This is a genomic window from Andreprevotia sp. IGB-42 (assembly GCF_009848685.1).
In the GTDB taxonomy this organism is placed as follows: Bacteria; Pseudomonadota; Gammaproteobacteria; order Burkholderiales; family Chitinibacteraceae; genus Andreprevotia.
This window is the reverse complement of record NZ_WXTX01000006.1, coordinates 173015-230685: the sequence shown is the minus strand read 5'-3', so window position 1 is coordinate 230685 and position 57671 is coordinate 173015. Positions and strand designations below refer to the sequence as shown.

40 protein-coding genes (1 of these 40 cut by a window edge) are annotated in these 57671 nt (G+C 62.0%); 12 read left to right on the top strand and 28 right to left on the bottom strand.

What is annotated here, in order from left to right; genetic code table 11:
* The 9 genes from treS to IGB42_RS11325 form a co-directional block, all read right to left on the bottom strand.
* A protein-coding gene (treS, locus tag IGB42_RS11365) for a maltose alpha-D-glucosyltransferase (protein ID WP_159671597.1) crosses the window boundary here: on the bottom strand, window positions 1–1888 show its 5' portion. The gene continues 1493 nt to the left of window position 1, outside the view; the window shows 1888 of its 3381 coding nt (coding positions 1–1888); the start codon lies at window positions 1886–1888; its stop codon lies off the left edge, out of view.
* Between the two features lie 46 nt (window positions 1889–1934).
* Entirely contained in the window at window positions 1935–2366 is a 432-nt protein-coding gene (locus IGB42_RS11360) for a response regulator (protein WP_159671595.1), read from the bottom strand.
* A gap of 94 nt (window positions 2367–2460) precedes the next feature.
* Window positions 2461–3096, bottom strand: a complete 636-nt coding sequence (locus IGB42_RS11355) for a response regulator transcription factor (RefSeq protein ID WP_159671593.1) — start codon at window positions 3094–3096, stop codon at window positions 2461–2463.
* 36 nt (window positions 3097–3132) lie between these two features.
* Window positions 3133–3672, bottom strand: coding sequence for a bacterioferritin (locus IGB42_RS11350; RefSeq protein WP_159671591.1), 540 nt, complete (start codon window positions 3670–3672; stop codon window positions 3133–3135).
* A 354-nt stretch (window positions 3673–4026) separates the two neighbouring features.
* Window positions 4027–6135, bottom strand: a complete 2109-nt coding sequence (locus tag IGB42_RS11345) for an HlyD family efflux transporter periplasmic adaptor subunit (protein ID WP_159671589.1) — start codon at window positions 6133–6135, stop codon at window positions 4027–4029.
* Entirely contained in the window at window positions 6120–7460 is a 1341-nt protein-coding gene (locus IGB42_RS11340) for an efflux RND transporter periplasmic adaptor subunit (RefSeq protein ID WP_159671586.1), read from the bottom strand. Before IGB42_RS11340 ends, IGB42_RS11345 begins: the two co-directional genes overlap by 16 nt.
* Window positions 7457–8221, bottom strand: a complete 765-nt coding sequence (locus tag IGB42_RS11335; RefSeq protein ID WP_159671584.1) for an efflux RND transporter periplasmic adaptor subunit — start codon at window positions 8219–8221, stop codon at window positions 7457–7459. The genes IGB42_RS11340 and IGB42_RS11335 overlap by 4 nt, the downstream gene beginning before the upstream one ends.
* Window positions 8205–9737, bottom strand: coding sequence for a TolC family protein (locus IGB42_RS11330; protein ID WP_159671582.1), 1533 nt, complete (start codon window positions 9735–9737; stop codon window positions 8205–8207). Before IGB42_RS11330 ends, IGB42_RS11335 begins: the two co-directional genes overlap by 17 nt.
* 72 nt (window positions 9738–9809) lie before the next feature.
* Window positions 9810–22019: a VCBS domain-containing protein gene (locus IGB42_RS11325; RefSeq protein WP_159671580.1), complete on the bottom strand. Its 12210-nt coding sequence runs from the start codon at window positions 22017–22019 to the stop codon at window positions 9810–9812.
* A 477-nt stretch (window positions 22020–22496) separates the two neighbouring features.
* Here IGB42_RS11325 and IGB42_RS11320 point away from each other — a divergent pair, with 477 nt between their 5' ends.
* Both IGB42_RS11320 and IGB42_RS11315 read left to right on the top strand, forming a co-directional pair.
* Window positions 22497–23249 (top strand): DUF2092 domain-containing protein, encoded by a 753-nt coding sequence (locus IGB42_RS11320; RefSeq protein ID WP_159671578.1) that lies wholly within the window; start codon window positions 22497–22499, stop codon window positions 23247–23249.
* 11 nt (window positions 23250–23260) lie between these two features.
* Entirely contained in the window at window positions 23261–23782 is a 522-nt protein-coding gene (locus IGB42_RS11315; RefSeq protein WP_201799905.1) for a hypothetical protein, read from the top strand.
* A gap of 204 nt (window positions 23783–23986) precedes the next feature.
* On the opposite strand, the gene IGB42_RS22445 is transcribed toward IGB42_RS11315, so the two are convergent.
* Complete coding sequence (locus tag IGB42_RS22445; protein ID WP_255461464.1) at window positions 23987–24121, bottom strand: hypothetical protein; 135 nt, start codon at window positions 24119–24121, stop codon at window positions 23987–23989.
* Window positions 24115–24510, bottom strand: a complete 396-nt coding sequence (locus tag IGB42_RS11310) for a hypothetical protein (protein WP_159671576.1) — start codon at window positions 24508–24510, stop codon at window positions 24115–24117. The genes IGB42_RS22445 and IGB42_RS11310 overlap by 7 nt, the downstream gene beginning before the upstream one ends.
* 559 nt (window positions 24511–25069) lie before the next feature.
* On the opposite strand from IGB42_RS11310, the gene IGB42_RS11305 reads away from it, so the two are divergent.
* Window positions 25070–27532, top strand: a complete 2463-nt coding sequence (locus IGB42_RS11305; RefSeq protein ID WP_159671574.1) for an arylsulfatase — start codon at window positions 25070–25072, stop codon at window positions 27530–27532.
* A gap of 183 nt (window positions 27533–27715) precedes the next feature.
* On the opposite strand, the gene cobF is transcribed toward IGB42_RS11305, so the two are convergent.
* Genes cobF through cbiB form a run of 4 tightly spaced genes read right to left on the bottom strand, consistent with a single transcriptional unit; the run spans window position 27716 to window position 31258 of the window.
* Complete coding sequence (gene cobF, locus IGB42_RS11300; protein WP_159671572.1) at window positions 27716–28474, bottom strand: precorrin-6A synthase (deacetylating); 759 nt, start codon at window positions 28472–28474, stop codon at window positions 27716–27718.
* Between the two features lie 27 nt (window positions 28475–28501).
* A complete protein-coding gene (gene arsH / locus IGB42_RS11295) occupies window positions 28502–29203 on the bottom strand; it encodes an arsenical resistance protein ArsH (RefSeq protein WP_174764204.1) in 702 nt (233 codons plus the stop codon).
* Window positions 29190–30284: a threonine-phosphate decarboxylase CobD gene (gene cobD, locus IGB42_RS22220; protein ID WP_159671568.1), complete on the bottom strand. Its 1095-nt coding sequence runs from the start codon at window positions 30282–30284 to the stop codon at window positions 29190–29192. The genes arsH and cobD overlap by 14 nt, the downstream gene beginning before the upstream one ends.
* Before the next feature lie 8 nt (window positions 30285–30292).
* On the bottom strand, window positions 30293–31258 hold the full coding sequence (gene cbiB / locus IGB42_RS11285; protein WP_159671566.1) for an adenosylcobinamide-phosphate synthase CbiB: 966 nt from the start codon (window positions 31256–31258) through the stop codon (window positions 30293–30295).
* Between the two features lie 100 nt (window positions 31259–31358).
* On the opposite strand from cbiB, the gene IGB42_RS11280 reads away from it, so the two are divergent.
* Complete coding sequence (locus tag IGB42_RS11280) at window positions 31359–32819, top strand: cobyric acid synthase (RefSeq protein ID WP_159671564.1); 1461 nt, start codon at window positions 31359–31361, stop codon at window positions 32817–32819.
* Between the two features lie 31 nt (window positions 32820–32850).
* On the opposite strand, the gene IGB42_RS11275 is transcribed toward IGB42_RS11280, so the two are convergent.
* The 3 genes from IGB42_RS11275 to IGB42_RS11265 are packed head-to-tail and all read right to left on the bottom strand — an operon-like array spanning window position 32851 to window position 35140.
* Window positions 32851–34152, bottom strand: a complete 1302-nt coding sequence (locus tag IGB42_RS11275) for a cobyrinate a,c-diamide synthase (protein ID WP_159671562.1) — start codon at window positions 34150–34152, stop codon at window positions 32851–32853.
* 3 nt (window positions 34153–34155) lie between these two features.
* Window positions 34156–34758, bottom strand: coding sequence for a cob(I)yrinic acid a,c-diamide adenosyltransferase (gene cobO, locus IGB42_RS11270; protein WP_159671560.1), 603 nt, complete (start codon window positions 34756–34758; stop codon window positions 34156–34158).
* Window positions 34748–35140, bottom strand: a complete 393-nt coding sequence (locus IGB42_RS11265; RefSeq protein ID WP_159671558.1) for a cobalamin biosynthesis protein — start codon at window positions 35138–35140, stop codon at window positions 34748–34750. The genes cobO and IGB42_RS11265 overlap by 11 nt, the downstream gene beginning before the upstream one ends.
* A gap of 311 nt (window positions 35141–35451) precedes the next feature.
* Here IGB42_RS11265 and cobW point away from each other — a divergent pair, with 311 nt between their 5' ends.
* The 4 genes from cobW to IGB42_RS11245 all read left to right on the top strand — a co-directional run bounded on the left by cobW (window position 35452) and on the right by IGB42_RS11245 (window position 42043).
* On the top strand, window positions 35452–36525 hold the full coding sequence (gene cobW, locus IGB42_RS11260; protein ID WP_159671556.1) for a cobalamin biosynthesis protein CobW: 1074 nt from the start codon (window positions 35452–35454) through the stop codon (window positions 36523–36525).
* Window positions 36526–36528: 3 nt separating this feature from the next.
* The gene (gene cobN, locus IGB42_RS11255; RefSeq protein ID WP_159671554.1) at window positions 36529–40311 is read left to right on the top strand and encodes a cobaltochelatase subunit CobN; all 3783 of its coding nucleotides are present in this window, start codon (window positions 36529–36531) and stop codon (window positions 40309–40311) included.
* The gene (locus IGB42_RS11250; protein WP_174764205.1) at window positions 40308–41393 is read left to right on the top strand and encodes an ATP-binding protein; all 1086 of its coding nucleotides are present in this window, start codon (window positions 40308–40310) and stop codon (window positions 41391–41393) included. The genes cobN and IGB42_RS11250 overlap by 4 nt, the downstream gene beginning before the upstream one ends.
* Before the next feature lie 77 nt (window positions 41394–41470).
* Window positions 41471–42043 carry a magnesium chelatase gene (locus IGB42_RS11245; RefSeq protein WP_159671552.1) on the top strand — a complete coding sequence of 191 codons (573 nt, stop codon included), beginning with the start codon at window positions 41471–41473 and terminating at the stop codon, window positions 42041–42043.
* Between the two features lie 56 nt (window positions 42044–42099).
* Here the strand turns inward: IGB42_RS11245 and cobJ are convergent, their stop codons facing one another.
* From cobJ to cobG, 4 genes are read right to left on the bottom strand one after another with little or no spacing between them, the layout of a single operon-like run.
* Window positions 42100–43803 carry a precorrin-3B C(17)-methyltransferase gene (gene cobJ, locus IGB42_RS11240; RefSeq protein ID WP_201799904.1) on the bottom strand — a complete coding sequence of 568 codons (1704 nt, stop codon included), beginning with the start codon at window positions 43801–43803 and terminating at the stop codon, window positions 42100–42102.
* Window positions 43791–44525 (bottom strand): precorrin-2 C(20)-methyltransferase, encoded by a 735-nt coding sequence (locus IGB42_RS11235; protein ID WP_159671550.1) that lies wholly within the window; start codon window positions 44523–44525, stop codon window positions 43791–43793. Before IGB42_RS11235 ends, cobJ begins: the two co-directional genes overlap by 13 nt.
* Entirely contained in the window at window positions 44522–45148 is a 627-nt protein-coding gene (locus IGB42_RS11230; protein WP_159671548.1) for a precorrin-8X methylmutase, read from the bottom strand. Before IGB42_RS11230 ends, IGB42_RS11235 begins: the two co-directional genes overlap by 4 nt.
* The gene (cobG, locus tag IGB42_RS11225) at window positions 45141–46520 is read right to left on the bottom strand and encodes a precorrin-3B synthase (protein WP_159671545.1); all 1380 of its coding nucleotides are present in this window, start codon (window positions 46518–46520) and stop codon (window positions 45141–45143) included. The genes IGB42_RS11230 and cobG overlap by 8 nt, the downstream gene beginning before the upstream one ends.
* 215 nt (window positions 46521–46735) lie before the next feature.
* Here cobG and cbiE point away from each other — a divergent pair, with 215 nt between their 5' ends.
* The 3 genes from cbiE to cobM are packed head-to-tail and all read left to right on the top strand — an operon-like array spanning window position 46736 to window position 49446.
* Window positions 46736–47950 carry a precorrin-6y C5,15-methyltransferase (decarboxylating) subunit CbiE gene (gene cbiE / locus IGB42_RS11220; RefSeq protein ID WP_159671542.1) on the top strand — a complete coding sequence of 405 codons (1215 nt, stop codon included), beginning with the start codon at window positions 46736–46738 and terminating at the stop codon, window positions 47948–47950.
* 39 nt (window positions 47951–47989) lie between these two features.
* Entirely contained in the window at window positions 47990–48727 is a 738-nt protein-coding gene (locus tag IGB42_RS11215; protein WP_159671539.1) for a cobalt-precorrin-6A reductase, read from the top strand.
* Window positions 48724–49446, top strand: coding sequence for a precorrin-4 C(11)-methyltransferase (gene cobM / locus IGB42_RS11210; RefSeq protein ID WP_159671536.1), 723 nt, complete (start codon window positions 48724–48726; stop codon window positions 49444–49446). The genes IGB42_RS11215 and cobM overlap by 4 nt, the downstream gene beginning before the upstream one ends.
* An 87-nt stretch (window positions 49447–49533) precedes the next feature.
* Here the strand turns inward: cobM and IGB42_RS11205 are convergent, their stop codons facing one another.
* Both IGB42_RS11205 and IGB42_RS11200 read right to left on the bottom strand, forming a co-directional pair.
* Window positions 49534–50307: a CbtA family protein gene (locus IGB42_RS11205; RefSeq protein WP_159671533.1), complete on the bottom strand. Its 774-nt coding sequence runs from the start codon at window positions 50305–50307 to the stop codon at window positions 49534–49536.
* 13 nt (window positions 50308–50320) lie between these two features.
* A complete protein-coding gene (locus tag IGB42_RS11200; RefSeq protein WP_159671530.1) occupies window positions 50321–50530 on the bottom strand; it encodes a CbtB-domain containing protein in 210 nt (69 codons plus the stop codon).
* Between the two features lie 167 nt (window positions 50531–50697).
* Here IGB42_RS11200 and IGB42_RS11195 point away from each other — a divergent pair, with 167 nt between their 5' ends.
* Window positions 50698–51258, top strand: coding sequence for a histidine phosphatase family protein (locus IGB42_RS11195; protein WP_159671527.1), 561 nt, complete (start codon window positions 50698–50700; stop codon window positions 51256–51258).
* A gap of 101 nt (window positions 51259–51359) precedes the next feature.
* Here the strand turns inward: IGB42_RS11195 and IGB42_RS11190 are convergent, their stop codons facing one another.
* The 4 genes from IGB42_RS11190 to IGB42_RS11175 all read right to left on the bottom strand — a co-directional run bounded on the left by IGB42_RS11190 (window position 51360) and on the right by IGB42_RS11175 (window position 57531).
* Complete coding sequence (locus tag IGB42_RS11190; protein ID WP_159671525.1) at window positions 51360–52541, bottom strand: phosphatidylserine decarboxylase; 1182 nt, start codon at window positions 52539–52541, stop codon at window positions 51360–51362.
* 215 nt (window positions 52542–52756) lie between these two features.
* Window positions 52757–53251, bottom strand: a complete 495-nt coding sequence (locus IGB42_RS11185) for a TIGR02281 family clan AA aspartic protease (protein WP_159671521.1) — start codon at window positions 53249–53251, stop codon at window positions 52757–52759.
* On the bottom strand, window positions 53248–55143 hold the full coding sequence (locus IGB42_RS11180; RefSeq protein WP_159671519.1) for an ATP-binding cassette domain-containing protein: 1896 nt from the start codon (window positions 55141–55143) through the stop codon (window positions 53248–53250). The genes IGB42_RS11185 and IGB42_RS11180 overlap by 4 nt, the downstream gene beginning before the upstream one ends.
* A gap of 72 nt (window positions 55144–55215) precedes the next feature.
* Window positions 55216–57531, bottom strand: a complete 2316-nt coding sequence (locus IGB42_RS11175; protein ID WP_159671517.1) for a DUF1631 family protein — start codon at window positions 57529–57531, stop codon at window positions 55216–55218.
* Window positions 57532–57671: the final 140 nt, after the last annotated feature.

The window sequence follows — 57671 nt, the reverse complement described above, 5'->3', positions numbered from 1 at the left end:
CCAGTTGCACCTGCGCAGCGCCGTTTTGCAACGATGGCTTGCCCGCGTACCAAGGCCGGGTGCCCAGGTACGCCGGTAGCACTTCGCTATCGAGCACGCGGCGGTTTTCGCTGCCTGGGGCCAGCAATGCCGCCACGCCATCGAACTGGGCGCGCCACACCAGCGTGCGCAGCTCCAGCTGCTGCGGCTCCGGCACGTTGCCCCAGCCCGGTTTGGCGGCGCTGCTCGATAGTTCCAGCCAGAAAAAGCCGTACGGCGGCATGGTCAGCAGGTAGCTGAGCTGGCCAACAGCGGGGAACGCCGCCCCGCCCATCAACTCAACCGGGATACACCCGGCAAACTCGGATAGCTCCAGCTCTGCCGCCTGCGCGTTGCGCGACAGGTTGACCACGCAAAGAATGGGCGTATCGCCATCGCGCTCCCGCAGGTAGGCAAGGATCTTGCGGTTACGCGGGTGCAGAAAGCGGATGGTGCCACGCCCGAACACATGATGCTGGCGCCGCACGGCAATCATGCGGCGCATGGTGCTGAGCAGCGAATGCGCATCGCGGGTTTGTGCTTCCACGTTCACCGATTCGTAGCCATACAGCGTGCCCATGATCGCAGGCAGCACCAGTTGCTCCGGATCGGCCAGCGAAAAGCCACCGTTGCGGTCTGGCGACCATTGCATGGGGGTGCGCACGCCATCGCGGTCACCCAGGTGGAAGTTGTCACCCATGCCGATTTCATCGCCGTAATACATCACCGGCGTGCCGGGCATGGACAGCAACAGGCCATTCATCAATTCGATGCGGCGGCGATCGCGCTCCAGCAATGGCGCCAGCCGGCGGCGTATACCCAGGTTCAGCCGGGCGCGGCGATCGCTGGCATAGGTTTCCCACAGGTAGTCGCGCTCGCTGTCGGTGACCATTTCCAGCGTTAGCTCGTCGTGATTGCGCAGGAAGATTGCCCACTGGCTGTTGGGCGGAATGGCCGGGGTCTGCCGCATGATGTCGGCAATCGGAAAGCGGTCTTCCCGAGCGATGGCCATGTACATGCGCGGCATCAGCGGAAAATGGAATGCCAGCTGGCACTCGTCGTCGTCGCCAAAGTATTGCTGCATGTCTTCCGGCCACGCATTGGCCTCGGCCAGCAGCATGCGGCCAGGGAAATTGGCATCGATATACGCGCGGATTTTTTTCAATACACCATGCGTTTCCGGCAGATGTTCATTCAGCGTGCCTTCGCGCTCTATCAGGTAGCTGACCGCATCGAGGCGGAACCCATCCACACCCATCTTCAGCCAGAAATGGATGACCTTCATTACCGCTTCCAGCACACGCGGATTATCGTAATTGAGGTCTGGCTGATGGAAGAAGAAGCGGTGCCAGTAATACTGGCCGGCTACCGGATCCCAGGTCCAGTTGGATTTTTCGGTATCGGAAAAAATGATGCGGGTACCGGCATATTTCTGGTCATCATCGGACCAGACATAGAAGTTGCGATAATTGGACCCTTTGGGTGAGGTACGCGCGCGCTGGAACCAGCCATGCTGATCAGATGTGTGGTTGAGCACCAGATCGGTAATCACCCGCAGCCCGCGGCGGTGCGCCTCCGCAATGAAATGGCGCACATCGGCCATGGTGCCGTAATCGGGATGCACGCCCTGATATTCGGCGATATCGTAGCCATCGTCGCGCCGCGGGGATGGGTAGAAAGGCAGTAGCCACACCGCATCCACACCGAGCGAGGCAATATAGTCGAGCTTGGCAATCAGCCCGGGGAAGTCACCGATGCCATCGTTATTGCCGTCAAAAAAAGATTTGACGTGCAATTGATAGATGATTGCATCCTTGTACCAGAGCAGATTGTCATCCTGGCTGCTGTTTTGTGGCGCTTGTTCCGACATGTGCATCCTCGCTTGCTGCGAGACGGTGTCGGCAATCGGATCTGGCTCAGGCCGGTGCCGTGCCGAGCAGACGCGCCGCCTCTTTTTCAATGGCTGTCACGGCATCATCGAAATGCATCGATTTATCGAAGAAATGATCGATGCCCAACTGACGAGCACGTTTTTCGTAAAGCGGGAACGCATGGTTGGTGAGCACCACCCGGAATGGCGGGTTGTCTCCCTGCGTTTCCGCAATGTGATTCAGGACATCAAAGCCGGTGCCTTCCTCGAGTTCGAGGTCGATCACCGCCATATCGAAATGCGCCGACTGCAGTGCGTGGATCGCCTGCTTGGCAGTCGCTGCAAAGCCGCGCGTCACGATCAGGCCCGAGCTGTTGAAGGCTTCGACCAGCGTATCGCGTATCAATGGCGAATCTTCCACCAGCAATACATCGATACGGGGCCGCACTGCTGCGGGGGTTGCATTAAATGTATCCACGCTGGCCTTTTGGATTCTTTGTCATGGATAAACCCCCGGATCAATCAAACGCACTACAGGAAAACCGGACCGCTTTGCCCAACTGGTCAATCACTCAGGTGATCAACTCGTTCTTGATCGAGTAATAGGTAAGATCCGCGTTGGTTTTCAGATTCATTTTTTCCAGCACGCGTGCCCGATAGGTGCTGACGGTCTTCACGCTGAGGAACAGTTCGTTGGCAATCTCGGTGGGCGATTTGCCACTGGCCAGCTTGTAGAACACCTGGAATTCGCGCTGCGAGAGCATTTCGTGCAGGCGTTTGTCGCTGGGCTTGGTCAACTCGCGTGCCAGCAAGTCCGCCAGCTCTACCGACAGATAACGGCGACCATTGCAGATGGTGCGGATGGCCTTGATGATTTCTTCCGGGTTGGCATCCTTGGACAGGTAACCACGGCAACCGGAGCGGATCAGGTTGAGTGCGTATTGCTCTTCCGAATAGCCGCTGAGGATCAGCACAGCCAGTTCCGGCTTGATGCGCTGCAGATCGCGCAAGGTATCCACACCGTTCTTGTGCGGCATGGAGATATCCAGGATGGCGATGTCGAAATCCTGCTTGCGCACCAGTTGCAAGGCCTCCATGCCGGAAGCCGCTTCAGCTGTGACGGACAGGTCGTCTTCGAGCTCGATCAGCGAGCGCAGCCCGTTACGGACGATGCTGTGGTCGTCCACCAGCAGTATGCGTTTTTTCATTGCATCATTCCCGATGAGTGAAATCTGGAGTAAGGATCAGTGCGCACGAGTCAGCCAGTCGGCCAGCTCGTCGGCGTGTTTTTCCTCGACCGCAAGAATGTCTTCCAGCAGCCGGCGGGTGGTCGGATCCTTGTCGCCGATGAAGCGGATCAGTTCACGGTAGGTATCGATGGCGATGCGCTCAGCCACCAGATTTTCGCGGATCATTTCGGATAGCTGCGAAACCGCCACGTAATCGGCATGACTGCGTTGCAACAGGCCTTCCGGCGAGAAATTGGGCGTGCCGCCCAGTTGCACGATCCGTTCTGCCAGTTGATCGGCGTGCGACAGCTCTTCAGCTGCGTGCACGGCAAACTCTTCCGCAATGGATTCGGAGTGGATGCCCTTCGCGGAAAAATGGTGCAGCTTGTAGCGCAGCACGCATACCAGCTCTGTAGCCAATGCGCTGTTGAGCTGGCGGATGACCTCTTCCACATCACCTTGATAAGTGAAGGTCTTGGCACCATCCAGAACCTGCTGACGTGCATTGGCACGGATCTGGTCGATATTGATTGCAAATGCTTCGGACACGGACATGGGGTACTCCTTGTTATTTGCACTGGCAGCTTTCCCGATCGGCACCGCTGAACCGGATTACTCCCTTTCTGGTTACTGCGATGCTTGCCCGGCGATTACCTGCTTGAGCAACACCGGTGATTTTCCTGTGATTGCACTGTAACCGCCCGGCGCAACAGCCCGTATCCCGAAGTCACTGAAGGTGTTGTAGGAATGGGCTCACATATCGGGCGCACAGCCCGGTCAGAATCCGTGAAGCGGTATGGAAGCACCGGATGTAGGCAGGCGTCGTGCAGCAGACGGGCAGACGGGGTGATTGCTTGCCATGGTGCGATTGCTGTCCGGCGCGGCTTCCCCGCTGCAGCACCGGTTAAATCAGAAGCCGCTCTCACGCAGCAGTGCGGCCAGCAAATAGGTACCAGCCTCGCCCAACAGACTGCGACGATCACCATCAATCTGCAATTGACCCCGCGTTTCCCTCAGCGCTGGCGGGGCGGTATCAAGCTGTATCAGTACATGAAACACAGCAGGATTGGGAATCAGCACATCGCGTTCTGCGGTAACCACGATGGGGCCATTGAAACGTGAAGCCAGCATCGGGTGGGCAAGCTGCTTGGCACGCGTGCTGGCGATGGCAATCACCCGACCGGATAACGGGTCCGGCTGCCCATTGGGGTAAAAACGTACATGACGCCCCGTTGCCAGCCGTTGTACATCCTCCTGCCTCACATAGGCATCTATCTGCCAATGCGCCGGGTCGATCAGGATGCCGATGGGTTCGCGGGCGTTCAGCCATTGGCCGCTGTGCCATCCCGGGTTGACGTCCTGCCACTGGCCGGCAAACGGCGCCTGCAGCTTCAGGCGGGCGATCTCGGAACGGGCAGCTTGTGCCTCCTCGACCTGCACGCTCAGGCGCTGGCGCGTGACAGCCTGCTGATCCAGCCCGGCGGCATCGGCAATCAGCCCGGCCAGCCTTGCTTGGTAGCCACGCAAACCGGCTTCGCTGCTGCGCATGCGCGATGCAATATCCGGTTCATCCAGCGTGATCAGCGTATCTTTCGCTTGCACCTGCCCGATGGGATGAATGGATTGCAGGCGGGCGGCGAAAGGCGCAAAGACACGCAACTGATTTTCCGAGCGGGCCACACCAAAGCCATGTACTTGCGTGCGCCACGGCAAGGCCAGCAGTAATAGCAAGACACCCAGCAGGCCCCAGAACAGCCAGCGCCGGCCGGTCTGCACGCTGGCGCGATGCGCCCACCAGTATTTCAGTTCGCGCCAGATGGGCATCATGATGAACCAGGTGATTTCCACGCCGAACAGGAAAATGCCCAGCAGTTTGAAGAAGAACAGGTAAACGGTCACCGCGATGCCGAGGAAGAGCGTCAGCCGGTACAGCCAGGTGATCAGCGCAAAAGCCACCAGCAAGCGCCGCTGCTGCGGGGCAAATGGCTCTGGCCATGCCTCGGGCAGGCCCAGCAGCGTACGCCGGATGGCTGCCCGTGCCATGGCCGACGCGCGCTCATGCAGATTGGGAAAATCCAGCAGATCGGACAGGATGAAATAACCATCGAAGCGCATGAACGGGCTGGCATTGAGCGCCAGCGACAATATCCAGCTGGTGGTAGCCAGATACAGCAGCGCATTGCGCAACGCCCCGGGCTCGCACAGTGCCCAGCCCAGCGTGGCGAGGCCCGCCAGCGCCAGCTCGCACAGGATGCCGGCCGAGGCGATGGCCAGCCGCTGGCGCGCGTTGCGCAGTCGCCAGCTCTCGCCAGTATCGGTGTAGAGCATCGGCCACATCACCACGAAAGCTACGCCCATATGGGCAACGCGCAGGCCCAGCCGCGTGGCCACCAGCGCATGCGCCAGCTCGTGCAGCGTCTTGGCCACCAGCAGCGCCAGCGCAAAGCTGAGCAACCCTTCGGTGGAGAACGATTCGACCACCGCGGTGGCAAAGGTATCCCACTGGTGCAGCACCATCACCACGCCCAGCAGGCTGAGCAGGACGACCGTGATGCCGGCCGCCGGGCTGAACAGCCAGCCCAGCCGGGCCGCCAGCCACGCCAATGGCTGTTGCGGGTGCAGCAGCGGAATGCGGAAAAACAGGTAGTGATGCAGCCACCAGCGCCAGGTCAGCCAGCCCTGCCCCGCTTCATCACGCTGCTGCATCCTGGCCAGCGCTTGCGGGCTGGGCCGGAGCAACTGGTGCTGTTCGAGGAAATGACCGAATGTCTCGACCTGATCGGGTTCCGGCCGCAACGCCGTCTGCGCGGCGATCTGCTCGCAAATTTCTGCGGCGGGCGCGCCCCAGCGCACCAGGAATTCGAATTCCAGCCAGCCGATACGGTAAAAGCGGTTCAGCACCGTATCCTGGATCACCCAGGTGGGCTCACCGTCACTGCCGGCACGCGTTTCGCTCAGCCGCAAGTCTTCCCGCAATGCAGGTATGGCCTGTGCCTGTTGCACTACCAGCCCGTCCATGCACGTACCGCCGCCAGCGGCCGGCGCAGCAGGTAATAGCCCAGGCTGACGCGTTGGCCATATAGCTTGGCGGTGCCATGCAGCCCCAGCCGGGCATGTTCGGGCAAGCCATCCACGCTGGCCAGCAGCCGGTAGGCCATCACGCCATCGTCGCTGGGCTTGGCTTGATAGCTGGTTTCCAGCACTTTGCCATTCAGCGGCGACAAGGGGTAGGTTGTGAGGTAGAGCGTGACTTCCGCCCCGGTTTCCAGCGCAATGGCATCCGCTACCGGCAACTGGATCAGCATGGCGGGTTTGGCCGGGTCAGCCAGTTGCAGGATGCGCTCGCCTGTCACTACCGGTTTGCCCTGCCAGTCATTCGGGTCGCTGAAAACAGCCACGCCGGCCTTGGGCGCAACAACCTGGGTCCGTTTCAATTGCGCCATGGTGGCCTCCAGCTCGGCACGCCGTTGTTGCGCCACGCCGCCAAGTACCGCCAGTTCACTCTTGCTTTGTGCGTTGTCGAATGCACGCTGGCTGGCTGCCATGAGCTCCGCATCCGCCACTGCTACCTGCTTGGTCAATACGTCGACACGACTGCGCAAGCTGGTTTCATCCAGAGAAAACAGCAAGGCGCCCTGCGCGACCACCTGGTTAGGCCGCACGGTGATGCGCTCGATCACGCCATCGACTGGCGAACTGATGATCTGCGCCTCACGCGAAACAACCTCTGCCGGGGCCAATACGGTCTGGCGTACCGGGATGAATGCCAGCGCCGCCACCAGCAGGCCGGCCAGCGCCCAATGGCGACGGTTGGGTTGCCAGGGCAAACGACGCTGCCGGCGCAACAAGGCCGCCCAGCAATAAGCCCAGGTTTGCCATAGGCCGCGCAGCAACGGCAGCAGTGGCTCGGCTGGCGGCTCATCCAGCAGCACCAGCAATACGCCCAGGCGTTTGCCATCCTGCTGATGCAAGGGCACCGTCCAGATGCCGGCTGGCCACCACTCTGCCCAGCCTTCTGCCACCTCGGGCGGCACATCCAGCGCATCGCGCGCCAGCCAGTGCGGCTCGGCATCCTGCAACTGCGCGGCCAGCCAGCGTACCGCGCGCGGCAGCCAGATCAGGTAAGGTGAATCTTCCTCGGGCTTCACCAGGCCGGAAATGGCCAGCAGTTCAAATCGCTTGCCATGCTCGGCCAATACCAGCGCCTGCCGGAAATGCAACAACGGATACAGGTCATTGGCCATGGAAAAAGCCAGTGCGTTCAGTGTTTCCGCTGCCAGCGCGCGATCACGCAACTGATCCAGGCTGAGCAGCAACTGCGGGTGCGGCAACCTTTCTGTCATTGCGCAGCCGGAAAACGGGCCACGCCGCTCATGCCTGCGATCAGCTCCGGATTGGCGGCATCGAGCTGCGCTTCCAGCTCGACAGTCTGCGCAACAGCATCGACCCGGGCATTGATGGCGCTGACCCGCGCTGGATAGGTATTGCCGGTTTCATGGATGGAGACATCGAGCCGGGTACCGGGCTTCATTTTCTTCAATAACGTTGATGGCACATTGAGCCTGACCTTGAGCGGGCCATCGCTCACCAGGTCAACCACCGGCGTACCGGCCGCAACGGTCTGGTAGGCCTTTACATAGACCTTGGCCACCCGCCCACTGAACGGCGCCAATACCTTGCAATAACCCTGCTGTGCCTTGTTCAGCGCCAGCGCGCCATTGGCTTTTTCCACTTCCGTGGTGGCCAGCGCCACCTCGATTTCACCGGCGGCATCCAGTTGTTGCAAACCATGCTTGGCGGCCAAATTCTGCTTCGCCATATTCAGTTCGGCCTTGGTCACGTTGCCCCGCGCCAATACTTCGCTGCAATCGAGCTGGGCCAGCACCGCCCCTTTGGCAACCCGTTTGCCGAGCGTAATATTCAGATCGCTGATGGTGCCATTCATCTGGCTGGACAGCGTGGTTTCCATCTTGGGGGCAAGCAGCACGCGCATTGCATTGGGATCGGCTTGTGCATCGTCGCTTGCGGCTTTTGCTGCATGACCAGCGTTGAATCCGGCAGAGAGCAGGACGGCACAAAAAAAAGGGCTACTGAGCCGGCGCATTGGCACTCCCGGTCTGGCTTGCTTGCAAGCGGTATTGTTGCTGTTCGGTGTGGGTTTTCTCGATGGCGAGCGCCAGCGTCTTCACGTCATCCTTGGCGATCGCTTCTGGCAACACGTCGAACCCCACCGAGTTGTACAGTCGGCCCCATGCAGCCTGCGCATTGGAATACGCGGCTTCGCGCTGGTAGCGTGCCAGCAGGTAGCGCCCTTCGGCACGGATCACTTCCAGCTCCGATCCCAGCGTGGTCTTGCGTGCGGCGCGGGCGTAATCGAGCAGGTTGCGATCTACACGCAAGCTCTGGTTGGAGAACTCCACCTCTTGCCTTGCCAGTTGATAGCGCAGCGCGCCAACCCGCGCCTGGGTGAGGATGGCCATCGACAATGCAATGCGGCGCATGTCATCCGTCTTAGCCTGCGATTCGCCCGATGCATTGAGCGATGGATATTGCAGCAGCTTGAGCAGGTTCAGCGAAACCTGCACCCCGACTTGCGACCAGTGATTGTTGTACAGATACTGGTTGGAATCGTATTGCGCGCTCCAGTCCAGACCTACATTCGGCCACAGCTGTGCCTTGGCGATCTTGATATCGTTTTCGTTCACGCGCTTGCGGTACCACTCTTCCATGATTTCCGGGCGCTGTTCCATGGCCAGCTGTTCCAGTACGCCGATATCGGCGCTCAGCGCCGGCAGCGTCTGCTCCGGGCCATCGGCCAGTATCAGCTTCGAGCCCGGCGGCAGCGACATCAGTGCAATCAGTTCGGATTGCGCGAACTCCAGATCCTGGCGGCGCACCGACAACAGCGACATGGAATCGAGCAGTGCGCGCTGGTAGGCCAGCACTTCCTGGCGTGGCAGCAAGCCCTTGGTTTCGGCTTCCTGTGCTGCTTGCAGCGCCTTGCGTGTGCGCGCCAGCAATTGGTCGACCTCTGGCTGCAAGCGTTGCGCGGCCAGCGCACGCCAATAGGCATTGCGCACATCCTGCAATACATTCTGCGCCACGCGCCGGCGGCGCTCTTCGGCCATGAGTATCTGGTTGGATTTCTGCTGGGTGCGATAATAGGCAACGCCGAAGTCGAGCAGGCTCCAGCTCAGACCCAGATCGGCCACCGTGCGGTAGCGCTCTTCGGAAGTCGATGCCCGCAAGCTTTCCTGGCCGTCCTCGATACCGATCGACGTACCGCCAGAATCATTGCTGCGCCCGCGGTACCCGGCAGCGGCCACCACCCTGGGCAGCATCTCGTGGCTGGAAACATCGCGCAGGTCTGCTGCCAGCGCGCTCTCCAGCAGCTTGAGCCGGTAATCCAGATTGTATTTCAGCGCCCGTGCGGCCGCATCGTAGAAGGTGATCGGCGCCGTTACCGGCTCCTGATCCTTGTACATGGCGGTCTGGTCATCCACGACACGTTGCCGGTATTCGTCCTTGGTCATCGGCTTGGGGTCCATCGATGCGCAGGCGCTGAGCATCAACGCGAAACCCGTCAGCACGCTGATGCGGGTTACGGTTTGCTTGGGCATGGGCAGGCTCCTGTGGTCTCTGTTGCCGGTATGGCATGCGGTTTTGCCCGGCAGTGCTGGCGGGCGCGTGGGTCAGGTATTTCCAACAGGGATTGCTCCGTTTTTTTCCTGCGCGGTTGTCGTGTCCGTTACTGCCAGCAGCGGCAGATGCATTTGCCGTGCGGCTACCTGAAGCTGGCTGCGGAAGTTCTGCGCAACCGGTGGCGGTACATCGACACTGCTGGCGCGATTGGGCATCGTGCGGTTCGGGGCCGTACGCTCGGGCGCGGTCCGCTCCGGTGTGGCGTGCTCCGGCGCGGTGGGTATCTGGAACATGTCGTCCGCATCGATGGTGAACAGCGATGGATCCATCAGCAGGCCATCCGCACCCAGGCCCAGCCGTTCGGGACGACCCAGTATCCATGCCAGATCGATGTCGCTGCCCATCTGGCTGATGCTCACGCTGCGAGCAACGAACTGGCCATCGATCTGCCCCAGCCCTGCGCCAAGCGAACTGCTGCGTATGCCGCGGTCCAGCAGCCAGCCGATATCGCTGCCATCGGATTGCCGACCGGAAATCTGCTCCAGCAACGCGTTGCGTTCCACTTCCGGCGAGACGAACACGATCGGATCGACGTCCGGCAATGCCTGCTGACCCGGTGCGTAGTCCAGTCCATGATTCTGATGCCCGCCGCCCTGCTCCGGTGTGACCGGCGGATTGGGCGTGGACGGATCCAGATAGATCACCAGCGTGGCCTGATCAGGCGCGTTGATGCGATCCACCACGGTGTAGGTAAAGCTGTCCTGCAGTATCTGCCCGGTGCGCACCGCGGCTTGCACCGCAGGGTTGCCGGCATCGATCCGGTAGGTGTAACTGCCATCCGCATTCAGGATCAGCGTCCCGTATAGCCCCGCCAGTGGCTGCCCTACCACGCCATCCGTCCCGGAACCCGCTTCCACCCCGGTGCGGATCTTCACTACGGTCTGGCTGTCGTTGGCATCCACCTCACCATCATTGCTCAGCACCTGACCACGCACCTGTGGCACCGAGGCCGCCTCGCTGGCGATTGCGCTGTCATCCTGCGCGCGCGGGTTGTCGTTGGCACCCTGAATCTGGATGGTCAGCCGTGCGGTACTTTCTGCACCCGTCGTATCCCGCACCCGGTAGGTAAATGTGTCACTGACGGTATTTTCGGGTGTACGCAGCGCTTCCACCGTGGGATTGCTGTTGTCCACCTGATAGCGGTAGCTGCCATCGGCACTGATCAGCAGCGTGCCATACTGGCCCTGCAACTGGGTGCCAGCCTGTGCGGTTTGCCCGCTGCCATTGCTGACCGACACCACATTGACGGCTTCGCCCAATGGCGAGATATCGTTGTTCAGCACATTACCCAGCGCGTCCGCCCCTGGCGTGGTATTGAATACCCCGCCGGCCTCGATCGCCCTGCCTGCATCGTCGTTGGCAACCAGCTCGTCACCGGTGCCGCCGCCACCGCGATTACCTGCAATGACTATGCGCAGCGTGGCGGTATCCGTTGCATGCAGGAGATCCTCAACGGTATAGGTAAACGTTTCTACCAGCGTGTTATCAACCGCATTCTGCACGGCAGGATTATTGACATCCACCAGGTAGGTATAACTGCCGTCCGCGTTCAGAACCAGCGTGCCGTATAGCCCAGCCAAGGGCTGGCCCACTGTGCCAGCCACGCCGGAGCCTGCTTCCGCCCCGGTGCGAATCCCCACCACGGCGTTGCGGTCGTTGGCATCGACATCGGCGTCATTCGGCAGTACCTGGCCCTGCACGAGGGGTGCGGCCTCACTGGCAAATGCGCCGTCATCCTGCGCGCGCGGGTTGTCATTGGCGCCCTGTATCCGGATGGTGAGGCGCGCTTCCGTTTCTGCGCCTGCAGCATCGACAAGACGATAGCTGAACGTTTCGCCAAGAGTGTCGTTGGCGGTGCGCAGCGCTTCCACTGTGGGATTGCTGTTATCCACCTGGTAGCGATAGCTGCCGTCCGCATCGATCACCAATGTGCCATACAGACCATCAAGACTGGTGCCAGCTGAAGCAGTTTGCCCCCTGCTGTTGGTAACCGAGGCCACGTCCAGTGTTTCCCCATACAGCGGACTATCGATATCGCTGTCGTTGGCCACCACATTGCCAGTGGCATCGCTGCCGGGGGTACTGTTCCGCACGCCACCCGCTTCGACCGCGACCCCGGAATCGTCAGATGCAAGCGGGTAATCATCGCTGCCCTGGATGGTAATGCGCAGCACGGCCTGGTCTTGCACCTGCCAGATATCCTGGAAGGTATAGGTGAATGTATCGACCAGCGTATTGCCACCGGTACGCAGCGCCTCGACTTCCGGCTGGCTGTTATCCAGTTCGTAATGCCAACTCCCGTCGGCATTGATGGTCAAGGTGCCATATTGGCCGCGCAGCGCAGTGCCCACCGCACTGGTGGCTCCGCTGCCAGACTCATCCCCGGTGCGGATTGCCGTCACGGTCAATGCTTGCGCATCGATATCGCTGTCGTTGCTCAGGACATTGCCGCTCGGGTTGACTCCCGGTGTCGTATTGGCGATGCCGCCAGCTTCGATGGCGGTGGCGCTGTCATCCACCCCCACCGGCGCCTCGTTGCGGCCACGTATCACGATGGTCAGTTGCACCAGCGTGGTCTGGCCCCCCAGATCCTTGACCTCGTAGGTGAAAGGCTCGTTGACGAAGTCCAGCGGCCCCATGTTCTGGATGGCCGGGTTGCTGGAATCTACGTGATAGGTGTACGTGCCATCGGCCCCGATGATCAACTGGCCATAAGTCCCCTGCACCAGCGTGCCATCGGCGTTGCTGGTGCCCGGGTTGACCCCGGTCGGCACAGCCGCATCCGCGGGGTGCCCGGTGCGTATGCCGCTGACCACCAGACTGTCGCCGGTATCCACGTCGCGGTCATTGGTGAGTACGTTGCCGCTGGGGCTGATTTCGCTGGCGGTATCGCTATCGGGCACCGCATAGGCGACATCAAGCTTGCCCACCGGGGCGTCCCATGCCCCGTTGATGATGATGCGCAATTCTGCGGTATCGGTAGCCCCTGCCTTGTCGTGGCCACTGTAGGTGAATACATCGACCAGAAAATCCCCCGGCTTGAGCGCATCGACAGCGGGTTTGCTATCGTCTACGAAGTAGTAGTAGCTGCCGTCCGCAGCGATGGCCAGCGTGCCATAGCGACCATTCAGCGTGACGCCTCCGCCGATAGCGATCAGGGTGCCCGCAGTATTTTCGCCGCCGGTACGTATGCCATCCAACGTACCTTTTTCACCAGTATCGACATCGCTGTCATTGCTCAGCACATTACCGGTGGGGTTGCTGCCAGCAAGGTCGTTATGGTGACCGCCAGCTTCCGTGGCCAGGCCGGTATCGTCACGACCAACCGGCGTATCGTCGCGGCCTTCGATGGTGATGGTCAGCACCGCGGTGCTGCTGGCGCCATTCAAGTCCTTGATGGTGTAGTTGAAAGTCTCGCTCAGTGTCTGACCACTGGTGCGCAAAGCCTCGACCAGCGGATTGCTGTTGTCGACCACATAGGTGTAGCTGCCGTTGGCGTTAAGCGTCAGGCTACCGTAGTCGCCGGCAAACGGGCTGCCCAGCGTGCCATTGCGTATGCCCTTGCCCACCCCGGTTACGTTCAGCGTTTCACCGAAGGCATCTACGTCCTGATCATTGGCCAGCACATTGCCCGTGGCATTGCTGCCGGGCGTGCCGTTGGCAATGCCGCCAGCCTCGATGGCAGTGCCTGCATCATCCTTCGCCACCGGCGTATCGTTGGCGCCCCGGATGGTGACATTGAGCGTGGCGCGATCTGTGGTGCCTGCAGCGTCAATCACCGTATAGCTGAAACTGTCGCTGAGCGTATTGGCGCTACTGCGCAGTGCCTGTACGGCCGTCATGCTGTTATCGACGCGGTAGCTGTAGCTACCGTCCGCATTCAGCGTCAACCAGCCATAGCTGCCGCGCAGCTCGCTACCCACCACCCCGTTGGTGCCTATACCTGCCTCGGTACCGGTGCGCACCGAAGAAACGGCCTGCGTCTCGCCGTAATCAGCTACGTCGCCGGCATGCTCGCCGCCATCGTCGTCGAAATCGTTGGTCAGTACGTTGCCGGTTGGGTCCGTGCCCGACTGGTCATTGTTACGGCCGCCGGCTTCGATCGCGGTGGCGTTGTCGTCCCCGGCCTCCGGGACATCGTTCTGCCCGCTGACCACGACAATCAATTCCGCCTGATCACTGACACTGTTGCTGTCAGTCACCGTGTAGGTAAAGCGTTCCACCAGCAAATCGCCTTGGCGCAGCGCCTGCACTGCAAGATTGCTGTTATCCACCGTGTAGTCGTAGCTGCCGTCGGCACGCAGGGTCAGTGTGCCATACAGACCGATCAGCGGCTGGCCGATGGTGCCGGACGTACCACCGATATCGGTTTCAGCACCGGTGCGGATGGCGGTCACCGTCAACGGGTCGCCGTCCGGGTCATGATCGCGCAGCAACACGGTGCCGTTGGTGATATCCCGGCCCGGCGTGCTGTCGTTGATGCCGCCTTTTTCCATGACCAGTGCGATGGCGTTCTGAGCAACCGGCGGGTCATTGACGCCGAACACGGTCACATTCAACTCACCCAGATCGGTCAGGCTGGCGGTATCGACCAGTTGGTAAGTAAAGCTGTCGATCAAGGGCGGGTCAATCGCCGAGTGGGCAATGACCGCTGCATTGGTGCTGTCCACGTCATAGCTGTACGAGCCATCGGCACCGATGGTCAAAGTGCCATAGGTGCCGACAATCACCGTGGCGTTGGCAGTGGCGGTACTACCGATTGCCACGCTGGTCAGCGCGCCTACGGCAGCCTCGGTGCCGGTGCGCACGCCCCCTACACGCAGTCGTGTATTGGGCCGGTCTGCAGCATCCACATCCGAATCCACGCCGTTGTCCGTATTGCCCGGCCGGCTGGGACTGGTGATCACATTGCCTATCGGGTTGCTTTCCTGCGAGTTGGGCGCGCTGGACTTGGCCTGCGCCTGCGCCACATCGTTGCTGGCCACCGGGTTATCGTTATTGCCGCGCACCTGGATGTTGAGATTGGCAATGCTGTTCAGGCCGGCCAGATCGGTCAGCCGATAGCTGAATACTTCCTGCAGGGTCTGCCCGGTACCCAGCCGTTGCACGGTGATATTGTTGTTGTCGATCACATAGCGGTAGCTGCCGTCCGCACCCAGGTACAGCGTGCCGAACTGGCCGGCAATGCTGGCGCCATTGCTGCTGTCGCTGCCAGGCGGCACCAGCGTGGGCGGGCCATATAGCTGGTCATCGATGCCACGCACCCCGGTCACGGTCAGCGCTTCGCCGTTGGCCGGCAAGGTGCCGAACTCGCCACCATCCACATCACTGTCATTGGTCATGACATTGCCGGTTGCATCGCTACCGCCACTGCCATTGGCAACGCCGCCCGCTTCCACTGCAAAGCCGCTATCGCTGACGGCGGTTGGCGCGTCATTGGCCCCCCGGAGGGTGACAGTAAGCACGGCACTATCGGTCAGTCCGCCCAGATCAGACAATGTGTAGTCGAATTGCTCTGTCAACGTCTGGCCGCTGGTGCGCAATGCCTGCACTGCGGCATTGCTGTTGTCGACCACGTACTGGTAGCCGCCGCCCGACGAAATCACCAGATTGCCGTACTGGCCGGCAATGATGATCTGGGCACCATCGGTAATGGTTTGCTGGGTCCCGCTGTGTACCCCTGCCTTGCTGACGCGCAAGCGGTCGCTATTGGTGGCGACGTCCACATCGCTGTCGTTGCCCAGTACGTTGCCGCGCGGATCGACACCCACCTGGCCATTATTGGTACCACCGGCCTCAACAGCAGTAGCGGTATCGTCATTGGCCACCGGGACATCGTTGACCGCATTGACGGTGATGCTCAGCATATCCAGATCGAACAACGCATCGTCCGCGCTTTCGCCCGGCATGCCATCGCCGTCATGATCACCGAACGCGCCGAAGTCATTGGTGGAGATCGTCAGCGTATCGCTGCCATTGAAGTCGGCATTGCCCAGATAGGTGAGCTTGGCCAGCGCGGCATTGATCGCGGTCACGCTGCCCTGCAAGGTGACTGCCGCGCTGTTTTCACCCAGCACTGTCACACCGGCGGTCGGGCTGGAAAAGTACAGCGTGCCCTGCAGCACGCTCAGGATCACCTGCACCGGGCGGGTGCCCGCATCCACGTCGCTGATCGACAGGCCACTGATCAATTGCGCAGTGTCTTCCTGTGCGCTGGCAGCTGCGGGCAGATGATTCACCGGCGCATCGTTCTGCTGCACATAACCGGCGTTGGCAATGGCGCTGGTGCCCTCACCCAGCGCGATGTCGACGCGCCCCAGCGGGCTGGCGGCATCGCTGTCGATACGCACGCGCAAGTCACCGATGGGTTGCGGGTAGCTGATGGTGCCGGTGGGGGTATCGATACGGAACACGCCGGATGGCAATACGCCGAAGCGGTACTGGCCACCGAGATCAGTGGTGGTGGTGAAAGTCTTGTTGTCTGCGGTTGTAGTCAGGTCACCATCGAGCCCGCCCCAGGTCAGCGTGACAGTCTGGCCCGGCAGGCCCACGCCATCCGGCGTGGTGCTGGCATCCGCGCTGGCAGTATCGTCCCACAGCTTGCCGCTGATCACACCCAAGCCCGCGCCTTCGCTCAGCACATAGGTATTCGGCGCCACACCACTGCCGGTGCGCTCGCCAGCGACAGTACTATCCGCCCCCACGCTGGAGCCGCCCCATGCGGTGAAGGTTTCCGCCAAGCTGGACCAGGTGAGGCTGGCATTGCTGCTGGCAATGATACCGCTATTGGGCACAGTCACCTGGTACACCACGCTGACCTTGGTGCCGACATCGATCTTGGCGAAATCAACCGTCAGGCCGCCACTGGTACTCACGCTCACACCCGCCGGCAAATTACCGGGGGTGTAACTGGTATTGCCAATCTTGATGCTGCCGAGAATGTAGTTGCTGCCACCAGGAAAACTGTCGGTCAGATGAGTATTGAACGCTGCCAGACCACCGTTCTCGGTAAAGCTGACCTCAACCGTTGCCGTGCCGGTAGTACCGGACGGATTCGGGTTGAAGTCGATGATGTGCTTATCCAGCCCGGTAAAAGCGGGTTCGACGATATCCTGGTATACGGTATCCATGATGGATAGCGGATTGCCCGCTGCCAGCGCCTGCGCGGTAACCGCCAGCTGCACGCCGGCAATGTTGGATGCCTGGTTGTTGACGCGGGCATTGAACTCGATCGAGATGCCTTCCAGATCGGCATCGGCATCGTGGTTGATCAGCGTGCCCAGATTGAACAGCACCTCGGTATTGCCACCACCCAGCGGGTTGACCACGATATTGCTGCTGGCCAGCACACCGGTGGGCGACGGCCCGGCCAGCGTGGCGGAAATGGGCAGCGCCTCCGCGTTGTTCTGGTTGCCGACAATCTGCAAGGTACCGCCGGTGATCAGGCCAGTGACGCTGGTTTCGATGCCGGAACTGGAAATGAAGGCAATACGTACCGTACCATCCTGCATGAAGTCCAGGCCATTGGCCAAAGTAACCCGCAGTTGATAGCTGTTTGCCTGCCCCTCTGGTAGCAGGTTGACTACGCGGTAGCGGACGATCTCGCCAATGGTCACCGGTTCATGATCGGTATACGTGGGATTGGCCGCTGCCGTGTCAGGCAGCCCGCCCACGCGTGAGATGCCCGTCGCCTGCGCCACCGGCACCACCAGGTGTGCGGTCGTGCGGTAGTCATTGAGGATGCCGGTAGCCGGCAGGCCATCCAGGCCGGTGCGCTCGCCGGCCGGATCGGCGGTATTGTTCGCCGTGCCGTTCAGGCTGGTCCATTGCACTGTGGCAAGGTTATCGAAGGATGGCGTATTGGCGGCGGTGGCATTCACCGTACCGGCCACACGCAGCACGATGCTGCTGCCTTTGGCGATATCGACGTTGGCACCGGCCACCGTGCGCAACTGCCCGCCCACCAGTTCGAAATCAGCACCACCATTGTTGGTGGCGCTGCCCTGGTAGGTAACGCCGATCAATGTGAGGTTGGAAAGCTGCGTGGGCAAGGTATCGGCAAAACTGATATCGAACGCATCGAAGTCCGTGCTGGCACTGCCATTGCGGATTTCAATCGTGTATTCGACCAGATTGCCCTCGTCTACGCCGTAGCCGCCCTTGTGCAGCGCGCTTGGAATGATCTGTAGCGTGGGTTCGCGCAGTACCGCCGTCGGCTTGCCACCGGTCAGCGCCACCGTGCGGTCGACCGCTGCCACGCCGTTGGGCGTATCACCGTCCGGATCACTGAATACCAGCCGTGCATCGTTGGCCAGCGCGCGGTTGGCCTGGTTATCGATGGTATTGCTGACCACCAGTTGCACGCGGATCACGAAGCTGTTGTTGCCGGTGACATTGTCGCTGACTGCATCCGATGCGCTGAAGGTGATGCGTGCATCCACGCCATCCTTGCCCAGATCGGCCAGCACATCGCCCGGTGCCGCGCCCAGCGCACCCGCGGTGACGGTGCCGTTGAAATCCGCCGTCAGTGCCGCGCTGCCCGCAACCGTGGTGATCAGCTCATAACCCAGACCGCCATTGAAGCTGGTATCCAGCCGCATGCCAGGAGGCACCAGATCATCCAGGCGCAACGATCGGGTATTGCCTTCCGGCAGCGTGACAATGATGTCGTAACGCATGCCCTCACCCACTACCAGCTCATTGCCATTGGTGTGAGTGGCGCTGGAGTCGCCATTGTCGAGGCTACCGCCGGCAAAGGTCATGCGAACTTCCGGCGCGGCAATCTGCTCGGATGCCAGGTCGGTCAGGTCGACCGGTGTAAAGTCGGTGCCGCCATCCACGCTGGCGTAATTACTCAGCGTGGCGGTGCTTTGCAGCGTGCGGCTGGCGTCGATATTCGCGGCCACCACGGTATCGTAGGTGATCACGATCACGTTGCCGCCATTGGTATCCGCAGTGGTACCGGGACGACCCGGGAGCAGTGACGGCACGCTGCCCTGGTCGAGGAAGGTGATGGTGTTGCCGGCTACGCTGTAATCTTGCCCGGCAACCAGTGCCACACCGTTGCCGCGGTAGATCAACAGATTGGCGCTGGCCAGGTTACCGCCAACGAAAGCGAGATCGGTTGGCAAGGTGATGCTGGTGGCTACATCGTAGGCTCCGCCACCACCGGTGTTCTCGATGGCAGTCACCAGACGCACCTGATCGCCTGCGTCCAGCCCGGTCACATTGCCGTCTATGCTGGAAAGGTCAGTCACATGGCCGGTAAACGGTACGCCAGTACTGCCCGGCGGCGCCCAGCCGACCACATCAGGCGTACCGTGACTGCTCGACACCACACCGTGCTTCATCTGCAGGTTGGGCTCGGCAATCGACTCGATCAGCGTGCTGTCGGATGACAACAGCGTTTGCTTGTCTATGGTGGTCAGCTGCGTGGATTGCGCCAGCACGTTGAGCGAGCGCTGGTCGGCAAATGGCTGGTCACCCACTTTCAGCGTGAAAGTCACCTCCACCCGTGTGCCAGTGGTGCCAGCGGTATCGTAATTGCCGAAATCGAATACCACCGAATTGCCCGGGCCATTGCTGACCGCGATCGAATTATCCAGATTGGTATTGCCACTACCCAGCGACCACTGGCCCACGCCATTGCCCTGTGACCACGTCACCCCACTCAGGTCGAACAGGGGCAAGGGCAGATAAGAGGTGAACCGCAGCGCTTCATAGTCGCCAGTCACTAGGTTGTAGCTCAGCCGGAAAGTAACGGTATCCCCGGGGCGCAGCTCGCCGTTGGCGGGCGGCACGCCACCGTTGACCTGCAGCACCGAGATATCGATGTTCTGCGTGGGAATGATGCTGGTGGTGGTGGTGTTGTCGCTTTCGGTAAAGCCGGTAAGGTTGAGCGGGCCGGACAGCAGCGTAGCTGTCACCGTGGCACTATTGCCCAGCGGGTCGCCCTCGTTGATTTCGCTCTGCGGCGGGTGGTTGGTGGTATAGCTCTGTCCCACCAGCACACCGTAGTTGATGACGGCCATGGTAATGCCCTCTCGGACATCATCAACAGCCAGATCTCCGGCCAGCGCGCCTTGCAGGCGGCCGGGAATGGCGCGCAGCGTGGCGGCAATGTCGAAAGTCAGCGTGGTGACGCCATTGGCGTCGGTACTGGTGGTGTACACCAGCGCCACGGTTTGCGTGACGCCATGCGCGCTGAAGCTGAATGTCGGCGTGCCGACCAGCGTTTGCCCATCACTGACCGTATCCATCACGGTAAACGAGCCATTGGCAAAACGGGTTTCACCGAAGCCGAAGTAATCCGATAACGCGATGTTGAGCGTGTAGTTGAGCGTATCGCCCGGCGTGATGCCGGTGCTGCCGGTATCAACCTGCACCGCAACGGCCTTCTGCAGCGTGATGGACTTGGCGGTAAAGCTGGCATTCTGCCCGTCGCCGTTCCCGGAAAAATCGATGGTGGTAGCAGGCGCGGTCACATCGCGCGGGTCCAATGGTTTCCATCTGCCGCTGGCGCTGGGCGTGCCGAAGGTACTCGTGACATCATCGCCGGTGTTGCTGTCGATCACCGCGTTGCCACTGGCATCGCTTTCCGGCACGTAAAAGCGCACCACGTTCTGCACCGGCGCGCTCAGGCTGGCATAACTGACGGTGTACTGGGTAATGAACAGCGTATCGCTGGCTATCGCCTGGTTGATCAGCGTCGGGTTATTCAGCACGCGGCCATCGTTGAGCGTGATCGAGGTCAGCGTGCCGCCAGCCCCCGGCGTGATCGCAGTCACCTGGATGCTGCCCGGCAACGACTGGGTCACTACCACGTTGCTGATGGTTTGCCCCGGTGCGGGCGTGACGGTCACGGTTTGCGTGTGTTCGAAATTGGGGCCGGTGGCGGTTTCGCCCTCCGGCATGTTCACCGACTGGGTAAGCGAAACCAGCGTGGGGTGCACGATGAAATCATGCGTGGCCGCCTCGACAAGGCTCGGGTCGGCAGTCGGGTTATCCAGTGCATCGTTGCCGTACTGGAAACCGGCGCGTGCCTTCACGGTCAGATCCGGTGTGCCGTTGGAGAGGCCGGTATCGGCCAGATCACTCAGGCTGGCAGTCACCACCACCGGTATCAGCGGCTGCTGCGATGACACGCTGGCAAACGGCAGCTCCAGCACCACCATGGTGTCACCGGCGCGCATGCCCACGCTGGCTGCGGTAATCACCAATGGGTTGCCGCTGGCATCCTTGGCCAGTGGATGGGTGGCATTGCCGCTGGCATCGAACGTGACCTGGTGCGCAATCAGCGTCTGGCCGCCGAAGCTGGCTGATACGAACGAGATGCCGTCGTCACCGTCCTTGCCCGTGGTTGGAATGAACAGATCAACGAAGGGTGCAAAACCCACTTGCGCGTTGCTGTTGGACAGATTGACGGTAAACGTGAACTGGCCGCCGATCAACACATCGCTGGTAGTCGCAGGCAGGCTGACGGTCGGGCTGGCATTGGCCAGCAAGCCGTCATAGCCGGAAATGGCGGAAGCGCTCAACGCCAGGCTTTTATCGATATTGCCATGCCGCACTTCCAGCACCCAGTCGCCGCCGGCGGTTGCACTGCCGGTATCGTTGCTGGATGCCGCAACATCGGCGCCGGTGCTGCGGGCCAGTTCATCCACCAATGCCTGGCCGGCCTCGCCCGCGCCGACGTCGCAGCCATAGAGTTGGATATCCGCACCCGCATTGAGTGCGCCGCGCCAGCTTGCCAGCGTGGCCGATGCCTGGCGCAGCGTATCGCTGGTGTAATTGCGATCGCCTAGGCTGAATTGCCCGGCTGCACCGTGCGAGAAGATCTGGATCGAATCGACCTTGCCCAGCGTAGCCAGCGCATTGGAAATGGCTGCGAGTGCATCTTCGCCAGCATTGACGACCAATGCCTTGGTATCGGCCGGCAGGCTGGCGAGCAATTGATCCCGGTTTTCCAGCCGGCTATCCATCACTACCAGATTGCGCGGCGCGGGCGCTGCCGCAGGCTCGCGCGCTTCTGCAACGGCGGCGTGCCTGGTGACGGCACTGCTGTCTGCGTTGTCGGTGTGATGTTGCTCGACGGCGGCTGCTGCAGCGCCGTCGAACAGGATACGGGGCTCGAGCGCCAATGCATGGCTGCGCGGGCGGAAGCTGAATGGGGCTTTGGCAGGGGGTGGTTTGATTTGCATATGTTGTTACCAGCGCTTGAAGTAGTGACTCCGGCGATTTCGGCCTTTCATTCCGGGCAAGCGCCTGCATGGCAAAACGCGCGTTTCCCGGAAACCCAAAGCCCCCTTTTCAGTCGATATTACCCCTGCTTGCATGGCGAATGGTAGTGGCGGCCGCAAGCCGAAACACTCAAGCCTGCTTTCCATTCCAGGATGGCCCGATATGGATAACGCCATGTTCCATATTGTTTTATATGCGTTTTTGCACAGGGTTGAAGACGAAACCCCAGCGTTTTTACATACAGGAATATGGGCGTAACTTTCACTGACTGATTCTCTGCTAGGATGAAATCACGACAATGCAACAAAATACAGTAAGTGTTTTCGGTAATGACTGTCTTGTTGCTTTCGGCCAGTTCATGCGTTAGCGTGGTGCACGACACTTGGATACTGGGCCGCAGCGCGGACCAGCGACCTATCTACCCGGAGATTCAGCAGATGACCTTCAAAGCCAAGTTGCTTTTCGTGCTACTGGCGCCGCTGGCAAGCAGCGCCTGGGCCGCAGACGATGCGCCCGCAGAAGACAACCCCATCAACCCGAAAGTGATCGACAAACTGGTGCAGGTGGGCCAGTACCTGCGCAGCCTGCCCAAGTTCAAGGTGGACGCACAGATCACCCGCGACGTGGTGCTGGAAACTGGTCAGAAAATCAAGGTGGGTGGAACCAGCCAGGTGGTGGTGGACGGCCGCAGCCGCCTGTATGCCAGCCTGGAAAGCGATACGCAAAACCGCCGCTATTTCTTCAATGGCAAGAAATTCACCCAGTACTCGCCAGCACTGAAGTATTACGGCACCGTGGATGCGCCGGAAACGCTTTCCGAAGCGCTGCATCAATTCGAAGAGCACTATGGCTTGCGCCTGCCCATGGAAGATCTGTTTCTGCTGGGGCAGGATCAAAGCCAGCTGGATGCACTGACGGCTGCCGCCTATGTCGGTTCTTCGTCCATCAACGGCAAGCAGTGTGATCACCTGGCCTTCCGTCAGGAGGGCGCTGACTGGCAATTGTGGGTCAGCCACTCGGACAAACCGTTGCCGTGCAAACTGGTGATCACCACCACCGAAGATACCAGTTACCCGGAGTACAGCGCGGTCTATAGTTGGAACCTGAAACCCGATACGAATGCAGCCAGCTTCACGTTCAAGCCGGCCAAGGGCGACGTTGCCATTTCGATCACGAAAGCTGCGCAATGAAGGGGATGAACATGATGCTGAAAACAACCATGCTCTCGGTGCTGGCCGTTGCGGTGATGACCATGGGCGTATCGCTGGAAGCCCAGGCAGGCCCGCACGTCAGGGGTGGCGCCAAACAATCGGTAAGCAAGCCTGCCGCCCGTGCCGAGCGCCCGGCCGCCCGCCCTAATGTGAGCGGCGGCAACAAGGTCAATGCCGGTAACAAGGTCGGCAACAAGACCAACGTCAATAACAGCCACAACAACGTCAACATCGACAACAGCCGCGACGTGAACGTCAATGTCGACAATGACGGCCGCCATGGTGGTTACTACCATGATGATTACCACCCGATTGCCACCGCAGCTGCCGTGACAGCCACGGTTGCCGTAACCGCGGCGGTGGTCGGCGCCATCGTCACCCCCAACCAGTTGCCAACCAACTGCGTGCAGGTGATGCGGGCCAACGTGGCCTATATGCAGTGCGGCACCACTTGGTATCAGCCGCAGTATCAGGGTAGCGATGTGACGTATATCGTCGTCAATGCGCCTTGATCGGCTATTGCTGTTAATGCTGTGATACAGGGCCCGGCTTGTGCCGGGCCTTTTCAATTCATCGTGGCGATCTGCACATGCTGCAATATCGATATGCTGCGATATGCTGTGCCAGTGGTTTCAGCCGCGCCAGCGAACGCCATATGTGAGGGCCGGACCAGATCAAAATTGTCGGGCCTGGCGACCCATCGACCAGAAAAGGCCTCAAGGGCCGGCGTTTTGGGCCTGGGCTTCCAGCCGCAACGGCTGCGGAATGAATGGCATGTATTTCATCAGGATACGGCCGAATTCACCGTTGGCGTACAGCTTTTCACCAGCGGACTCCAGTCGCATCAGCATGGCAGTACACTCAAGCTGATTTCCAGCTCCGTTGCTTTTGCCAGCAGCGCTGCGGCTTCGACACAGGCGCCACGATTGGGGCTGGTCGCCACGATACAGGGTGCAATGTCTTGGGCAAGGTAACTTGCGGAAGCCGCTTGCACGGATCCGGTAACAAGCATCGTCACGCCGAGGAAGAAAAACACTATTGATCGCATAGGGGCCTGGCTTGTTTGGCGGAGTGCCGGCTTATCGGTACTAGAAGCGTAGACAGTCTTTGACCTGATTGCCCCCACCGGAAAATATGGCGCGCCTTTGCAAACTTCCGGCATACCATCCCGAGCGTATTGCCTGCTGAAAAGCAGCGCGATCAAAGCTGCAAAAGATGCGAAGGCGATACGATCAGCCACTTGATCAGCCTTTGCCGTTCCGGCTGATATTTACTCCAGTTTACCCTCGAACAGAAGTCACCAGCGTCCCTGTAGGGGCTAAAGTGTTTGCTGTCGACGTCACCTATAAAAACCAGCGTAATCTGAAAGAATGAAGTCAAAAAATATAGACATATTCAGACATCATCAACAAGAAATTAAATAAACCTTCACCCTGGATTGACACTGGAAATTGTCATCATCCTGACCATATACTCACCATGCCGGGTCGGATTGCTCACCATGCTCGATCTATGACGGAATGACTGGTGAGTTCTGATTTCATGTTCCCAACCCCCTTCACACTGACAACGCGTACAGCACCAAGCGCTATGCCGGGTCGGATTGCTCACCATGCTCGATCTATGACGGAATGACTGGTGAGTTCTGATTTCATGTTCCCAACCCCCTTCACACTGACAACGCGTACAGCACCAAGCGCTGGATAACGATGCTGACAATGCACCAGAAAGTGGGAGGAGGTTATCCGAAACGGGTTTTCGGTATCGCCGATAGATCACGTCGACCAGAGGGGTGTTGAATGGGTCATCCAAGAGATAGTATCCGCAGTCTGAGCGGCCGGTTACCAGGTATCTCCAGCCTGATGGCGCTGTGTGCGTTGCTATGCGCAACGGCGATAGTCAACGCAGCGGAATGGCCAGACCGGCTGCACTTGCCGATCGAACCCAAGCAGCAGGCCGCCAAATTGGCGCCATCGGTAGGCCAATCAACCAAGATCGACTGGCCGGCCGAGATCCAGGCGCCAGAGGGCGCGCCCAATGTGCTGGTCGTGCTGATGGATGATGTCGGCTTCGGTGCCACGCAATCCTTTGGCGGCGCAATTCCCACTCCCAGCCTGGACCGGATTGCCCGGGAAGGCTTGCGTTTCAACAGCTTTCATACTGCGGCAGTCTGCTCGCCTTCGCGTGCGGCACTGATTACAGGCCGCAACCACCATGTTGCTTCCACCGGCATCATCATGGAGTTTTCCACGCCCTACCCCGGCTACCACAGCCTGGTATCGCGCAGCGTGGGGACCATCGGCGAGATCCTTACCGACAATGGCTATGGTACGTCCTGGTTCGGCAAGAACCACAATGTGCCCGATTGGCAAAACTCGCCTGCCGGCCCATACAACCTGTGGCCAACCGGGCTGGGCTTCCAGTACTTCTATGGCTTCCTGGGCGCGGATGCGCATCAGTTCCGGCCTGCGGTATACGAGAACATTACTCCGGTAGATCCATATCTGGGCCGGGAAGACACCTACCACTTCGATGCCGACATGGCTGACCATGCCATCAAGTGGATGCACACGCAAAAAGCGGTCTGGCCGAAAAAGCCTTTCTTTGCCTACTACGCACCGGGTACTGCGCACGCCCCGCACCACGCACCCAAGGAATGGGTGGACAAGTTCAAGGGCAAGTTCGACATGGGCTGGGACAAGCTGCGCGAAATCACCTATGAGCGGCAGAAGCAGATGGGGATCATCCCGAAAGATGCCGCACTCAACCCCACCCCCAAGGACTACAAACGCTGGGATGACCTGTCACCGGACATGAAGCGCGTTACCGCCCGCGAGATGGAAGTGTATGCAGGCGCGCTGGCCCATGCCGATTACCAGGTGGGCCGTGTGCTTGACGCCATCGACGAGATGGGAGAGAAAGAAAATACGCTGGTGATCTACATCATGGGCGACAACGGTTCCAGCGCAGAAGACCCGACCGGCGTTGGCATCACCAGTGAAGTGGTCACCATGGGGAATGGCATTCCTGATCGCCCGGAATATATGGTCGAAAATATCGACAAATTTGGCACCATGTGGTTCCAGAACCATTACTCGCATGGCTGGGCGCACGCGATGAACACGCCTTTCCAGTGGGACAAGAAAATCGCTTCGCACCTGGGCGGCAGCCGCACCGGCATGGCGATTTCCTGGCCGGGCCATATCAAGGATCCGGGCGGTATCCGCAGCCAGTTCACGCACATCAACGACATCGTGCCGACCATACTGGAGGCATCGCACATACCCGCGCCGGAAACCATCAATGGTTTCAAGCAGGTACCCATGAATGGCGTAAGCCTGCTCTATACGCTCAACGATGCTGGCGCCAAGGAGCGGCACAATACCCAATACTTCGAGGTGATCGCCAACCAGGCCATTTATCACGACGGCTGGCTTGCCAACACCACCCCTCAGCGACTGCCTTGGCAAGGGCGTGGACCGACCAATGCAGACCCCTTCAACGACTACTCGTGGGAATTGTACAACCTGAAAACAGACTTCACCCAGTCGAAAAATCTGGCAAACCAGAACCCGGAAAAGCTGGCCGAATTGCGCAAGCTGTTCAAGGCTGAGGCCGAGAAAAACCAGGTCTTTCCGCTGGATGACCGCTACATCGAACGCGTGGACCCGGAAAACCGGCCGCAGCCCAACAAAGGCCGTAACCGCTTCGTCTACTTCGATCACGTTACGCGCATTACCGAATCGATGGCTGCGGACATGAAGAACAAGTCCTTCACCATCACTGCAGATGTGACCGTTCCCAAGGATGGTGGCAGTGGCATCATCATGACCCAGGGCGGCTGGTTTGGCGGCAATGCGCTGATGTTGCTGGATGGCAAGCCTACCTATGCCTATGCACTGTCGCACTATCCGGAGCACAAGTTCCGCGTGCAGGCCCAAGACAAGCTGGCTGCAGGCAAACACCAGATCGTGCTGGACTTTGCCTACGATGGTGGTGGCATCGGCAAGGGGGGCTTGGCCACGTTGACGGTAGACGGCAAAAAGGTGGCGCAAGGCAGGATAGACCGTACCATCCCGGCGCGGATCTCACTGGATGAAACGCTGGATATTGGCGAGGATTCCGGCACGCCGATCGTGCAGGATTACACGGTACCGTTCCGCTTCAATGGCGAGATTGCCAAAGTGGTGATTGACCTCAAACCTGCGGCGGATTCCAAAGCACAGGAGCAGCTGGCGGCCAAGGTGCAAGACATTGACTGATTCCTGACGTATACAGGCAAAAAAACGCTGGCCATGGGGCCAGCGTTTTTTTGGGGTGCCCAGCCAACTGAGCGTGCTTCGACTCTGCATGGCGGGGTTAGCCGTTGCGCACGCATCCAGTCTCATTGCATTTTCAAATGCGCTCGTCAGTCTTCCTCTCCGAATCGGCGGCACCCGGTATGGTCACGGCACCTTTTTCAGCAAATAGGTATCCATGATCCAGCCGTTGCGCTGCCTGGCCGCGCTGCGCACCCGCTCGATCTCGTCGGCCACGTCTCCCAGCTTGCCGGAGATCAGTATTTCATCCGGCGTGCCAAGGTAAGCGCCCCAGTAGATATCGAGATCGGCATCCGGCACCTGCCGGTAGCTGTTTTCCGCATCCAGCATCACCACCACGCTATCGGCATGGGCGGGGAATTCCTCCGCCAGCCGCCGGCCGGTGGTGATTTCCACCGAACGGCCGATATTGTTGAGCGGCACCTTGTGCCGCGCGGTCAGCGCCTGCACGCTGGTAATGCCGGGAATCACGTCGTATTCCAGCTGCTGCCGGCCAGCGGCAATGATGCCGTTGAGGATGCGGATGGTGCTGTCGTACAGCGATGGATCACCCCACACCAGGAACGCTCCGCATTCGCCGTCCGCCAGTTCATCCTCGATCAGTTGCTCGAACAAATGCTGTTTGCCGTCATTCAGGTCATGTACTGCCTTGTCGTAATCGGGCTGCTGGCGCTCGCGTTCCGGCAGCGGGGCTTCCACAAAGCGGTAGTCATGGTTCTGGATGTAGCGCTCGCAGATTTCCTTGCGCAGGCGAGTGAGTTTCTCCTTGCTCGGGCCTTTGTCGAGGATGAAAAAAACATCAGCCTGATTCAGCGCGTTGACCGCCTGGATGGTGATGTATTCCGGATTGCCGGCACCGATGCCGATGATCAGTATTTTCTTCATGGGTAGCCCCTTATCGCGGATGCAAGGTCACGCTGGTTTCGCGGCTTTCTCTGCGCGCTTTTTGCGCTCGCTGTAGCGGTCGGTCAGGTATGGTGATGCACCGCGCGTCAGCAACGTGAACTTGATCAGCTCTTCCATCAGGTCCACCGTGCGGTCGTAGTATTCGGACGGCAACATCAGTCCCGCCTCGTCGAATTCATTGAATGCCGCCGGTACCGATACCTGGTTGGGGATGGCGATCATGCGCATCCAGCGGCCTTGCTGGCGCATCTGGTTGACCGCATTGAACGAATGCACGCCGCCGCATACTTCCATCACCGCCAGTGTCTTGCCCTGCGTAGGGCGAGTGCCACCGGCAAACAGCGGAATCCAGTCGATCTGCGCTTTCATCACCCCGGTGAGCGCGCCATGCCGCTCGGGCGAGCACCACACCATGCCCTCGCTCCAGCGCGCCAGCTCGCGCAGCTCCAGCACTTTGGGGTGCGCTTCGGATTCTTCATCCGGCAGCGGCAAACCAATCGGATTGAAGATGCGCACTTCCGCGCCCATCGCAGCAAGCAGGCGCGCGGCCTCTTCCGTCAGCAGCCGGCTGTATGAGCGCACGCGTAGCGAGCCGTACAGCATCAAGATGCGTGCCGGATGATCGCTACCCGGCTGGAACAGCGCAGCCGCATCGGGCCGGGAAAAATGGGCAGGATCAAGCTGCACGGGCAGTTCAGGATTGGGCACGATCGTTACCAGGCGGAAATGTTGATGGGGACGTTGATGGAGACTCAAAGGGCGCAGCCAGCGCTGCTCCCAGCCGTTGCCAGCCCTGCTCACCGGCGGGCAGGCCGAAGCGCAGGCTGGGCACATGCTCGAAACGGCGCACCCAGATGCCCTGCTGCGCCAGATGATGTTGCCACTGTGCAGCGTGCGGGTGGGGGGCCCAGGCAAATAATGGCGTAGCATGCGGCTGAAAGCCCGCTTGCGCCAGCAGCGCGGCCAGTCGCGGCCCGGCCTGCTGCAACTGGCGGCGAGCAGCAGCCTGCCAACCGTCATCAAGCAAGGCCATGCGCACCACAGCACGCGCCGGGCCGGAAATACTCCACGGCCCGCGCAACGCTGCCAGTTGGCCCAGCACTGCTGGCGCAGCCAGCACGAAGCCGACGCGGGCCCCTGCCAGGCCAAAAAACTTGCCGATGGACCGCAGCACGATCAAGCCGTCCAGTTGCGTGTGCGCAGCCAGCCCGGCAAGCGGCAGCGCATCCATGAACGCCTCATCCACAATCAGGCTGCCGCCGCGTTCACACAGCTGGCGGTGCCAGCCCAGCAGCACCTCCGGTGTGTACAGTGTTGCGGTGGGGTTGTTGGGGTTCACGATCACCAGGTGGCGCAGCTGTGCTGGCAAGGGCTGGCCCGGCAGCAGCGAAAAATCGGCTTGCTCCGCCAGATCTGCTACCGGTTCAGTCACGAAGCGCAGTACCTCGAAACCGGCAGCGGCAAACGCCGGTGCGTACTCGCCATAGGTCAGCAGGCCGATGCCCACGCTACCCAACGGCAGCACGGCGGGCAGCATGCGGATTGCTGCCTGCGTGCCGGCCACGGCCAGCGCGGCCGGCGCACCGTAATGGCTGGCAGCAATGGCTTCCAGATCATCGCCATCCTCGGGCAGGCGCAGCCAGGCATCGCCCCCGAGCGCCGGTACCGGATAGCCGTTGGGGTTGATGCCGGTAGAGAGATCGAGCCATGCCTCGCGCGGCCTGCCATATTGCGCGATGGCAGTAGCGAGGTTGCCGCCATGCGGCACGAATGGAACAGCTTGCAACATCGATCCCTTCAGGATTGCCGGATCAGGAAAACGGCCAGGCCCAGCAAGGTTTGCAGGCCCAGCCACAGATAGAGTGCGCGTTGTACCAGATTGATGGCCCGGCGCACATCATGGCCATCCGGCACCGCGCCCATGCCCAGTACCGGGCGCGCTTCCATCGCACCATGATAGCGGGCGGCACCACCGCACAATACCTGCAGGCTGCCGGCACCGCTGGCCATCACCGGGCCGGCGTTGGGGCTATCCCATGCGCGTGCCTGCCTGCGCCAGCAGCGCCACGCGCTGCGCGCATTGCCGCACAATGCATAGGCCAGCGCGGTCAGGCGGGCTGGCAGCCAGTTCAGGCCATCATCGATGCGTGCGGCCGCCCAGCCAAAATGCAGCAGCCTGGGCGTACGGTAGCCCCACATGGCATCCAGCGTATTGGCCAGCCGGAATGCCAGCGCCCCCGGGCCACCGGCCAGCGCAAACCAGAACAAGGCACCGAAAATGGCATCGTTGCCGTTTTCCAGCGCGGATTCGATCGCTGCGCGCGCCACGGCTGGCGCATCGGCATCGCTCATGTCGCGGCTGACGATGCGTGCAGTCAGGCGGCGGGCTTCGACCAGATCACCGGCCAGCAACGCGGCGGCGATGGGGCGGATATGCTCGTCCAGGCTGCGTGCACCCAGCGCAAACCACAGCAGCAACGCATGCAGCGCCCACGCCAGCGGCCAGGGCACTAGCTGCACGCTCAAAACGGCCAATGCAGCGGGAATCACCACCATCGCCACCCACGCCAGCACACCCAGCAGGCGCGGCAATGCCATGCCACGCCGCCCGGCGTTGACGTGATCGGGGTTGAGCCTGCGCTCCAGCGCATTGGCAATGCGCCCGAAGCCCACCAGCGGGTGCCAGCGCGCGGGTTCGCCCAGCACGCGATCGATCAGCACCCCTGTCCAAGCCAGCATGCACATGCCGGTAATGCTAAGCATGACGGCTGCCTGCGAGCTTGTGGCGTCGCGATGCGCGGCACGGCCTGGGCGCGGTGGCATAATGCCGCAGGTTTTTGCCCATGAAAAAAGGAAGCTCCATATGTCCGGCGTGTTGATGATTCAGGGTACCAGTTCTGATTCCGGCAAAAGCACGCTGGTGGGCGCGCTGTGCCGCATCGCCTTGCGGCGCGGCCTGAAAGTGGCGCCGTTCAAGCCGCAGAACATGTCGCTGAACAGCGCGGTGACCGTCGATGGCGGCGAAATCGGCCGCGCGCAAGCCTGGCAGGCGCTGGCAGCAGGCATCGCGCCGGAGATCGACATGAACCCGGTCTTGCTCAAGCCCAATAGCGATATCGGCTCGCAGGTGATCATCCACGGGCATCCGGTGGGCAATTACGATGCACGTGCGTACCACGCGTACAAACCCGTTGCGCTGCGAGCGGTGCTGGCCTCGTTCGGCCGCTTGCGCGCGCGCGTGGACAACCTCTTCGTGGAAGGTGCCGGCAGCCCGGCAGAGGTCAACCTGCGGGCCGGCGATATCGCCAACATGGGGTTTGCCGAGGCCGCGGATTGCCCGGTGATCCTGGTGGCCGACATCGACCGTGGGGGGGTATTCGCCCAGATCATCGGCACGCTCGATTGCCTGAGCGCTGCCGAGCGGGAGCGCGTCAAGGGCGTGGTAATCAACAAGTTCCGTGGTGACGTGGCCCTGCTCAGGCCCGGCCTTGACTGGGTGGCGCAACGCAGCGGCAAGCGCGTGCTGGGCGTGGTGCCCTTCGTGCCCGGTTTGTGGCTGGATGGCGAAGACATGCTGCCAACGGCACGCCGTGCTGCGGCCAGCCGCGCCGGCGCGCTGCGGGTGGTGGTGCCCGCGCTGCCGCGCATTTCCAACCACACCGATTTCGATGCGCTGCGCGCGCACCCGCAAGTGGATTTCAGCTATATCCGCGCTGGCGAGCCCATCCCGCCAGCAGACCTGGTGATCCTGCCCGGCAGCAAGAGCGTGCAGCGTGACCTGGCCTGGCTGCGCGCCAATGGTTGGGACGAATACCTGTTCCGCCACCTGCGTTATCGCGGCAAAGTGATCGGCGTGTGCGGCGGCATGCAAATGCTGGGGCGCGAATTGCACGATCCACTTGGCATCGAGAGCGAGGTGCGCAGCACTGCGGGGCTGGGGCTGCTCGATTACGTCACCACGCTGGAAACGGAAAAAAGCCTGATCAACGCCAGCGGCCAGCTGGCGCTCGATGGCGCCGCGGTACGCGGTTATGAAATCCACATGGGCGCCACGCATGGCCCGGCGCTGGATCAGCCTGCGCTGTGGCTGGGCGATCCGCCACGGCCGGAAGGCGCCATCTCGGCGGACGGGCAGGTTCTGGCCACCTATCTGCATGGCTTGTTCGATGCGCCCGAGGCTTGCGCGGCGCTGTTGCGCTGGGCGGGGCTGGCAGCGGCAGAGCAGATCGATCACGATGCGCGGCGGGAAGATTCGATCAACAAGCTGGCCGATGCTGTGGCGGCCAGCGTGGACCTGGATGCGATCTGGGCGATCATGGAATGAACGCGTAGCTTGGCCTCGTCTGTCAGGCACATCAGAACGCCTCACCCAGGAACAGCGCTGCGGCAAAGCGCGGGTTGGATGGCCAGTAGGCGTGCATATAGCTGGCGGTGATCGGCCCATGCGTGAACCAGGCCTCGCCTTCCTTGCCGCTATCCGGGTTATGCGCCCGGCCCGCGGGCAACAACGTGGTGCTGAAGCTGGAATAGTGGAAGGTATGGCCGCGCATCGCACCGTGCCGGCCATCAAGCTGCTGCATGCCCAGTGCGGCAAACCGGCTTTGCATGGTGGCGTGGCCCGGTAACAGGCCCAGCATGGGCGTGGTTAGCCCATCCACGCTGGTCAGCGCATCGCACAGGTACAGCATGCCGCCGCACTCGGCCACGATGGGGCGTGCCGCTGCGGCGTGTGTTTGCAAGCTGCCGGCTGTTTGCCGGTTAGTGCCCAGCAATGCTGCATGCAGCTCGGGGTAACCGCCGGGCAGATAGACCGCATGGCATCCGGCCGGTACCGGCTCATCCGCGAGTGGCGAGAAAAATGCCAGTTCTGCGCCCAGCGCATGCAACAAATCCAGATTGGCCGGGTAGATGAACGAGAATGCTGCATCCCGCGCAACGGCGATGCGCTGGCCCTGCAGCCAGCGTGCTTCAACGTCCTCCGCTGGCGGCATGCCAAACTCCACCGCTGCGGGCAACTGGGCCAGCCCGGTAGCGGCGATGGCGTCCGCAGCGCGGTCCAGCCTGCTATCGAGATCGGCAATGTCATCCGGCTGCTGCAGGCCCAGGTGGCGTTCCGGCAGCATCAGCGCGCTTTCTGCAGCCACATGGCCCAGCCAGCGGATATCGCCCGGCAGCGTTTGTTGCAACAGCGCTGCATGCCGTGGCGAGCCTACCCGGTTGGCCAGCACACCATGGAACGGCAACTGCGGCTGGAAGCGGGCCAGGCCAAACGCGATGGCGCCAAACGTCTGCGCCATCGCCTTGGCGCCGATCACCGCAAGCACCGGCACGCCGAAATGCATGGCCAGGTCAGCACTGCTGGGCGTGCCGTCGAACAAGCCCATCACGCCCTCGATCAGGATCAAGTCGGAATCGAGCGCCGCCTGCGCCAGCAGCGCCTGGCAACCGGCAGCGCCCACCATGCCGAGGTCGAGGTTGTATACCGGCGCACCGCTGGCACGTGCCAGTAATTTTGGGTCGAGAAAATCCGGCCCGGTCTTGAACACGCGCACGCGCCGCCCCAAGCGGCGGTGGTAACGCGCCAAGCCCGCAGTGATGGTGGTCTTGCCGGACCCGGACGATGGCGCGCTGATGAACAGCGCCGGGCAAGCAGCCATGCGTCAGAACTCGACGCCGCGCTGGGCTTTTACGTTCTGTTCGCGATACGGGTGCTTGACGAGGGTCATTTCGGTGACGAGATCAGCCGCTTCGATCAGCGCTTCGGGCGCATGGCGGCCGGTGATCACCACGTGCAGCATTTCCGGCCGCGCTTTGACCACGCCCAGTACTTCATCCAGCGGCAGGTATTCGTATTTCAGCACCGTGTTGAGCTCGTCCAGGATCACCATCTGGTAATCACCGCTTTCTATCATGCGGCGTGCTTCATCCCAGCCTTTGCGCGCGGTGGCGATGTCTGCATCGCGGTCCTGCGTGTTCCAGGTGTAGCCATCGCCCATGGTGACGAAATCGCATTGCGCCACCGCGCTCAGGAAATCACGTTCCGAGGTATGCAGTGCGCCCTTGATGAATTGCACCACGCCCAGGCGCATGCCGTGCCCCAGCACGCGCACAGCCATGCCGAATGCCGCAGTGGTCTTGCCCTTGCCGGTGCCCGTGTTCACGATCAGCAGGCCTTTTTCCACCGTGGCGGCAGCCTGTTTCTTCTCGTGGCCGGCGCGGCGACGCTCGGTCATGCGCTGGTGCGAGGCGGGATCAGTTTTCATGATGGATATCCTGTATCTGTGCGGCGATGGCGACGGTCACGCCATCCAGCCTGAATTTGCCAACCAGCAATTGCCCGCCGGGTGCGGCCAGCAGCGCGCACGGCTCGCATACGCCGCTCACCCCCACGTGTGCCCGCGCCGCAGCGGAAGGTTGCCAGGCAACAGGCAATGCGTTGATCTGCGCGGGCGAGCACGGCAACAGCGGCAAACCATGCTGCGCGCAGAACGCCAGCAGCCCCGGGGTATCGCACTTGCGATCCAGCGTGGCTACCACGCCGACATCCTGCAGGCGGTAAGTGCCTAGCGCGCCCAGTACTGCGTTGGCTATTTGCTGTGCGGAGCTGTCGCGGCGGCAGCCGATGCCGATTGCCAGTCTGCTCATGGCACTCCATGGATTTAAAAGCAGCCAGCAGGCCCCGCCCGCTTTGCTGTGCGGGAACCCTCCGGCCATACCTCGCCGGCCGCGATGCACAAGGTTTTATGGGTGGCATCAGGCTCGCAACACATGCAGCGCACGATGGTTGCCATGAAAGAAAGTACAGCACAGTAAGCCGCTGCAACGGTACGGGGTAGTGCCTGCGCTGGTAGAATCATACCGTAACTTCTGTCAGACACCCCCAGCACTCCCCCTACAAAAAACAGCACGCTGCCTTCGTTGCAGCGGACTCGTGCCAGAGAACTCGGAGCTTTCCCATGCAGATGCGCAAAATCCCGGTCACCGTTGTGACCGGCTTTCTCGGTAGCGGCAAAACCACCCTGCTGCGCCACATCCTCCAGAATGCGCAGGGCCGCCGCATTGCCGTCATCGTCAACGAATTCGGCGAGCTCGGCATCGATGGCGAAATCCTCAAGGGTTGCGGCATCGGCTGCGATGACGCGGGCAATGAAACCGCTGGCCAGCTGTATGAGCTGGCCAATGGCTGCCTGTGCTGCACGGTGCAGGAAGAGTTCTACCCGGTAATGGAAGCACTGATCGAGCGGCGCGAGCAGATCGACCATGTGCTGATCGAAACCTCTGGCCTCGCGCTGCCCAAGCCGCTGGTGCAGGCGTTCAACTGGCCAACCATCAAGAACAGCTTCACCGTGGATGCGGTGATCACCGTGGTGGACGGCCCCGCCACGGCAGCCGGCCAGTTTGCCGAGAACCCGCAGGCAGTGGATGCACAGCGCCAGGCCGACCCGAATCTGGATCACGAATCGCCGCTGCACGAGCTGTTTGCCGATCAGCTCTCAGCCGCCGATCTCGTCATCCTCAACAAGATGGATCAACTCGACGCCGCGCAGGTGGCCGGCGTGGAAGACACCATCCGCGAGGACATCCCCGCGCATGTGAAGATCGTGCGCGCGCAGAACGGCCAGCTGGACCTGGCCACGCTGCTGGGGCTGGAAGCGAAATCCGAAGAAGGCATCGAGGCGCGCCATGGCCACCATGGCTCCAGCGATGATCCGGACCACCACCACGATGACTTCGATTCGGTTGTCGTCCACGCGGAAACCACCTCGCGCGAGGCCACCATCGCAGCACTGCGCAGCCTGGTTGAAGCCAATGACATCTATCGCGTCAAAGGCTTTGCCGCGCTGCCCGATACGCCGATGCGCCTGGTCATCCAGGGCGTGGGTACGCGCTTTGACAGCTATTTCGACCGCCGCTGGAGCGCAGGCGAGACACCGGCCAGCCGTTTCGTGCTGATCGGCGCTGATCTCGATCAAGCTCTGCTGCAACAGGCGTTCAGCGCCGCGCTGGCTCCCACCCCGCAAGCGGCCTGATCCATGCATCTGCTGCGCACCACGCCGGGCGGCTTTGTCGACGACAGCGCGGGGGTGATCCGCATCGACCAGAGCCCGGCGCAAATTGTGGTGCTGAGCTCGGCCGACACCACGCTGGCCCTGCTGGCCAGTGCGGTGGCGCGGCTAGGCCCGGATTTCCCCAGCGTGCGGCTGGCCAACGTCACCTTCCTGCGCCAGCCTGCATCGGTCGACTTCTACGTGGACGATGTACTGCAGCATGCGCAATCGGTGGTGATCGATCACCTAGGCGGTGAGAGCTACTGGCCCTATGGCATCGAGCAGGCCATGGCAGTGGCCGGCCGCAAGCAGCAAATGCTGGCGATGTTCTCCGGCGATCTGCAGCAAGACCCCAACCTGATCGCCAAGAGCAGCGCCACGCCGGCGCTGTGCCAGCAGTTGTGGCGCTACCTGCGCGAAGGTGGCGCCAGCAATGCCGAGTCATTCCTGCGGGCAATCGCGTTTCACGCGCTGGGCTGGGGAAGCGAACCCGGAGCACCTCGCGCGTTGCCGGCTGCGGCCATTTACTTTCCCGATCTGCATCACGCCACCAGCGCCGACTGGCAGGCACGCTGGCAGCCAAGTGCGCCGGTAGTGGCTATCCTGTTTTACAAGGCGCACTTGCAGGCGGCCAATACGGCGGTATTTGATGCGCTGATCAATGCGCTGGAAGCGGCAGGCCTCAATCCGCTGCCCATCGCCGTCACCTCGCTCAAGGATGGCATCAGCAAGCAGGTGGTGCGCCAGCTGTGTGAAGAACATGCAGTGGCCGTAGTGCTCAATACCACCGCCTTTGCCGCCTCCGCGCTGGATGATGCCACGCCGCTGGATCTGTTCGGCGATGCGCCGGTCTTGCAGGTGATCCTGTCCGGCAACAACCGCGAAGCATGGCAGGCCGACGACCATGGCCTGAACTCACGCGATATCGCCATGCACGTGGCGCTGCCCGAGGTGGATGGCCGCATCATCACGCGTGCCATCAGTTTCAAGGGCCTGTCTTACCGTTGCCCGCACACCCAGGTGGACGTGGTGCAGTACCAGCCCGATCTGGAACGCATCGATTTTGTGGTTGAACTGGCCCGGCGCTGGTGCCGGCTGCGCACGCTGCCGAATGCCGGCAAGAAACTGGCGCTGATTCTCGCCAATTACCCGATGAGCGAAGGCCGCATCGGTAACGGTGTGGGGCTGGATACGCCTGCATCGGCGCTGAATGTGTTGCACATGCTGCGCGAGCACGGTTACCAGGTGGGCAAGCTGCCCGCCGATGGCGATGCACTGATCCGGCAGCTCACGCAAGGCGTGACCAATGACCCGGCCACGCGCACCTTGCGCCCGGCACTGCAAAGCTACGCGCTGGCCGATTACCTGCAGCAGTTGGCGCAACTGCCGCCGGAAATCCGCGCCGCACTGGATGCGCGCTGGGGCAAGCCGGAGGACGACCCTGCTTTGCGCCAGCAGCGATTCGTCATCGCCGGCTGGCGTGCGGGCAATGTGTTCGTGGGCATACAGCCATCGCGTTCGCGCGGCGAGGATGATTACGCCAGCTATCACGATGCAGACCTGATCCCGCCACACTCCTACCTGGCGTTCTATTTCTGGTTGCGCCATGTGTGGTCAATCGATGCAGCAATCCACCTTGGCAAGCACGGCAATCTGGAATGGCTGCCGGGCAAGAGCGTGGCGCTGGGCAATGCCTGCTGGCCGGACTTCATCCTTGGCCCGTTGCCACACCTTTACCCGTTCATCGTCAACGATCCGGGAGAAGGCTGCCAGGCCAAGCGCCGCGCGCAGGCGGTGATCATCGATCACCTGATGCCGCCGCTGACCCGCGCCGAAAACTACGGTCCGCTACAGGATCTGGAACGCCAGGTCGACGAATACTACGAGGCGCTGATGGTAGACCCGCGCCGCGCCAGACTGTTGCGCAAGACCATCCTGGCCGCCATTGCCGAGCACAAGCTGCACGAAGAACTGAGCATGTCCGCCCCCGGTGCGGACGACGATGCCTTGCTCAACCGCGTGGATGCCTGGCTGTGCGAGCTGAAGGAAGCGCAAATCCGCGATGGCCTGCATACGTTCGGGCTATCCCCCGCTGGGCGGCAACGCCGCGATACGCTGCAGGCGCTGGCGCGCTTTCCCGCGGCGGATGGCAAGAACGCCAATGCCGGCCTGATTGCTGCGCTGGCGCAGGATCTGGCGTTGGGCGAACAATTCGATCCATTGCAAGCAGACTGGGCAGCGCCATGGACTGGCCCGCGCCCGGCACTGCTGGCAGAGGTACTGGCCGAACCATGGCGTCATGCTGGCGACACACGCGAGCGGCTGGAACTGCTGGCAAGCCGGCTGCTGGATGCGCTATGCGCAGGCGCCCTGCCCGACCCGATGATCGGGCCACTGAGCGCCAGCGTGCTGGCACGGCTGCAGACCGATGTGCTGCCGCTGCTGGATGCGTGCGGCACACAGGAACTGCTGCAGTTGCAGCGCGGGCTGGCCGGGTGCTTCGTGCCCTCCGGCCCCAGCGGATCGCCCACGCGCGGCCGGCCGGACGTGCTGCCTACCGGGCGCAATTTCTATTCGGTGGATACGCGCGCGGTGCCCACGCAGGCGGCATGGTCGTTGGGCGTCAAATCCGCACAGCAGCTGATCGAAAGGCATTTGCAGGAGCATGGCGACTACCCGCGTGCGGTGGGGCTGTCCGTATGGGGCACCGCCACCATGCGCACCGGCGGCGATGACATCGCCCAGGCGCTGGCGCTGCTGGGGGTGCGACCGAAGTGGGCGCAAGGCAGCCACCGCGTGACCGATTTCGAAATCCTGCCGATCGAAATTTACGACCGGCCCCGCATCGACGTGACGCTGCGGGTATCGGGCTTTTTCCGCGATGCATTCGCCAATCTGATCCACCTGTTCGATGCCGCAGTGCAGGCCGTTGCCGAGCTGGATGAACCGGAAGACATCAACCCGATCCGCGCGCGCATCCTGCGTGAGCGCGATGCGCTTGAGGCGCAGGGGCTGGATGCCGCCGAGGCGCGCCGCCGCGCCGGCTGGCGCGTATTCGGCGCGCGGCCGGGTGGCTACGGCGCCGGCTTGCAAGAGTTGATCGATTTGCGGCAATGGCAGACCGATGCCGATCTGGCCGATGCCTATCAGCACTGGGGTGGTTATGCCTATGCACAGAACAGCGATGGCGAAGCGGCACAGGCCACATTCGGGCAGCGGCTGGCAACGCTGGATGTGGTGCTGCAGAACCAGGACAGCCGCGAGCACGATGTGCTCGATTCCAACGATTACTACCAGTTTCAGGGCGGGATGACGGTGGCGGTGCGGCATCTGTCCGGCCAGCAACCTGCGCTATACCATGGCGATCACAGCAACCCGGCTGCGCCGCGCATCCGCACATTGCATGAGGAAATCGCCCGTGTGATCCGCTCGCGCGTGATCAACCCCAAGTGGATCGATGGCGTAAAGCGCCATGGCTACAAGGGCGCTGCCGAGATCGCCGCCACCGTCGATTACCTGTATGGCTACGATGCCACCGCGCGGGTAATTGCCGATCACCAGTATGCGCTGGTGACCGATGCCTACCTGAACGACAGCGGCACACGGGATTTCCTGCAGCAACATAACCCGCAGGCGTTGCACGGCATTTGCGAGCGCCTGCTGGAAGCCATGCAACGCGGCCTGTGGCAACAGCCTGGCGCGTATCGCACGCAGGTGGAGCAGCATTTGCTCGCTGCCGAACAGCATATGGAAGGAAGCCAACCATGATGAATGACATACCCACACACACCGGGCTGGAAGCTGTGGATGCCGGGCTGGCGTTTCCGTTTACCGCGCTGATCGGTCAGCCAGACCTGCAGCAGGCGCTGTTGCTCGCCGCAATCGACCCCGGTTTGGGTGGCGTATTGGTGAGCGGACCGCGCGGTACCGCCAAATCCACCGCAGCGCGTGCATTGGCCGAGCTGCTCCCGGAAGGCCAACTGGTGACGCTGCCACTGGCCGCAAGCGAAGACCGGGTGACGGGCTCGCTCGACCTGAATGCGGCGCTGCAGGACAACGCACTGCGTTTTTCGCCCGGCTTGCTGGCACGCGCCCACTTGGGGGTGCTGTATGTGGATGAAATCAATCTGCTGCCCGATGCATTGGTCGATGCGCTGCTCGACGCTGCTGCCAGCGGCATCAATACCGTGGAGCGCGATGGCGTGTCATACAGCCATGCCACGCGCTTTGCGCTGATCGGCACCATGAATCCGGAAGAAGGCGAACTGCGCCCGCAACTGCTGGACCGCTTCGGCCTGATGGTGCAATTGCACAACTGTTTTGATCCTGCCGTGCGCCAGCAGATCGTCAAGGCCCGGCTGGCGTTCGAGCTGGACCCACCCGCATTCCGCGCCCGCTTTGCCGCGCAGCAGCAGGCGCAGATTGCCCAAATCCGCGAGGCACGTACGCGGCTGGCATCACTGGCGTTTGACGATGCAGTGCATGCCCGCGTGAGCGCGCTGTGCATCGCAGCGGCAGTGGATGGCCTGCGGGCCGATCTGGTGATGTTGCGCGCCGCCCGTGCACTGGCGGCGCTGGATGGTGCCGAGCACATCACCATCGCCCATGTCGACGCGGTGGCCGCAGCGGTGCTGGCGCACCGCCGCATGGTGCCGCCTGGCCCCCAGCAGCCGGATGCGCCCCAGCCGGGTACATCCGGCCCTGACGACCGCCAAGTGGCTGGCGATAATGAGCTGGATGCCCCCGCGCAGGCTGCAGGTGCTGAAGGTGACTGGGGTTATCTGCCACCGGAAACAGCAGGCCTGAAACCCGTCAAGGGCGTGCTGCCACTCCCGCCAAAAAAACCCTGAGCCATCGCGGCAAAGCCGCCGCTGCACAGCGCAGCGGTGCCCGATGGCAGCAAGGCAGCGCAGGCACTGCAGCCAGCATGGGTATGCCCGGCCCGCGCGTGCACTGGCCGCGCACGCTGGCAGCCAGGGGGCGCAACACGCTGCAGGCCAGCCACTTGCGTTACCGCCCGGCACTTGCCCACGCCGGCGTGCTGCATTGCTTTGTACTCGATTGCTCGGCATCGATGCTGCGCAACGACAGCCTGGCGCTGGCCAAGGGCTGGCTGGTTTCGCTGTTTGATCAGGCAGCGCAGCAGCGCGCGGAAGCGGCACTGATCTGTTTTGGCGGCAATCGGGCAGACCTGCGCTTCGGCCCCGCCGTGCCGCGCTGGTGGAACGAGCGCTGGCTGGCGCCGCTGACCGGCGGCGGTGGCACGCCGTTCAGCCTGGGCATGCAAAAGGCCGGCGAGCTGCTGGCCCGCTCTGCCCGCCTTTATCCAGCACAGCAGCGCTGGCTGTGGGTGCTGACCGACGGGCGCAGCAACGAGCTGCCAATGCGCCCCGGTCATGCCGATCAGATCAGGGTGGTGGATTTTGAAACCGGCCCGCTCCGCCTGGCGCGCTGTGCGGTGCTGGCGCAGGCTTGGAGCGCAACGCTAGTTATGCCTTAGCATCTGCAATCGATTAGCTGGCGGCTATCTCAGGACCGGGCATTGGCAAAGCCAGATTAATCAGTCTTGACGGGCGATCCATCGACTTGTGGATACCAGCGCGGCGTGTACACCCACGCTTTGCCACCGGCCAGCGCAAAGCGGCGGGTAGTGGATGAACCGATCAGCACCATGGTACGCATATCCACTTGTGCGGCCTGCAATTCACCCAGCGTGAGCGTGGTGAGCGTACCGCCAGGGCGGCCGATATCGCGGCCCAGCACCACTACGGTATCGGGGGTGCGATAGCCGCGCACGATCTCCAGCGCGCGCTCCAGCTGCCATGGACGGGCGCGGGAAATCGGGTTGTAGAACGCCATCACCAGATCGGCCTCGGCCGCATGCTGCAAACGCTGTTCGATCACCGCCCAAGGCTTGAGATTATCCGATAGTGACAGCATGCAGAAATCGTGCCCCAGCGGTGCGCCGGCCTCCGCCGCAGTGGCCAGCGCTGCCGAGATACCCGGAATGATCTGCAGCTCGACACCTGCCCAGCGCGGGTCATCGCTGGCTTCCAGCGCCTCCAGCGTGGCAGCTGCCATGGCGAAAACGCCCGGATCGCCCGACGACACCATCACCACCCGTCGCCCCTGCAATGCCAGCTCGAACGCATGCCGCGCGCGCTGCAGTTCCTCACGATTATCGGTGCCATGCACGTGCTGGTCTGGCCGGAACGGGCCGGCCATCTGCACATAAGTGTCGTAGCCGAGCACATCGGTGGCGTCATCCAATGCCTGGCGCGCAGCGGGCGCCAGCAGATCAGCACGGCCCGGCCCCAGCCCCAGCACGCTGAGCCGGCCGCGCGCATGGCCGATCAGATCGGCATCAACGGGCTGGCTGGCAAGCAGCAGCGTGACCTCGGCATCCGGCCCGTGCAGCACCTCGCCAACGATACCGGCGAGCCGGTCTGGCGTGGCCGCCAGGCGCAGCGGTACATCGAGCGCCGCAGCAGCTGCCACGCCCGCTTCGCCCGCCAATATCTGCGGCAACAGCAAGACTGCCAGTGCTGCCGGCGCCAGCCCATGCGCTGTCAGCGCTTGCTGCACCCGCTCTGCGATCTGCGTACCGCCGGCTACGGCAGCCACGATGCAGCGCGGATGAATAACGAGTTCCTGCGCATCGCCCCGCCAGGCGTAGGGGCTGAGGCGAATCACATGCGCGGCATCATGCTGCTGCGGCAGCTTTGCCTCACCCAGCCAAGGCATGTCACCTTCGATACGCGTAGCGGCACCTGCCAGCAGATCGGAAACAAAATGCTTGCCCTGCTCGATATCCGCCAGCGCATAGCCAGCGGGCGGATTGAGCAGACAGGTGCCAAAGCGCAGTTCTCCGCTGGTGGTGATGGCCGGGGCTACAGCCAGCGCCGCGGCAATCTGCCTTGCGAGCACATTCACGCCAGCCAGCCCGCCCAGCAAGGGCACCACTGCGCTGCCGTCCTCGGCCACGGCCAATACCGCTGATTCGCCATTCTTGTTTGCCAGCAACGGGGCCACGCAGCGGATGACGATGCCGGCGGCACACAAGGCGATGATGGGCGTGTTCTGCGCATACAGCGCGCGCAGATGGGTGCCCAGCTCGGTAAAGGACAGGTCCGCAGCAACGCGGCCCGTCAGCGCGTGCACCTGTGCGCCCGGCAATGCCGCCTGGATGCGCCGTGCAGTATCGAGCGCGCCGGCGCCCAGGATGACGATGGCGGCGGCGCCGGATTTCATCCCTGCCATTTTTCCCCCGGCACCACCAGCAGCGAGAAATAAGGCGATGCCATCGGGTCGACCTCGGCCAGCGGCACGATGCGCTGATTGGCCATGGTGGCGCGTTCCACGTACAGCGCCCGTTCTGCCAGCCCCAGGTCGTGCAATACGCGCCGCACCTTGTCGAAATTGCGGCCCAGCTTCATCACCACCGCCGCCTCGGCATCGGCCAGCCGGCGCTTCAGCTCTTCTTCCGGCAATACCCCGGACAGCACGCACAGGCTTTGATTGCGATATACCAGCGGCACCCCCAGCACGGCAGCGCCCCCCAGCATCGAACAGACACCCGGCACCACTTCGGCCTGGTAGCGCGTGGCCAGCCGGTCGTGCAGATACATATAGGAGCCGTAGAAAAACGGATCGCCCTCGCAGATCATCGCCACATCGCGGCCGGAATCCAGATGCACCGCCAGGGTCAGCGCCACCTCGTCGTAGAAATCCGCGATGATGGTTTCGTAATCCAGCGGCGGCGCGAGCGCTTCGGTAGTCACCGGGTAGATCAGTGGCAATTGCAGCTGGTGAGCGGCCAGATGGTCTTCGATGATGCCGAACGCGTTGCTCTTCTTGCCTTTGGCAGCAAAATACGCCACCACAGGTGCCTGCTGCAGCAGGCGCAACGCCTTGAGCGTGATCAGTTCAGGATCACCCGGGCCTACGCCCAGGCCCAGCAGACGCCCGGCTTGCACGCTCATTCTGCCTCCGTCGCCAGCGCATTCACTGCAGCTGCCGCCATGGCACTGCCGCCGCGGCGGCCATGCACCACCACATAGGGCACGCCACGGCTGTCTGCCGCCAGTGCCGCCTTGGATTCCGCCGCGCCAATGAAGCCGACCGGAAAACCCAGTATCAATGCCGGCTTTGGCGCACCGGCATCGAGCATGTCCAGCAAATGGAACAAGGCCGTGGGTGCATTGCCGATCACCACCACGCTGCCAGCCAGGTGCGGGCGCCACAGTTCCAGCGCGGCGGCGGAACGGGTATTGCCCAGATCACGCGCCAGCGCGGGTACATCCGCGTCGTTCAGCGTACAGATCACCGCATTCCTTGCCGGCAGGCGGGCACGGGTAATGCCTTCGGCCACCATGCGCGCATCGCACAGGATGGGGGCGCCAGCCAGCAGCGCCTGGCGGCCTGCCGTGCCCGCACCGGCAGAAAACGCCAGGTCCTGCACGATATCGACCATGCCGCAGGCGTGGATCACGCGTACCGCCAGTTTTTCCATGTCTGGTGCGATGGCATCGAGATCCGCTTCCGCGCGGATGGTGGCAAACGAGCGGCGGTAGATTTCCTGGCCGTCGCGTATGTAATCAAGCATCGAGAGAATCCGTTCTGGCTGGCTGGGCGTTGATGAACGCCGCCGCCTGCGCCAGGGTGAGTTGCTGCGCCAGGCAGGTGCCAAAACCGCCCTGGTCGCTGTGTTGATAAAGGTCGTATCTGGCCGGTGCCACCGCCAGCAAGGTCCACCGCGCCGAGTGGGCCGCCGCACAAGAACGCTCGCAACCGCTGAGATGCACCGCTTGGGGCCTGGCCAGCAAGCCTGCCAATGCCAGTGCATCGGTTTTGACGTCCGCCTGCGCCTTGCCGCAGCCGGTGCTGCCGGCACAGGCGATCAGGCTGGCCAGCGGATCACCCGGATCGGTCAGCAGCCCCATGGCCTGCAGCTGGGCCTGTGTTGCGTGTGCCCGGGCCTCGCTCAGGTCCGGGATCAACACGCTTTGCCACGGCGTGAAATGCAGCGTGCCCTGGCTGATGTCGGCCAGTTGCAGCAGATCGGCAGCAGCAATCCGCCCCAGCGGCAACTGCGCACCAACGTAATAGCACGTGGGCATGCCTGCATCGCTCTGCTGTGCATGGATACCCACGCGCAAGCCGGTAGCCTCCGGCGCGCGGTGCCAGTTTGCCAGCGCCGGATCGGTGCCCAGCGCAAAATCCACGTGCAGTTGTGCATGAGCCAGCACCGTAGCAGCCGGATGTTCGGCCAGCACTTCACGCATGCGGTGCTGCGCTGGCCGCGCCAACTGCAGAAATGCCTGCAACAGTGCGGCAACCACCGCCACCACCTGATGCGGCCGCACGATGGCCAGCGGCGGTTCATCGCGCACTGCGGCGGGCGGGCAACCCGCCAACCCCAGCGCCAGCCGTGGTCCAGCACCATCGGCCGGTAACGCGGCCAGCCAGATATCGTGCGCATGCCGGGTGGCGGCTAGGGCCTCGCCGCCATCGAGCAGCAGGCAGAACTTGGGCGACAACGCAGCGAATGCCGGGGTGGTTTGCAGCATATCCAGCAGCGCAGCAGCCAGTGGGCGGGTATCGAGCAGGCTGCCCACGCCACGGCCAGCCAGGGGGCTGAGCATGATGTTGCGTACGTTATCCCGCTCGTTCAGCGAGCCTGCGCCGTCCTGTGGCCCCAGCCCTGCTGCCAGCAGTTGCTCGACCAACGCTGCTTCATGCGCTGCGCTGACGCCACGCAGTTGCACATTGGCACGGTTGGTGGCTTCGATGATACCGGAGGCATGCAAGCTGGCTGCTGCCGCCAGCGCACGCGCCTGCCCTGCATGCAGCACACCGCCCGGCAGGCGGATGCGGCACAGGCCGCCATCCCGCGCAGGCACGATGTGCAGCAGCCCGGGACAGGCCGAAACACGTGCCGCAACAAGCGCGGAATGGAATGGAGCAGGCTGATTCAAGACGGCACCGGTTGAAGTAGGGAGCACGGCGCCCGGTGAAACCACGGAGCACAGCGGGCGCGTTGGGGGTATGCGATATACTGCGGCCGGAATGCAGCGCCTGTCGGGCCGGGCTTCGGGCCGAACCCTGTATGGTATGCAATTTTTTTTGTCCCGTCATGCAGGCATGCCCCGGCTGCTGGCCTGACGGGCTGGCTGTGGAACAAGGAACAGGCATGACGGCGTGGGTAACCGTGGTGGGCATCGGTGATGACGGCTATGGCGAGCTATCGCGCAGTGCGCGGCGTGCACTGCTGGGTGCACAGCGCATCGTGGGCGCCGAGCGCCAGCTGGCCTTGCTGCCACACTGCATCAGCGCGGAGCGTATCTGCTGGCCGCAGCCGTTTGACCTCGGCCCGGTCCTCAACCACCGTGGTACACCGGTATGCGTGCTGGCCAGTGGTGACCCGATGTTCTACGGCGTAGGTGCCAGCCTGGCGCAGGCGCTGGGCACTGCCGAGCTACACGTCATCCCCGCGCCCTCATCCACCGCACTGGCTGCGGCCCGCCTAGGCTGGCCACTGCAGCACTGCACGGTGCGCTCACTCCTGACCAGGCCACTTGCCAGCCTGAATATCGATCTGCATGCCGGCCAGCGCCTGCTGCTGCTGACGCCGGACGGCAACGCGCCGGCCGCCATTGCCAGGCATCTGCAGGCAAACGGCTTTGCCGCCAGCCGCATGACGGTGCTGGAGCACCTGGGTGCTGCACAGGAGCGCCGTATCGACGGCACCGCCGCAAGCTGGCCGGAAGCCAGCATGGCCAAACTCAATATCGTGGCGCTGGAACTGATCGCGGATGGCAACACGCGCAGCCTGCCGCTCGCGCCCGGCCTGCCCGATGATGCTTACCGCCACGATGGCCAGCTCACCAAGCGCGATGCCCGGGCCATCACGCTGGCGCGCCTGGCACCCCGGCCCGGCGAGCTGCTGTGGGATGTCGGCGCCGGTTGCGGCTCTATCGGTATTGAATGGATGCGCAGTCACCCCGCCTGCCGCGCAATCGCGGTGGAAGCGGATGAAAGCCGGCAGCAACTGATTGCGTACAACCGCGATCAACTGGGCGTGCCCGATCTGCAGCTGGTTGCCGGCAGTGCGCCGGCAGCGCTGGCCGGCCTGCCAGCCCCGGATGCCGTTTTCATCGGTGGCGGCGTCACCGTGCCCGGCGTACTGGATGCATGCTGGCAGCAACTGAAACCCGGTGGCCGGCTGGTGGCCAATGCCGTCACCCTGCAGGCCGAGGCCGTGCTGCTGGCCTGGCATGAACAATATGGCGGCACGCTCACCCGCATTGCGCTGGCGCACGCGCAGCCGCTGGGGGGCTTTGATACCTGGCGCCAGGCATTGCCGCTGACGCTGTACGAAGTACACAAAAGTCATGCCGATGCGTAACGGCATGGCCGGACGTTACAAACCTGCGGGCTGCATACGATGAATGCTGCAGCACGCATACTGCTGCTGGGCGGCACCGGCGATGCATTGCAGATTGCCCGCCAGCTTGGCCCCCGCCACGTCTACAGCCTGGCGGGATTGGGGCGGGTACCGCAGGATCTGGCGTGCAGCGTGCGCGTTGGCGGTTTTGGCGGCGCAGACGGCCTGGCGGATTACCTGACCATGGAAGCGATCACCCTGGTGCTGGATGCCACGCACCCCTATGCGGCGCAGATCAGCAACAATGCAGCCCGGGCATGCGCGGCGACGGGCACATGCTACTGGGCATTGCGCCGGCCAGCCTGGCAGCCCCGTATCGGAGATGACTGGCGCAGCGTGGCGAGCTGGAGCGAGCTCGTTACCGCGCTGGCGCCCTTCAAGCGGCCACTGTTCACCTCGGGCCGTGAGCCACTGTCCCATCTGGATGAAATCCCCCCGCATCAGCACTGGCTGGTGCGCTGCCTCGATCCGCATCCGGGCAATGCCGGCGCGCAGGTGCTGGGCGTGCGTGGGCCGTTTACCAGCGAGGGCGAGCGCGCACTGTTCGTTGCACATGGCATCGATGTGATCGTCAGCAAGAACAGTGGTGGCAGCGCCACTGAAGCCAAGCTGGAAGTAGCGCGCGAGATGCGCCTGCCGGTATTGATGCATGCCCGGCCCACGCTGCCCGTTGCAGAGCGAGAGTTCACCGATGTGGCAGCGCTGATTGATTGTTTATTGAGCGAGAAACTGGCATGACCGTATTTTTCATCGGCGCAGGCCCGGGCGACCCGGAGCTGATCACGGTAAAGGGGCAGCGGCTGGTGCGCAGTTGCCCGGTGATCCTGTACGCGGGCTCGCTGGTGCCGGCGGAAGTGCTTGCCGGGCATCAGGCGGAACGCGTGGTCAACACCGCAGCGCTGAACCTGGACGAAATCATCGCGCTGCTGGCAGAGGCCCACGCAAAAGGCCAGCACGTGGCGCGCGTGCATTCGGGCGATCCATCGCTGTATGGCGCGATCGGCGAGCAGATACGCCGCCTCAAGGCGCTGGATATTCCCTACGAGATCGTGCCCGGGGTAACCGCCACCGCGGCGTGCGCGGCCACGCTGGGCGTGGAGTTGACGCTGCCCGGCATCTCGCAGACGGTGATCCTCACCCGCTATGGCAGCAAATCGAAGATGCCCGATGGTGAACAGCTGGCCGATCTGGCGCGCCACAAGGCCACCATGGCGGTGCACCTGGGCGTGCGGCACCTGGCAAGCATCGTGGCCGACTTGCTGCCGCACTATGGCGCCGATTGCCCCATCGCCGTGGTCTACCGCGCCAGTTGGCCAGATGAAACCCGCGTCACCGGCACGCTGGGCGATATCGTGTCCAAGGTGCAGCACACACAGATAGAGCGCACCGCGCTGATCCTGGTGGGCCAGGTACTGGCGGCGGAAGGATTTGACGATTCAACGCTGTACGCCGGCTGAAAAGACAAAGGGACCAGGCGCGAGCCTGGTCCCCCGTACTGCATCATCGTTCAGAGCCGTTAACAGCTGACTTGCAGAAGATGCCGGTCAGCGGGCAACCGGTTGCGAATGCAAGTCACGCAGCTTGTTTTCAGCCAGCACGCCAAACAGCAGGCCCAGCGTGGTCCACATGATCACTTGCATGCCCATCGCAGCCACACGGAATTTCCACAGCAATGCGGCCGGGAAGCCGTCCGGCACGTTGTCGAACGACGGCAGCGCCAGTTGCACAGCGGCAATGATCACGACGAACAGCAGGCCGGCTGCAATCGATGCATTCCACTGCCCCAGTTGCCGCATCATCACCTTGCGCATCTTCAGTGCAAACACCATGGTGACCAGCGAAATGGCAATCATCAGGAAGAACAGCGCCGTGCGGTAACCGATGGTTTCCGGGTCGCCCACCGCGGGCGGCGTGGCCGGATACTTGATGCTGGGCACCACCACCAGCGCCATGAATGCAGCCAGCGCCAGCCAAGCCGCCAGCGGCCGCGCCGGCAGCTTGCTGGTACGGCCATAAATGAATGCAAAAGCCAGCGCAAACAGGCCGCCAAAGGCCGCGCCGTACACCACCACGCTGGTCAGCAGGCCAAAGCCCGCCTGCGTTTCCCGGCTGACCAGTTCGGCCTCTTCTGCCTCGTGCACATGGCCGCCCTGCGCCTGATCAACATGCTCGTGCGCTTCCCTGGCCTTGCTGGCCTGCTCTTCGAATGCGATGGCGTGATCCACCTGCGGCTCGCCCACTACCCTGGCAAAACCGAAGGTCAGCAAGCCTGCCACCACGCCGGCAATCATGCCACGTACCAATAATTTCCCTACCATGACAACTCCCGGTTCAGTGGCAAGGAAAGCCAAGCAGGTGGCGGCCATCGTGCACGAACTCATGCACGTACATGCCCTGGAACAGCGATGTGGCGCCCTGCTCGCTGCCAACGAAATACAGCGCCAGCAGCGCCAGCAAGCCGCCGAATACCGCCCATGGCAGCCATTCGCCCAACGGGATGGGGGTGGGTTCGATGGCCGGATTGAGCGCGGTATCGATCATGAAATTTCTCCTGGAACGGCACGATGCGGACGATCGTACCCATGGTGCAATGACGGGCTACGCAATGCGTACTTTCAATTCCCGGGTATATTAATATCCCGGCAAATGCTTGGACATTGAAATCTTTTCACGTCCGTACCTGTCGTGATCATTCCAGCAAAGTTTACATGACCACACGTTTGCAATTATTCAGTCTTGCCAGCACCCCGGCCATGCGCAAAGGCCGCTTTCCCGCTGACGAGGCGCTGGACGAACGCGGCCGGGATGAAACCATTGCCGCGGGCCTGATCGCGCATCTACCTGCTCATGCAACGCTGCTGTGCAGCCCGGCCGCGATGGCCCGGGATACGGCGGCATTGTGGCAGCGTCCGGCCATCATCGAACCCGCGCTGGCGGACATGGACCATGGTCACTGGCGTGGACGTGGGCTGGCTGAGGTGGCGGCAGAAACCCCCGCGGCGCTTGCCGCATGGACCCGGCAAGCCGAGGCGCCGGCGGGTGGTGCCGAATCGTTTCTTCAGGTATTGGCGCGGGTAGGCAGGTGGCAGGAACAACTGGATTATCAGGGTGACGTGGTGGCACTTACGCACCCCGCCGTGATCCGTGCCGCCATCCTGCATGCGTTGAACGCGCCGGCGAGCGGGTTTTTCCGTATCGAAGTACCGCCATTGGCGCGCTTCGAGCTGCGCCGTTCAGCACAAGGCTGGACTTGGTGGCCGGGCATTTGAACGCCGCGTCATGCGGACTATGCTTGCCATTGCTCACCAGACCCATCACACGGATATTCCCGTGCGATATTGCTTGTCGCACGGGAATATCGAGCAAACCATCATGCGAGCGGAAAGGACTGGGCAATGCGGTTGCCCACCTTGTAATGGGTGCCCGGCTGCGCGGTGAAGCTCACGTTGCTCCTGGCTTCGAACAGCAGGATGATGTCCGAGCCACCGAACTGGAAGTACGACAGCTCTTCGCCCTTGCGCAAGGTCACGCCCACTTCCGCGGTAATGATGACCGACGATACCTGGCACATGCCGATGGGCAGCACTGCAACCAGTCCGATCGGCGTATCCAGCACGATCAGGCCGCGTGCCTGCGCAAATTGATAGCCGGCGTTATCGGGCGCGTCGAAGGTACGCACCGGTTTCAGCTGGTACGCGCCGTTGGCATCACCGGCCACCGGCTCAGCCACAACTTCCAGGTACACCTGGCCGGGAATCACCCGCGCTTCCAGCACGGTGCCGCCCACCGGCGCATGCTGGCGGTGATAATCACTGGGGCCGAGGAACGCATGCATGAACAGGCCGTTATTGAACCTGTCCTTGTACGGGCTGCCTTCCAGCAATTCGTTGATCGACCAGTGCAGGTTCTTCACGGTAACGCCGGAATCGGAACGGATTTCCCACTGGCCGGCAAAAGTGGAATCAGCTGGCGAAACAATCACGCTTTGATCGGCAATGGCCGCAATGGGGCGATAGCCGGGTTTGAAATTACGCGCAAAGAACTGGTTGAAGGTCTTCCAGCCGCCGTGCGGAATCAGATAATCACTCATATTGTAATTGGGCGAATCGATGAACGATTGCAGCGACTCCTCGGTCAGTGATTCCGGGGTATCGAGGAATTCGCCCATCGCCTTCGCATATTTCACCAGCCATGCCGACAACGGCGTCAGCGGTGGCGCACTGTCGTGCGGCACCACGCGGTTTTGCAATTGCAGCACCGGCGGCTGATCAAAGATGAAGTAAGACTTGCACAGATGCATGTATACCTCGCGCCCGGCCCGATTCTCGGAAGGCACCCAGTACAACAGCTCGCCAAGCCACTTCAGGTAGTCATCGAGCGTTCTGATATCCGCCAGATCCGGGATATTCCATTTGGCAGCACGTGCAACTGCCTGCTTGAAATCGGCCTCCCAGTTGTTGGCCAAAATCAGATCAACCAGCTCCAGCACTACCGGATGCAGACCTTCCCCATGCAACTCGCTCAAACCTGCCCCACGTTCTTCCAGACTCATCACTTGCTCCAGTTCCGGTTGCGCGTGATCTTCTGGTTTGGCGGGTTGCCGCAAACCGTTGCGGCAAGCACTCCCAAGGCGGCACGCCCAAGCCTGCTGCTTTGTAGGATGCTTTTCTTATGCTGACAAATTAATTAAAAAATTAATCCATATCATTGACACATAAAGAATTTTTTGTGAAAGCAAAAGCGCCGTATATGCGGGCGGTCCGGGGATCAGGACGGGTTGCGTACCGCCAGCCTCATCTCGTCGCGGTTCAGGCTGACGTCGAAGCGCGAGATCACATTCATGCCCATCAGCAATTCATCGCCCAGCTCTGGCACCACGACAGCGCGCACGCCATCGAGCGTAAAACCGCCAAACTGCAGCCGCGAAATGCGCGTTTCAAAGCCTTCGACTTCGCCATTGGCCGTTTGCGAGATGATCTTGCTGCCGACGGGCAAATCCAGCCGCGATGCCAGCCGGGTACCCAAGGTGACCGTGGTGGCGCCGGTATCCATCAGAAACACCGCCTCCTCGCCATTCACCTTGCCCTGCACGCGGAAATGGCCATCCTGCGCACGCTGCAAAACCAGCTCGCGCTGACCATCCTGCGTGTTCATGGTGCTTTGCGGCAGCCGCTGGCGCTCCAGCAGCAGCTGGCCGCCAAAATAGACGATGCCAAGCACGCTCAACCACAGCAGGATCAGCGCCGGGGTTGAGCGGATCATGCTTCCAGTTGCTCCAGCTGTTCGGAAAGCGCGAGCCATTGCGCTTCCAGCTCATCAATCTGTGCTTTCAGCTCGGCTTCGCGTTGCAGCACGGTTTGCAGCTCGGCCTTGCGCTCGGCATCGTAAATACCGGCCTCCTGCAGCCTGGCGGTCAGTTCACCATGCTCGGTCTGCTTGGGCGCGAGCGCTTTTTCCACCTTGCCCAGCTTTTGCTCGATCGGTTTCCTGGCGCTGGCCAGCTTCTGGCGCGCTTCGGCTTCCTCGCGCTTTTGCGCCTTGCGGTCGCCCCCCGCTTCGGACGTACGCAGCGCCACGTTGGCCTCGGCACGCTTTTCCTGGCTGTAGCGGCTGTAATCATCCAGATCGCCGTCGAACGGCCGCACCCGGCCGGCTTCGATCAGCCAGAAATCATCCACTGTGGCACGCAACAGGTGCCGGTCATGCGAAACCAGGATGATGGCGCCATCAAAATCGGTAAGCGCGCGCGTCAGCGCCTGGCGCATATCGATATCCAGGTGGTTGGTCGGCTCATCGAGCAGCAGCAGGTTAGGTTTTTGCCAGATCAGCAGTGCCAGTGCCAGGCGGGCTTTCTCACCGCCGGAAAACGGGCGTACCGGGCCGGTGGCCATTTCGCCGTGAAAGTCGAAGCCGCCCAGATAATTGCGGTGTTCCTGCTCGCGCGTCAATGGATCGAGCTTTTGCAGATGCCACAATGGTGATTCATCCAGCCGCAGGTGTTCCAGCTGATGCTGGGCAAAGTAGCCGATTTTCAGTCCTTTGCCTTCCACACGCTCGCCGGATATCAGGTGCAGATCACCACACAGCGTCTTGATCAGCGTGGATTTACCTGCGCCATTTACACCCAGCAGGCCGATGCGCGCCTGTTTTTCCAGGCTCAGGTTCAGGTCATGCAGCAACGGCTTGTCTGCACTGTAGCCGGTAAAGGCTTTTTCCAGCCGGATCAGCGGGCTGGGGCTCGACTCCGGCTCGCGGAAGCTGAAAGTGAATGGGGAATCGACATGTGCAGCGGTGATCATTTCCATCCGCTCCAGCGCCTTCACGCGGCTTTGCGCCTGCTTGGCCTTGCTGGCCTTGGCTTTGAAGCGGGTGATGAACGATTCCAGATGCGCCACTTCGCGCTGCTGCTTGTCGAAAGCCTGCTGCTGTTGTGAAAGTTTCTCGGCACGTTGTGCTTCGAAATCGCCATAGTTGCCGGTGTACAGGTCCAGCTTGCCGGCATCCACGTGCAGGATGCAGCTGATGGTGGCATCGAGGAAATCCCGGTCATGCGAAATGATCAGCAGCATGCCCTGGTAGCTGCGTAGCCAGCTCTCCAGCCATACCACGGTTTCCAGATCCAGATGGTTGGTGGGTTCGTCGAGCAGCAATACATCGGAGCGGCACATCAGCGCCTGCGCCAGGTTGAGGCGCATGCGCCAGCCGCCGGAGAATGTCGATACCGGCCGGCTCATTTCATCGCTGGAGAAACCCAGCCCGGCCAGCAGCTTGCCGGCACGCGCCGGCGCGCTGTAGCCATCGATGGCTTCGAGCTTGCCCAGCAGCTCGCCATGCTGCATGCCATCGCCGGCTACCGCAGCCAGTTCGGCCTCGATGGCGCGCAGTTCCACGTCGCCATCCAGCACGAAATCGAGGGCGGATACCACCAGTGCAGGCGTTTCCTGCGCCACATGGCCGATCACCAGCCGGGGCGGCAGCTCAAGATCGCCGCCATCGGCGTGCAATTCGCCGCGCAGCAGGCCGAAGAAGGAAGATTTGCCGGCACCATTGGCGCCGACAACGCCAATTTTCTGGCCGGAATGAAGCGTGAGGTCAGCGCGATCAAGCAGAACCTTGAGACCGCGCCGCAATGTGAGTGATTTGAGTCTGATCATCCGGCAATTCTACCAGCCGGATGGCCATATTCAGTGCGTGACGCGCGGCAAGCGCGTCAACCACCCGGTCTATCAGCCATTCAGCTGCGCACGCATCTGGCCCAGTGCCTGTTCGGTCAGCGTGGAAACACCACTCAGACGGCGCAAGTTGCCGGTATGCAGGTGATCAATCAGTTCATTCTGCGTAAAGCCCAAGCCGTTTTCGCCACCGCGGTTAGTCAGCAGATAGCGGGTCTTCTGCGGGCTGATCCATGAAAGCCGGTAGCGACGGTATTCGCCATCATCCTCGCGCCATTCCAGCCATTCGCCGCGAGTGGGTAGACCATCACTGGGGATTTCGGCCTGCGGCACCACGATTTCGGGCACCGGCATGGGAATGCTGAGCGTTTCCCTGCTTTCTGCCGCAGAGATCGCATCCTTGATCGCCTGTGGGGGTTCCACCGCCACCATCGGCGTGGGCTGGAATGCAGGTGCAAGCTCTTGGGGTTGCATTTTCATGCCGCTGCGTATGGCCCCCGCATGCAACTGCACCAGCTCGGCAAAGAACGCCTGGGCCTTTTCCTTGCTGGTGCCGGCGGCATGCGCGCCTTCTTCCAGCGTCTTGAGCATGGCAGGCAATTCATTGACCAGACGCAGCCGCTCTTCCGCGCCGCGCTTGGGTTGTATGCTCCACAACAGCATGTCCATTGCCGCTACGCGGCTTGCGAACAGTACCTCGGCCTCACCTTCCGGGCCGTAGGCAGCAACCAGTGCACCTTGCCAGCTCTGGGTAAGGAAATCATTGACCAGCGAACTATTCAGCGCCGATACCATGTTCTGCCCGGCAAGCCGGGCGCTGATCAATGCGCCCGCGGTGGCTGCAGCCAGTTCCTGGATTTCCCGATCAAGCAGCGCCTGCGCTTCGGAGGTGATTTTCTCTTCGGTGCGCTCGCCTTCGCTGGCATTGAACCGCTCCAGGTCTTCCAGCGCGGTCTGGAAGATGCCGATATCATCAGCGTAGTGAGTCGAAATCCACGCCACGGTATCGTTGTATTTGGTAAAGATCGCATCATCGCTGGCGGGCTCGGATTCCCACGCCAGGCAAGCCTCGGCCAGCAAATCGATCAGCAAACGCGCCGGGTGGCTCTTGTTGCCGAAGAAGCTGCCATCGAGCAACGCGGCCTTCAGTACCGGAATCTGCAACCTGGCCAGCAGTCCCTTGGCTGCGGTGGTCAGCCGCGGATCTTCGAACAGGCGGTCGAACAGCATCGCCACCAATTCAAGAGTCATGGTGTCGACGCGGTTGAGATCTCCGGCCCAGCGTGATGCACGCAACAGGCTCAGCATGTTTTCCGGGCTGTCGCCTTGCTCGGCATGCTTGAGGTTTGGTGGATCCTGCTGCAGCTGATCCAGCACATTGAACCAGACCGGGCGCACCAGGCGCTGTGGTTCAACAAAATCCTGCGTGAGCTGATCAAGGAACCCGGCCAGTGCCGTGTGATCTACCGACAGGTACTGGCGGCCACCGGCATCACCGCCCCCCATCATCACGCCGCCCTCGGTCATGCTGCCCGCATACCCCGGGCCGGCATGATTGCCGCCAGCCTGGTTGCCCCCTGCAGCACCGGCGTATTGCGCCTGCCCACCTTGCTGCGGCTGCCCGCCCTGCGATGCCGAATCGGAAGCGGTGCCCTGCGGGGCACCACCGGCCGGCGCGGCGCGGCGCACCACCCGGCGTGCAACCGGCTGGATATTCTGCTGGATCAGATACTGATTGATGTGCTGATAAACCGATGCTACTTGCTCGGACAACTCGCTTTCCAGCGTGCGCAGCGCCACCAGACGCGCACCAACGCCGCTTTCCAATTGCTGGAACGCCGCCATGAACGCTTCGCAAATCGCCATCGGGCTGAGCGGGTTGCCTTCGCTGTCGTCGCCGCCCATCGCCGGCATCAGCGTAGCCAGCCGCTGCTCAAGCTGGGATAGCGTATCGCCCCCCTTTTGCTTGAAGGCGGTGGCCACATTGCTGACGGTGAGGTTTTGCTCGTAATCGTCATTGGCAACCAGCGACATCTTGTCCGAATCGAGCTGCAGCTTGAAGTAAGCCTTGGCCGCTTCGCTTTCTGCCCCCGGGTTCATGCGCTGATTGAAGGCTTCGACGAACTGCTCGCGAAAAGCCTGGACGATTTCTTCTTTTTTGGCCTTGGCTTCCACCCTGGCATGGAAGTAGGAATCGCGCAGCTCGCGATCCAGCGAGGTTTCCGCCAGCTTGAAATAATTCTCTTCCAGCTGGGTGAAGAACCCGTCCAGCGACTCGGTCAGCAGCTTCAACGCGAGATCGCGGCAAGCCAGCAACGTTGCCGAGGGCGCTCCAGCCTTCACGGTATGGCGAACGGGTTGCATGGACATGTCTCACAGTTCGGGTCAGGTTTACATATTAGAACATAATAATATGCGCAAACAAAATACCTTTCATCACCGCAGGCGGGCCCGCTATCCCATTGAACCACCTGTAGAAATAATTTCACCGCTTTGTCATGAAGCAGTGA

Bases quoted from the DNA above. Each gene is read 5' to 3' on its own strand.
- IGB42_RS11175 (WP_159671517.1), bottom strand. From the start codon at position 57,531: ATGTCCATGCAACCCGTTCGCCATACCGTGAAGGCTGGAGCGCCCTCG.
- IGB42_RS11330 (WP_159671582.1), bottom strand. From the start codon at position 9,737: ATGCCCAAGCAAACCGTAACCCGCATCAGCGTGCTGACGGGTTTCGCG.
- IGB42_RS11320 (WP_159671578.1), top strand. From the start codon at position 22,497: ATGACCTTCAAAGCCAAGTTGCTTTTCGTGCTACTGGCGCCGCTGGCA.
- IGB42_RS11215 (WP_159671539.1), top strand. From the start codon at position 47,990: ATGAATGCTGCAGCACGCATACTGCTGCTGGGCGGCACCGGCGATGCA.
- IGB42_RS11265 (WP_159671558.1), bottom strand. From the start codon at position 35,140: ATGAGCAGACTGGCAATCGGCATCGGCTGCCGCCGCGACAGCTCCGCA.
- IGB42_RS11180 (WP_159671519.1), bottom strand. From the start codon at position 55,143: ATGATCAGACTCAAATCACTCACATTGCGGCGCGGTCTCAAGGTTCTG.
- IGB42_RS11350 (WP_159671591.1), bottom strand. From the start codon at position 3,672: ATGTCCGTGTCCGAAGCATTTGCAATCAATATCGACCAGATCCGTGCC.
- IGB42_RS11190 (WP_159671525.1), bottom strand. From the start codon at position 52,541: ATGAGTCTGGAAGAACGTGGGGCAGGTTTGAGCGAGTTGCATGGGGAA.
- IGB42_RS22445 (WP_255461464.1), bottom strand. From the start codon at position 24,121: ATGCTGATGCGACTGGAGTCCGCTGGTGAAAAGCTGTACGCCAACGGT.
- cobN (WP_159671554.1), top strand. From the start codon at position 36,529: ATGCATCTGCTGCGCACCACGCCGGGCGGCTTTGTCGACGACAGCGCG.
- IGB42_RS11230 (WP_159671548.1), bottom strand. From the start codon at position 45,148: ATGCTTGATTACATACGCGACGGCCAGGAAATCTACCGCCGCTCGTTT.
- cobM (WP_159671536.1), top strand. From the start codon at position 48,724: ATGACCGTATTTTTCATCGGCGCAGGCCCGGGCGACCCGGAGCTGATC.
- cobJ (WP_201799904.1), bottom strand. From the start codon at position 43,803: ATGGCAGGGATGAAATCCGGCGCCGCCGCCATCGTCATCCTGGGCGCC.
- cobD (WP_159671568.1), bottom strand. From the start codon at position 30,284: ATGTTGCAAGCTGTTCCATTCGTGCCGCATGGCGGCAACCTCGCTACT.
- cobO (WP_159671560.1), bottom strand. From the start codon at position 34,758: ATGAAAACTGATCCCGCCTCGCACCAGCGCATGACCGAGCGTCGCCGC.
- cobW (WP_159671556.1), top strand. From the start codon at position 35,452: ATGCAGATGCGCAAAATCCCGGTCACCGTTGTGACCGGCTTTCTCGGT.
- cbiB (WP_159671566.1), bottom strand. From the start codon at position 31,258: ATGCTTAGCATTACCGGCATGTGCATGCTGGCTTGGACAGGGGTGCTG.
- IGB42_RS11245 (WP_159671552.1), top strand. From the start codon at position 41,471: ATGGGTATGCCCGGCCCGCGCGTGCACTGGCCGCGCACGCTGGCAGCC.
- cbiE (WP_159671542.1), top strand. From the start codon at position 46,736: ATGACGGCGTGGGTAACCGTGGTGGGCATCGGTGATGACGGCTATGGC.
- IGB42_RS11275 (WP_159671562.1), bottom strand. From the start codon at position 34,152: ATGGCTGCTTGCCCGGCGCTGTTCATCAGCGCGCCATCGTCCGGGTCC.
- IGB42_RS11235 (WP_159671550.1), bottom strand. From the start codon at position 44,525: ATGAGCGTGCAAGCCGGGCGTCTGCTGGGCCTGGGCGTAGGCCCGGGT.
- IGB42_RS11315 (WP_201799905.1), top strand. From the start codon at position 23,261: ATGATGCTGAAAACAACCATGCTCTCGGTGCTGGCCGTTGCGGTGATG.
- IGB42_RS11280 (WP_159671564.1), top strand. From the start codon at position 31,359: ATGTCCGGCGTGTTGATGATTCAGGGTACCAGTTCTGATTCCGGCAAA.
- IGB42_RS11345 (WP_159671589.1), bottom strand. From the start codon at position 6,135: ATGGACGGGCTGGTAGTGCAACAGGCACAGGCCATACCTGCATTGCGG.
- IGB42_RS11250 (WP_174764205.1), top strand. From the start codon at position 40,308: ATGATGAATGACATACCCACACACACCGGGCTGGAAGCTGTGGATGCC.
- IGB42_RS11185 (WP_159671521.1), bottom strand. From the start codon at position 53,251: ATGATCCGCTCAACCCCGGCGCTGATCCTGCTGTGGTTGAGCGTGCTT.
- IGB42_RS11205 (WP_159671533.1), bottom strand. From the start codon at position 50,307: ATGGTAGGGAAATTATTGGTACGTGGCATGATTGCCGGCGTGGTGGCA.
- IGB42_RS11200 (WP_159671530.1), bottom strand. From the start codon at position 50,530: ATGATCGATACCGCGCTCAATCCGGCCATCGAACCCACCCCCATCCCG.
- IGB42_RS11195 (WP_159671527.1), top strand. From the start codon at position 50,698: ATGACCACACGTTTGCAATTATTCAGTCTTGCCAGCACCCCGGCCATG.
- IGB42_RS11305 (WP_159671574.1), top strand. From the start codon at position 25,070: ATGGGTCATCCAAGAGATAGTATCCGCAGTCTGAGCGGCCGGTTACCA.
- IGB42_RS11340 (WP_159671586.1), bottom strand. From the start codon at position 7,460: ATGACAGAAAGGTTGCCGCACCCGCAGTTGCTGCTCAGCCTGGATCAG.
- cobF (WP_159671572.1), bottom strand. From the start codon at position 28,474: ATGAAGAAAATACTGATCATCGGCATCGGTGCCGGCAATCCGGAATAC.
- IGB42_RS11335 (WP_159671584.1), bottom strand. From the start codon at position 8,221: ATGCGCCGGCTCAGTAGCCCTTTTTTTTGTGCCGTCCTGCTCTCTGCC.
- IGB42_RS11325 (WP_159671580.1), bottom strand. From the start codon at position 22,019: ATGCAAATCAAACCACCCCCTGCCAAAGCCCCATTCAGCTTCCGCCCG.
- IGB42_RS11355 (WP_159671593.1), bottom strand. From the start codon at position 3,096: ATGAAAAAACGCATACTGCTGGTGGACGACCACAGCATCGTCCGTAAC.